General features: G+C 41.8%; 51 protein-coding genes (1 of these 51 running past the window's edge). 34 read left to right on the top strand and 17 right to left on the bottom strand.

Annotation, left to right across the window (positions count from 1 at the left end):
• Nucleotides 1-2: 2 nt before the first annotated feature.
• Entirely contained in the window at nucleotides 3-488 is a 486-nt protein-coding gene (greB, locus tag JI723_RS01530) for a transcription elongation factor GreB (RefSeq protein ID WP_140186292.1), read from the bottom strand.
• A 161-nt stretch (nucleotides 489-649) separates the two neighbouring features.
• Between greB and JI723_RS01525 the strand changes: the two genes are divergently transcribed.
• The 4 genes from JI723_RS01525 to JI723_RS01510 all read left to right on the top strand — a co-directional run bounded on the left by JI723_RS01525 (nucleotide 650) and on the right by JI723_RS01510 (nucleotide 6,215).
• A complete protein-coding gene (locus tag JI723_RS01525) occupies nucleotides 650-2,983 on the top strand; it encodes a Tex family protein (RefSeq protein ID WP_272580505.1) in 2,334 nt (777 codons plus the stop codon).
• 348 nt (nucleotides 2,984-3,331) lie between these two features.
• Complete coding sequence (gene feoA / locus JI723_RS01520) at nucleotides 3,332-3,562, top strand: ferrous iron transporter A (protein WP_070929478.1); 231 nt, start codon at nucleotides 3,332-3,334, stop codon at nucleotides 3,560-3,562.
• Between the two features lie 40 nt (nucleotides 3,563-3,602).
• Nucleotides 3,603-5,921: a Fe(2+) transporter permease subunit FeoB gene (gene feoB / locus JI723_RS01515; protein ID WP_337979740.1), complete on the top strand. Its 2,319-nt coding sequence runs from the start codon at nucleotides 3,603-3,605 to the stop codon at nucleotides 5,919-5,921.
• A 9-nt stretch (nucleotides 5,922-5,930) separates the two neighbouring features.
• Nucleotides 5,931-6,215: a FeoC-like transcriptional regulator gene (locus JI723_RS01510; RefSeq protein WP_272580506.1), complete on the top strand. Its 285-nt coding sequence runs from the start codon at nucleotides 5,931-5,933 to the stop codon at nucleotides 6,213-6,215.
• On the opposite strand, the gene bioH is transcribed toward JI723_RS01510, so the two are convergent.
• Nucleotides 6,151-6,930: a pimeloyl-ACP methyl ester esterase BioH gene (gene bioH, locus JI723_RS01505; protein WP_336193743.1), complete on the bottom strand. Its 780-nt coding sequence runs from the start codon at nucleotides 6,928-6,930 to the stop codon at nucleotides 6,151-6,153. The two genes, JI723_RS01510 and bioH, sit on opposite strands and share 65 nt — an antisense overlap.
• A gap of 33 nt (nucleotides 6,931-6,963) precedes the next feature.
• Between bioH and JI723_RS01500 the strand changes: the two genes are divergently transcribed.
• The 7 genes from JI723_RS01500 to JI723_RS01470 all read left to right on the top strand — a co-directional run bounded on the left by JI723_RS01500 (nucleotide 6,964) and on the right by JI723_RS01470 (nucleotide 14,306).
• Entirely contained in the window at nucleotides 6,964-7,647 is a 684-nt protein-coding gene (locus JI723_RS01500) for a phosphoribosyltransferase family protein (RefSeq protein WP_336193744.1), read from the top strand.
• Nucleotides 7,648-7,837: 190 nt separating this feature from the next.
• Nucleotides 7,838-8,416: a Fe-S biogenesis protein NfuA gene (nfuA, locus tag JI723_RS01495; RefSeq protein ID WP_272580509.1), complete on the top strand. Its 579-nt coding sequence runs from the start codon at nucleotides 7,838-7,840 to the stop codon at nucleotides 8,414-8,416.
• A 179-nt stretch (nucleotides 8,417-8,595) separates the two neighbouring features.
• On the top strand, nucleotides 8,596-8,919 hold the full coding sequence (gene glpE, locus JI723_RS01490) for a thiosulfate sulfurtransferase GlpE (protein WP_070929482.1): 324 nt from the start codon (nucleotides 8,596-8,598) through the stop codon (nucleotides 8,917-8,919).
• A 16-nt stretch (nucleotides 8,920-8,935) separates the two neighbouring features.
• Nucleotides 8,936-9,781 (top strand): rhomboid family intramembrane serine protease GlpG, encoded by an 846-nt coding sequence (gene glpG / locus JI723_RS01485; protein WP_070929483.1) that lies wholly within the window; start codon nucleotides 8,936-8,938, stop codon nucleotides 9,779-9,781.
• A 24-nt stretch (nucleotides 9,782-9,805) separates the two neighbouring features.
• Nucleotides 9,806-10,564 (top strand): DeoR/GlpR family transcriptional regulator, encoded by a 759-nt coding sequence (locus JI723_RS01480; RefSeq protein ID WP_070929484.1) that lies wholly within the window; start codon nucleotides 9,806-9,808, stop codon nucleotides 10,562-10,564.
• A gap of 273 nt (nucleotides 10,565-10,837) precedes the next feature.
• A complete protein-coding gene (gene glpD, locus JI723_RS01475) occupies nucleotides 10,838-12,346 on the top strand; it encodes a glycerol-3-phosphate dehydrogenase (RefSeq protein WP_070929485.1) in 1,509 nt (502 codons plus the stop codon).
• 391 nt (nucleotides 12,347-12,737) lie between these two features.
• A complete protein-coding gene (locus tag JI723_RS01470) occupies nucleotides 12,738-14,306 on the top strand; it encodes an ATP-binding cassette domain-containing protein (RefSeq protein ID WP_337979739.1) in 1,569 nt (522 codons plus the stop codon).
• Nucleotides 14,307-14,440: 134 nt separating this feature from the next.
• On the opposite strand, the gene JI723_RS01465 is transcribed toward JI723_RS01470, so the two are convergent.
• The 3 genes from JI723_RS01465 to JI723_RS01455 form a co-directional block, all read right to left on the bottom strand.
• Nucleotides 14,441-14,935, bottom strand: coding sequence for a DUF2569 family protein (locus JI723_RS01465; RefSeq protein ID WP_337979738.1), 495 nt, complete (start codon nucleotides 14,933-14,935; stop codon nucleotides 14,441-14,443).
• A gap of 130 nt (nucleotides 14,936-15,065) precedes the next feature.
• Entirely contained in the window at nucleotides 15,066-15,425 is a 360-nt protein-coding gene (locus JI723_RS01460; RefSeq protein WP_272580511.1) for a DUF488 domain-containing protein, read from the bottom strand.
• Between the two features lie 35 nt (nucleotides 15,426-15,460).
• The gene (locus JI723_RS01455; RefSeq protein WP_140186315.1) at nucleotides 15,461-16,015 is read right to left on the bottom strand and encodes a DUF2569 domain-containing protein; all 555 of its coding nucleotides are present in this window, start codon (nucleotides 16,013-16,015) and stop codon (nucleotides 15,461-15,463) included.
• A gap of 283 nt (nucleotides 16,016-16,298) precedes the next feature.
• Here JI723_RS01455 and JI723_RS01450 point away from each other — a divergent pair, with 283 nt between their 5' ends.
• Complete coding sequence (locus JI723_RS01450; RefSeq protein ID WP_319067907.1) at nucleotides 16,299-17,198, top strand: DNA-3-methyladenine glycosylase family protein; 900 nt, start codon at nucleotides 16,299-16,301, stop codon at nucleotides 17,196-17,198.
• A 290-nt stretch (nucleotides 17,199-17,488) separates the two neighbouring features.
• Here the strand turns inward: JI723_RS01450 and poxB are convergent, their stop codons facing one another.
• On the bottom strand, nucleotides 17,489-19,213 hold the full coding sequence (gene poxB, locus JI723_RS01445) for a ubiquinone-dependent pyruvate dehydrogenase (RefSeq protein WP_272580513.1): 1,725 nt from the start codon (nucleotides 19,211-19,213) through the stop codon (nucleotides 17,489-17,491).
• Between the two features lie 765 nt (nucleotides 19,214-19,978).
• On the opposite strand from poxB, the gene proP reads away from it, so the two are divergent.
• From proP to JI723_RS01430, 3 genes are all read left to right on the top strand, one after another.
• On the top strand, nucleotides 19,979-21,481 hold the full coding sequence (gene proP, locus JI723_RS01440) for a glycine betaine/L-proline transporter ProP (protein WP_070929488.1): 1,503 nt from the start codon (nucleotides 19,979-19,981) through the stop codon (nucleotides 21,479-21,481).
• A 26-nt stretch (nucleotides 21,482-21,507) separates the two neighbouring features.
• The gene (gene phrB / locus JI723_RS01435) at nucleotides 21,508-22,953 is read left to right on the top strand and encodes a deoxyribodipyrimidine photo-lyase (RefSeq protein ID WP_337979737.1); all 1,446 of its coding nucleotides are present in this window, start codon (nucleotides 21,508-21,510) and stop codon (nucleotides 22,951-22,953) included.
• Between the two features lie 70 nt (nucleotides 22,954-23,023).
• Nucleotides 23,024-23,335 (top strand): monooxygenase, encoded by a 312-nt coding sequence (locus JI723_RS01430; protein WP_070929490.1) that lies wholly within the window; start codon nucleotides 23,024-23,026, stop codon nucleotides 23,333-23,335.
• A 69-nt stretch (nucleotides 23,336-23,404) separates the two neighbouring features.
• Here the strand turns inward: JI723_RS01430 and paaZ are convergent, their stop codons facing one another.
• The gene (gene paaZ / locus JI723_RS01425) at nucleotides 23,405-25,468 is read right to left on the bottom strand and encodes a phenylacetic acid degradation bifunctional protein PaaZ (protein ID WP_337979736.1); all 2,064 of its coding nucleotides are present in this window, start codon (nucleotides 25,466-25,468) and stop codon (nucleotides 23,405-23,407) included.
• 317 nt (nucleotides 25,469-25,785) lie between these two features.
• Between paaZ and paaA the strand changes: the two genes are divergently transcribed.
• From paaA to JI723_RS01340, 17 genes are all read left to right on the top strand, one after another.
• Nucleotides 25,786-26,724, top strand: coding sequence for a 1,2-phenylacetyl-CoA epoxidase subunit PaaA (paaA, locus tag JI723_RS01420; protein ID WP_272580516.1), 939 nt, complete (start codon nucleotides 25,786-25,788; stop codon nucleotides 26,722-26,724).
• 125 nt (nucleotides 26,725-26,849) lie between these two features.
• Nucleotides 26,850-27,137 (top strand): 1,2-phenylacetyl-CoA epoxidase subunit PaaB, encoded by a 288-nt coding sequence (paaB, locus tag JI723_RS01415; protein WP_070929492.1) that lies wholly within the window; start codon nucleotides 26,850-26,852, stop codon nucleotides 27,135-27,137.
• Nucleotides 27,138-27,146: 9 nt separating this feature from the next.
• On the top strand, nucleotides 27,147-27,905 hold the full coding sequence (gene paaC, locus JI723_RS01410) for a 1,2-phenylacetyl-CoA epoxidase subunit PaaC (protein WP_272580517.1): 759 nt from the start codon (nucleotides 27,147-27,149) through the stop codon (nucleotides 27,903-27,905).
• 4 nt (nucleotides 27,906-27,909) lie between these two features.
• Nucleotides 27,910-28,419 (top strand): 1,2-phenylacetyl-CoA epoxidase subunit PaaD, encoded by a 510-nt coding sequence (gene paaD, locus JI723_RS01405; RefSeq protein ID WP_272580518.1) that lies wholly within the window; start codon nucleotides 27,910-27,912, stop codon nucleotides 28,417-28,419.
• A gap of 9 nt (nucleotides 28,420-28,428) precedes the next feature.
• Nucleotides 28,429-29,487 carry a 1,2-phenylacetyl-CoA epoxidase subunit PaaE gene (gene paaE, locus JI723_RS01400; RefSeq protein ID WP_272580519.1) on the top strand — a complete coding sequence of 353 codons (1,059 nt, stop codon included), beginning with the start codon at nucleotides 28,429-28,431 and terminating at the stop codon, nucleotides 29,485-29,487.
• A gap of 8 nt (nucleotides 29,488-29,495) precedes the next feature.
• A complete protein-coding gene (paaF, locus tag JI723_RS01395; protein WP_140179741.1) occupies nucleotides 29,496-30,269 on the top strand; it encodes a 2,3-dehydroadipyl-CoA hydratase PaaF in 774 nt (257 codons plus the stop codon).
• 1 nt (nucleotide 30,270) lies between these two features.
• A complete protein-coding gene (gene paaG / locus JI723_RS01390) occupies nucleotides 30,271-31,065 on the top strand; it encodes a 2-(1,2-epoxy-1,2-dihydrophenyl)acetyl-CoA isomerase PaaG (protein WP_140179797.1) in 795 nt (264 codons plus the stop codon).
• 1 nt (nucleotide 31,066) lies between these two features.
• Nucleotides 31,067-32,605, top strand: a complete 1,539-nt coding sequence (locus JI723_RS01385; RefSeq protein ID WP_337979735.1) for a 3-hydroxyacyl-CoA dehydrogenase — start codon at nucleotides 31,067-31,069, stop codon at nucleotides 32,603-32,605.
• The gene (gene paaI / locus JI723_RS01380) at nucleotides 32,602-33,042 is read left to right on the top strand and encodes a hydroxyphenylacetyl-CoA thioesterase PaaI (RefSeq protein WP_140186309.1); all 441 of its coding nucleotides are present in this window, start codon (nucleotides 32,602-32,604) and stop codon (nucleotides 33,040-33,042) included. The genes JI723_RS01385 and paaI overlap by 4 nt, the downstream gene beginning before the upstream one ends.
• Nucleotides 33,039-34,241, top strand: coding sequence for a 3-oxoadipyl-CoA thiolase (gene pcaF / locus JI723_RS01375; protein WP_272580522.1), 1,203 nt, complete (start codon nucleotides 33,039-33,041; stop codon nucleotides 34,239-34,241). The genes paaI and pcaF overlap by 4 nt, the downstream gene beginning before the upstream one ends.
• A gap of 177 nt (nucleotides 34,242-34,418) precedes the next feature.
• On the top strand, nucleotides 34,419-35,732 hold the full coding sequence (paaK, locus tag JI723_RS01370; protein ID WP_140186311.1) for a phenylacetate--CoA ligase PaaK: 1,314 nt from the start codon (nucleotides 34,419-34,421) through the stop codon (nucleotides 35,730-35,732).
• 268 nt (nucleotides 35,733-36,000) lie between these two features.
• Nucleotides 36,001-36,939: a phenylacetic acid degradation operon negative regulatory protein PaaX gene (gene paaX / locus JI723_RS01365; RefSeq protein WP_070929500.1), complete on the top strand. Its 939-nt coding sequence runs from the start codon at nucleotides 36,001-36,003 to the stop codon at nucleotides 36,937-36,939.
• Nucleotides 36,940-36,977: 38 nt separating this feature from the next.
• Nucleotides 36,978-37,571 (top strand): phenylacetic acid degradation protein PaaY, encoded by a 594-nt coding sequence (gene paaY / locus JI723_RS01360; RefSeq protein ID WP_070929501.1) that lies wholly within the window; start codon nucleotides 36,978-36,980, stop codon nucleotides 37,569-37,571.
• A 1,253-nt stretch (nucleotides 37,572-38,824) separates the two neighbouring features.
• Complete coding sequence (locus tag JI723_RS01355; protein ID WP_070929502.1) at nucleotides 38,825-39,403, top strand: fimbrial protein; 579 nt, start codon at nucleotides 38,825-38,827, stop codon at nucleotides 39,401-39,403.
• Nucleotides 39,404-39,821: 418 nt separating this feature from the next.
• Nucleotides 39,822-40,514, top strand: a complete 693-nt coding sequence (locus tag JI723_RS01350) for a fimbrial biogenesis chaperone (protein WP_070929503.1) — start codon at nucleotides 39,822-39,824, stop codon at nucleotides 40,512-40,514.
• An 18-nt stretch (nucleotides 40,515-40,532) separates the two neighbouring features.
• Complete coding sequence (locus tag JI723_RS01345) at nucleotides 40,533-43,025, top strand: fimbria/pilus outer membrane usher protein (RefSeq protein ID WP_140186929.1); 2,493 nt, start codon at nucleotides 40,533-40,535, stop codon at nucleotides 43,023-43,025.
• A gap of 13 nt (nucleotides 43,026-43,038) precedes the next feature.
• Entirely contained in the window at nucleotides 43,039-44,106 is a 1,068-nt protein-coding gene (locus tag JI723_RS01340) for a fimbrial protein (RefSeq protein WP_337979950.1), read from the top strand.
• Between the two features lie 205 nt (nucleotides 44,107-44,311).
• On the opposite strand, the gene JI723_RS01335 is transcribed toward JI723_RS01340, so the two are convergent.
• On the bottom strand, nucleotides 44,312-45,838 hold the full coding sequence (locus tag JI723_RS01335; protein WP_140179757.1) for a DHA2 family efflux MFS transporter permease subunit: 1,527 nt from the start codon (nucleotides 45,836-45,838) through the stop codon (nucleotides 44,312-44,314).
• 17 nt (nucleotides 45,839-45,855) lie between these two features.
• Nucleotides 45,856-47,031, bottom strand: coding sequence for a multidrug efflux MFS transporter periplasmic adaptor subunit EmrA (gene emrA / locus JI723_RS01330; protein ID WP_140179759.1), 1,176 nt, complete (start codon nucleotides 47,029-47,031; stop codon nucleotides 45,856-45,858).
• 716 nt (nucleotides 47,032-47,747) lie between these two features.
• Between emrA and glgB the strand changes: the two genes are divergently transcribed.
• Together glgB and glgA are read left to right on the top strand one after the other, a co-directional pair.
• Complete coding sequence (gene glgB, locus JI723_RS01325; RefSeq protein ID WP_272580525.1) at nucleotides 47,748-49,961, top strand: 1,4-alpha-glucan branching protein GlgB; 2,214 nt, start codon at nucleotides 47,748-47,750, stop codon at nucleotides 49,959-49,961.
• 9 nt (nucleotides 49,962-49,970) lie between these two features.
• Nucleotides 49,971-51,410, top strand: a complete 1,440-nt coding sequence (gene glgA, locus JI723_RS01320; protein WP_272580526.1) for a glycogen synthase GlgA — start codon at nucleotides 49,971-49,973, stop codon at nucleotides 51,408-51,410.
• A 32-nt stretch (nucleotides 51,411-51,442) separates the two neighbouring features.
• Here glgA and JI723_RS01315 read toward each other — a convergent pair whose 3' ends face one another.
• From JI723_RS01315 to JI723_RS01280, 8 genes are all read right to left on the bottom strand, one after another.
• A complete protein-coding gene (locus JI723_RS01315) occupies nucleotides 51,443-51,742 on the bottom strand; it encodes a hypothetical protein (RefSeq protein WP_337979734.1) in 300 nt (99 codons plus the stop codon).
• 296 nt (nucleotides 51,743-52,038) lie between these two features.
• Nucleotides 52,039-52,308 (bottom strand): PAAR domain-containing protein, encoded by a 270-nt coding sequence (locus tag JI723_RS01310; protein ID WP_319067927.1) that lies wholly within the window; start codon nucleotides 52,306-52,308, stop codon nucleotides 52,039-52,041.
• Between the two features lie 126 nt (nucleotides 52,309-52,434).
• Nucleotides 52,435-53,133 carry a hypothetical protein gene (locus JI723_RS01305; RefSeq protein ID WP_272580531.1) on the bottom strand — a complete coding sequence of 233 codons (699 nt, stop codon included), beginning with the start codon at nucleotides 53,131-53,133 and terminating at the stop codon, nucleotides 52,435-52,437.
• A gap of 49 nt (nucleotides 53,134-53,182) precedes the next feature.
• On the bottom strand, nucleotides 53,183-54,124 hold the full coding sequence (locus tag JI723_RS01300; protein ID WP_319067931.1) for a hypothetical protein: 942 nt from the start codon (nucleotides 54,122-54,124) through the stop codon (nucleotides 53,183-53,185).
• Complete coding sequence (locus JI723_RS01295) at nucleotides 54,125-55,036, bottom strand: hypothetical protein (protein ID WP_319067933.1); 912 nt, start codon at nucleotides 55,034-55,036, stop codon at nucleotides 54,125-54,127. It lies immediately after the preceding gene.
• Nucleotides 55,037-55,050: 14 nt separating this feature from the next.
• A complete protein-coding gene (locus tag JI723_RS01290) occupies nucleotides 55,051-56,244 on the bottom strand; it encodes a hypothetical protein (protein ID WP_337979733.1) in 1,194 nt (397 codons plus the stop codon).
• Nucleotides 56,245-56,290: 46 nt separating this feature from the next.
• On the bottom strand, nucleotides 56,291-57,034 hold the full coding sequence (locus tag JI723_RS01285; RefSeq protein ID WP_420704849.1) for a hypothetical protein: 744 nt from the start codon (nucleotides 57,032-57,034) through the stop codon (nucleotides 56,291-56,293).
• Between the two features lie 188 nt (nucleotides 57,035-57,222).
• On the bottom strand, nucleotides 57,223-57,671 hold the 3' portion of the coding sequence (locus JI723_RS01280; RefSeq protein WP_070929516.1) for a hypothetical protein. The gene runs 433 nt beyond the window's last position; only the last 449 of its 882 coding nucleotides appear in the window; its start codon lies beyond the right edge, outside the window; the stop codon is at nucleotides 57,223-57,225.

Genomic DNA, 57,671 nt, shown 5'->3' with positions numbered 1-57,671 from the left:
CGTTATCCGGTTAGTGGTTTATAACTAATATCTAAGACACAATAGTTCACAATTCCACCAGGAGTACGTACTGTGATTTCATCGTCAACCTGCTTACCAACTAGTGCGCGAGCCACTGGAGAGTCAATAGATATCCAATTTTTTGCTGGATCAAATTCATCAGCACCCACTAACCGGAATATTCTGATATTTTCATTATCATCTTCAAGTTTAACCCATGCCCCAAAAAAAACACGTCCTTCTTGCCTTGGGTCAGGTTCAACTATTCTCAGTTGATCCAGTCTTTTAGACAAAAAACGCACACGACGGTCAATCTCTCGTAAACGTTTTTTGCCATAAATATACTCCGCATTTTCTGAACGATCCCCTTGTGCGGCCGCCTCAGAAACAGATTGAGTCACTCTAGGGCGCTCTTCTCTCCAAAGATATTTAAGCTCTTTGTCCAGCGCATCCCAACCTTCACGTGTAATTAAAAGACTCTTATTCATATTTTTAATCAATTAAAAAAGAAGTTAGATAATTATAAATTATACGCAAGACCTTTCTTTGATTTGAATAAACTTCACCCTAGAAATTCTGCGCCTATGCAAGTATAACAGTGCAATGAATTTTTTAACTGTTCTTTGATGATTAGGTATTAAAAAGCGACATGAATGAAACTCTAAGCCAGATAATCGCAGCAGAGCTGCAAGCACAACCTAAACAGGTATTTTCTGCTATCACCTTATTGGATGAAGGTAATACCGTTCCTTTCATTGCTCGATATCGTAAAGAAGTAACGGGTGGGCTAGATGATACGCAGCTTCGTCAACTTGAAAGCCGTTTAGGGTATTTAAGAGAGCTAAATGATCGTAAGCAAACCATTCTTAAATCAATTGAAGAACAACAAAAACTAACCCCCGAACTTGCTGCCGCTATTAACGAAACACTCAATAAAACTGAACTTGAAGACCTCTATCTCCCCTATAAGCCTAAACGTCGTACCCGTGGGCAAATTGCTATTGAAGCAGGCTTAGAGCCTTTAGCTGATGCTTTATGGAGCGATCCAAGCCAATCGCCTGACGAATTAGCACAAAACTACGTTAATGAACAACAAGGAGTGGCAGATACCAAAGCGGCTCTTGATGGTGCACGTTATATTTTAATGGAACGTTTCGCCGAAGATGCTAGCCTGTTAGCTAAAGTTCGTGACTATTTAATGAAAAATGCCCATATTGTTGCCAAAGTAATTGATGGTAAACAAACTGAAGGCGCGAAATTTAGTGACTATTTTGAACATCAAGAACCTGTCGCATCAGTACCTTCTCATCGCGCGTTGGCTATGTTTCGTGGGCGCAATGAAGGCATTTTACAACTTTCACTTAATTGTGACCCTCAGTTCGAAGAACCACCAAAAGAAAGTTACTGTGAAGAAATTATTACCCGCCACCTTGATGTTCGATTAAATAATCAACCAGCAGACCAATGGCGCAAAGCTGTCATTAGTTGGACATGGCGTGTGAAAGTTTTGTTGCATCTCGAAACAGAAATTATGAGCGCATTGCGTGAAAAAGCCGAAGAAGAAGCAATCAATGTATTTGCTCGTAACCTCAATGACCTACTGATGGCCGCGCCAGCAGGTATGCGCTCAACGATGGGACTCGATCCCGGCCTACGTACCGGTGTTAAAGTTGCGGTTGTTGATGCAACAGGAAAACTGATTGCGACTGATACTATCTACCCACATACCGGCCAAGCGGCAAAAGCAGCAGCCATTGTTGCAGCATTATGTCAAAAACATCAGGTCGAACTGGTGGCAATTGGTAATGGTACCGCATCAAGAGAAACAGAACGTTTCTTTGCTGAAGTACAAAAACAATATCCAGAAGTGACCGCACAAAAAGTGATCGTCAGTGAGGCGGGGGCATCCGTGTACTCTGCATCGGAGCTGGCAGCACAAGAATTCCCTGATTTAGATGTTTCCCTGCGCGGCGCCGTTTCTATCGCACGTCGCCTGCAAGATCCTCTCGCAGAGTTGGTGAAAATTGACCCGAAATCTATCGGTGTAGGCCAATATCAGCACGATGTTAGCCAAACTCAGCTAGCACGTAAGCTTGATGCTGTCGTTGAGGACTGCGTAAACTCAGTGGGTGTTGATTTAAATACCGCTTCAGTTGCGCTACTCACTCGAGTCGCAGGTTTGAGCAAGATGATTGCTCAAAACGTCGTCAGTTGGCGTGATGAAAACGGTCGCTTCAATGATAGAAAGCAATTATTAAAAGTAGCTCGCCTTGGCCCTAAAGCCTTTGAACAATGTGCGGGTTTCCTGCGCATCACTAATGGAGATAATCCACTTGATGCATCGACGGTTCACCCAGAAGCCTATCCAGTGGTTGAAAAAATCCTTGAGGTTGTTCGCCAGCCACTCAAAGAAATCATGGGTAACTCACAGGCCTTGAATAACTTAAGTCCGCGTGATTTCACCACAGAGCAATTTGGTGTGCCGACAGTTACCGATATCATTAAAGAACTAGAAAAACCGGGTCGTGACCCTCGCCCTGAATTCAAAACTGCCACCTTTGCTGAAGGTGTTGAAACCATGAATGATTTAACACCTGGCATGATCTTAGAAGGCTCAGTCACTAACGTCACCAATTTTGGTGCCTTCGTGGATATCGGTGTTCACCAAGACGGCTTAGTACATATTTCATCGCTTTCTAACAGCTATGTTGAAGACCCACATAAGGTGGTTAAGGCTGGTGATATTGTTAAGGTGAAGGTGATTGATGTTGATATCCCTCGTAAACGTATTGCACTCACGATGCGTCTTGATGAACAGCCGGGAGAGTCGAATAGCTCACCTCGTCGAGCCAATAACCAAGCCGATAAGGGCGCACGTAAAGCACCTACACCACAACGTGACATATCACGAAAAAATAACGCCTCAGCCGGCAACAGTGCAATGAGCGATGCTCTTGCTGCTGCATTTGGCAAAAAGCGTTAATCAACCTCAACCTCTACAATCATTTTAATAGATTGATTGTAGAGGTTTTTTATTATCACCAAACCAATTTCATTCAGTTAATAATTAAAAAAGTGAATACATTGAAACTTCTTTATTCACCTCAATCATTTCCTTGAAACGCCGTTTCTTCCTCGTAAACACAATATATCGTTGATCCACATCAATTCAATTTGACGAAAAAAGAGGCTAAATATAGCTAATCATTGATGATTATAATTCTTATTATTAATTAGATTTATTTCTGTTTAACCACGTTTTTTGCTTGTGTATATCTATATTTCTAATAATAATTATCAATATTATTACCCATAATGAATGGAAGGCTTTATGTCATTACTTCCTCAACACAGTTATAAAATATTGGGATTCTCACCAGAGATAAGCCCCGCTTACCGACAAAAACTATTATCATTAGGCCTCTTGCCCGGCTCTATTTTTAAAGTTGTCCGCTTCGCACCTTTAGGCGATCCAATACAAATCGAAACTCATCGAGTCAGCTTAGTACTGCGCAAAAAAGACTTAGCACTACTCAATATTGATGAAGCCACTTCGGCGTAACATAACGCAGCAATCTGAACGTTACTATTGGTAAAATTTTATGAAACCACTAACTATCGGCCTAATTGGCAATCCAAATGCCGGTAAGACCACCCTATTCAATCAATTAACTGGTTCTCGCCAACGAGTGGGGAACTGGGCGGGTGTGACCGTTGAAAGAAAGGTTGGCCGTTTTAATACACCAGAGCATAATATTGAATTAGTTGATCTTCCCGGTACCTACTCGCTAACCACGATTTCAGAGCAAACATCGCTAGATGAGCAAATTGCCTGCTACTTCATCTTAAGTGGTGAAGCCGATATGTTAATCAACGTAGTGGATGCGTCTAATTTAGAGCGCAACCTTTATTTGACGCTGCAATTGATTGAGCTAGGCGTGCCATGCATCGTTGCACTGAATATGTTAGACATTGCGCAAAGCCAACACATAGATATTGATATTGAACAGCTCCAACAGCAGCTTGGTTGCCCTGTGATCCCATTGGTTTCAACGCGTGCAACAGGGATTGATAAACTCAAACAGGCCATTGATAGCCATCCACAAAACAATATGCAAGCGCTGGTTGAATACCCAACCGCATTGCTACAGGAAGTGGATTCCTTATCAGAACAAATATCAGCGCAGCAGTTTAGCCAACAACAACGCCGCTGGTTAGCATTACAAATTCTTGAAGGTGATATTTATAGCCGCCAGCGCGCGAATATCTCGAATGAACAACTACATGCAACTCAGCAAAATCTCAAAAATAGCTTAAACGAAGAGCCTGAATTACTGATTGCCGATGCGCGCTACCAATCCATTGCCGCAATCTGTGAAAAAGCGATCAATAACAGCGCCGCAGAACCAAATAGACTTACACAAACTCTTGATGGCGTGATCCTCAATCGCTGGCTGGGTGTACCGATTTTCTTATTTGTAATGTATTTGATGTTTGTATTGGCCATCAATATTGGTGGTGCATTACAACCTTTCTTCGAAGGCGCCTCTGAAGCGATCTTTATTCATGGTATACAGTGGGTTGGAGCTTACTTCAGCTTCCCTGATTGGTTAACCATTTTCCTCGCTCAAGGCGTTGGTGGTGGTATTAACACCGTTCTGCCATTAGTACCACAAATCGGCATGATGTACCTGTTCTTATCTATCTTAGAAGATTCAGGTTATATGGCTCGCGCTGCATTTGTGATGGACAGATTGATGCAAGCTTTAGGCCTACCGGGTAAATCATTCGTCCCACTTATCGTCGGATTTGGTTGCAACGTTCCGTCCATTATGGGGGCTCGTACATTAGATGCGCCACGTGAGCGCTTAATTACAGTATTAATGGCCCCTTTCATGTCTTGTGGCGCACGTTTAGCTATTTTCGCGGTGTTCGCTGCGGCTTTTTTTGGTAAAAACGGTGCCAGTATCGTGTTCTCCCTTTATCTACTCGGTATTGTCGTCGCCATTCTGACGGGTTTGTTACTCAAACATACTTTAATGCGCGGCGAAGCATCTCCTTTCGTGATGGAACTACCGGTTTATCACGTGCCACACGCGAAGACTTTGCTGATACAAACTTGGCAGCGTTTGAAAGGCTTCGTGATCCGAGCCGGTAAAGTCATTGTTGTGGCGAGTATGTTTATTGGTGCGCTCAATAGCTTCTCGTTGTCAGGAGAGCCTGTTGATAATATTAATGACTCTGCTTTAGCTTCTGTAAGTAAAGTGATCACCCCGGTGTTACAGCCGATTGGAGTACATACTGATAACTGGCAAGCGACCGTTGGCTTAATTACCGGTGCAATGGCTAAAGAGGTGGTAGTGGGTACATTGAACACGCTTTATACCGCTGAGAGTATCACCACTGAGCCTTTTGATGCGGCTTCCTTTGACTTACTTGCAGAGCTTGAAGATGCCGTCTCTGAAACATGGGATAGCTTAAAGGAAACCTTTACGTTGAGTGCGCTTTCTAACCCGATCGAAGCAAGCAAAGGGGATGGGGAGATGGCAACAGGCTCTATGGGAACCATGGCGGCTAAATTTGGCTCCGATATCGCAGCCTACAGCTACCTGATCTTTGTGTTGCTGTATGTGCCTTGTGTTTCAGTGATGGGGGCGATTGCACGTGAAACAAATAAGAGTTGGATGACCTTCTCTATTTTATGGGGGCTTAACGTTGCTTATAGCTTGTCAGCCCTATTTTATCAAACAGCAACATTCAGCCAACACCCACAAAGTAGTGTGATCACTATTATTGCGGTCGTGGTATTTAACCTTGCGTTGTTTACGGTATTACGTCGTATGCGTAGCCGAGTCACACTAAACTTAGCCAACAAAACGGCAAAATCCTGTTGTGACTGTTCAGATAAAGTCTGTCATTAAGAGGTAAACATGGTCAGCTTGTTACAAATCAGAGACTTAGTGGCGCTGTATGGGCAGGCTGACCTTGAGCTGCTCAGCGAACAACTTAAAGCCCCCAAACCCTTGATACAAGCAATGGTAGACAAGCTCATCGCCATGGGAAAATTGAAAAAAGTAGATTTAAGTGCCTGTTTAACAGGCACTAGCTGTAAAGGTTGCCCCGAAAGCAATGACTGCTCACACTATGTGCTTACCCTTCCAGACGCGCTAAAAAATCCAACACATACTCACAAAACTCATCAGGGTGAGAAATAAAGGGAGCATGAGCACTATGGCGCATCACTACTGAAGGAGAGTTCGGATACATATCATCCAGTATAGTCGCAACTTTACGTGGCACTAAACCATCTAGATAGCCATAAATACGCAAAAATGGCACGGTAAGATCCTTTAACTCTTCACGTAAATCCACAACGCGCAAAATTTCCAAACCTGCATTGAGGATATCCACTTTGGGTATTGGCTGTTCGAGTACTACCGTTCTAAGCAGTTTGGCATCATTACGTGCACTTTCAGTCCCTAACGTTTGTAGCGCTAAAAAACGCTCTACTGTGCGTTGGAAATCCATTGCAAGTTGCTGCTCAAAGCCCAATAACACCTCGGACTTGATCCCCGGCCAAGCATGGTCATGAGCTTGAAAACTTGGTGATGATGCCACCGTGATCAACCCTTTCACCTCAGCAAAATGGTCGAGAGCAATACGGCTTGCCACTAAGCCACCGAGTGACCAGCCTAACCAAATGGCATGCTTAGGTGCTTGTTGCCATACCGTGTTAGCCATAGATTGCACATCCATAGCGTCAAAACCTTGGCTACGCCCATAACCGGGTAAGTCAATTAAATGCAAACGAAAATGCGAACCCAATCGAGGAACGACTGAACGCCACACTTCCGCATTCAATCCCCACCCGTGGAGGAGCACAAGATCTTGAGCCCCCTCTCCAATTGTCTCCCAATAAAGCTGTGTCATGGTTACACTCTCTTTTTTCACAGGAATATGCTTATGCTAACAATGCAAGGTGCCTGTTGGCTATGCCTACAAGCCTTAAAATTAACTCACCATGGCATTTGTTCTTTTTGTCTTAGAAAGCTACCTTCGATGCCAATCTGTTGTCTTTGTTGTGGATTACCTACAGAGCATAACCATCTGGCTTGTGGCCGTTGCTTACAGCACCCGCCTTCATGGCAAAGGCTAATTAGCGTTAGTCCTTATCAACCACCTTTACGCAAACTGATCCATCACTATAAATTTAACCCACAACCTCAATTAGCATTTGTGTTAGCAAGGGTATTCGTTTTGCATTGGCTTAAGGGGTATCGACAACATTTTTGGTGCAAACCACAACGGTTAATCACTATCCCATCACACCCCAAACGATTATGGATGAGAGGATTTGACCACATCGCCTCAATTGGTGAATATTTATCCAATTGGTTAAATATCCCATATTCACGAAATTCATTATTGCGTACTCGTGATACACTGGCACAAATAACATTAAAACGTAATTACCGTCATAGTAATCTTAATGGCGCATTTACCTTAACTGGTTCTGTTGTAGGACAACATATCGCGATTATTGATGACGTGTTGACGACAGGAGCCACCATGCAAACAGCGGCACAATTGCTGATTTGTGCGGGAGCACAGACTGTACAAGCTTGGACGATATGCCGAACCTTGTAGTATAGGGTCAAATGGGCGTATTATAACCAACTAATGCGGTCAACTATACCCCAAATAATTCGAGTTGCAGTTAGGCGACAAGTGAAGATAGACGGGGAGCATAGATAAACTATGTGACTCGGCTAGCTGAACGTAGTCAACAACACTGCAACTTGAAGGATTTCTGGTAGATTATTAAATTGAGCAAATTATGATTAATATTACTGAAGCAGCACAGGCTCATTTTGCCAAATTGTTGGAAAACCAAGAGCCAGGCACCCAAATTCGCGTGTTCGTTATTAACCCGGGCACACCTTCAGCTGAGTGCGGCGTATCTTATTGCCCACCAGATGCCGTTGAAGCGACTGACCAAGAGCTAAAATTTGAGCTTTTATCCGCTTACGTAGATGAAATCAGTGCACCATTCCTCGATGACGCTGAAATTGATTTCGTCACCGACCAACTTGGTTCACAACTGACACTCAAAGCACCTAACGCTAAAATGCGTAAAGTGTCTGATGATGCTCCGCTAATCGAGCGTGTTGAATACGTCCTACAGTCACAAATTAACCCGCAACTGGCAAGCCATGGTGGTCGTGTATCACTGATGGAAATTACCGATGACGGCTTTGCAATTTTACAATTCGGTGGTGGTTGTAACGGCTGTTCAATGGTTGATGTAACATTAAAAGAAGGGATCGAAAAAGAACTTCTGAAAATGTTTGAAGGCGAGCTGAAAGGTGTGAAAGATCTGACTGAGCACCAACGTGGTGAACACTCGTTCTACTAATTGCTGAAAACCATTTCGCAATTAAATGTTACAGGACAAAGAAGAGGAACTTCTTTTCTTTGTCCTACTCAATGAAAGCCAACGAAATTGGTTTTCATCATTAACTTTAGGACTGCAACTAAACAGCCCTTGTTTGTTACGGTCTGAGTGCCCTTTATTATCTGACTATTCGGTATATTATGGAACAATTTGAGACACTCACCCCTGCACAGGCATACCAACATTGGGTAGATGGCTCCGCAGTTTTAGTTGATGTTCGCGACCCACAAAGCTTCCGAGCTGGGCACGCGAGTGGTGCTTATCATTTAACCAATGAAACTCTCAGTGAATTTCTAGCACAGACAGACTATGAACAAACCATTATGGTCATGTGTTATCACGGCCATAGTAGCCAAGGGGCTGCACAATATCTTATTAATATCGGCTTCGAGTCAGTTTATAGTATAAACGGCGGCTTCGAGGCTTGGTTAAGGGAATATCCACAAGCCGTTACGGCTCTCTAAGTGAGAAGCACCTTTCATGATCCATGTTGTTTCCTTCGAAAATCCCAGAGTCGCTCAGGCATTTGTCGATTATATGGCAAGCCAACATATCCAATTAAAAATTCATACGATACCAGAGCAACAGCAAGTTGAAATTTGGCTTGATGATGAAACGCAAACTGAGCGAGTACATCATGAGCTTAAACTGTTTTTACAGAACCCAACTGATCCACGTTATACCGAAGCGAGTTGGCAAACAGGAACAACACAGACTGGCTTTAAATATCGTAACCACCTCACATTAGACTATTTAAAAGCACAATCAGGGCCATTAACCCTTGCTGTAATGCTAATTTGCGCAGGTATCTACCTGTGGTTATCAATGACTCAACATCTTGATGTATTGCGTTACCTTGCATGGCCTAGAGAAGGACAACAATTTGAACTGTGGCGTTGGTTTAGTCCTGCTTTCGTACAATTCTCTCTTTCTCAACTAGGATTTAACCTCGTATTATGGTGGTATTTAGCTAGCCAAGTTGAACGTAGGCTTGGTACGGGCAAGCTGCTAACACTCTTTCTCGTGTCAGCTTTGTTCTGTAATTGGGGCCAATCTATTTATAGTGAATCTAACTTTGGTGGGCTATCTGGTGTCGTTTACGCCTTGATCAGCTATGTTTGGTTAATAGGCGAACGCCAGCCTGAAAAAGAAGTTAGTGCACCACGTGGTTTAATGATTTTTGTGGTTGTCTGGCTCTTTTTAGGCAACTTAGGTATTTTAGGTACTGATATCGCTAATGCCGCACATATATCAGGGTTAATTATCGGCTTATTAATGGGATTATGGGATAATCGCCATACTTTCAAACATCAGAGCTCCAGATGAAGATAATAGACAGAGGCTAACACCGTGAAACAGACCCAGAGACATGATGCAATCATCGAACTCGTTCGCCTTCAAGGCTATGTAAGCACTGAAGAGCTTGTCGAACATTTCGAGGTTAGCCCTCAGACAATCCGTCGTGACCTCAATGATCTCGCTGAACAAAATAAAATTCAGCGCCACCATGGTGGCGCTGCACTCCCTTCCAGCTCTGTAAACGCCGCTTATAACGACCGTAAGATCATGTGGTCAGATGAAAAAGCGCGTATTGCCCAGCGGGTTGCTAGCCAAATTCCAGATGGCGCGACACTGTTTATCGATATAGGTACGACACCGGAAGCCGTCGCCCATGCATTAGTCAATCATAAAAACCTACGTGTAGTGACTAATAACCTAAACGTTGCAACCCTATTAATGGCCAAAGAAGATTTTCGCCTGATCTTAGCGGGTGGTGAAGTGCGCTCACGCGATGGCGGTATTGTTGGTGAAGCAACCTTAGACTTCATCTCACAATTTAGGCTCGATTACGGTATCTTAGGGATCAGCGGCATTGATATGGATGGGTCATTGCTTGAGTTCGATTATCATGAAGTCCGCACTAAACGTGCCATTATTGAAAACTCACGTTGCGTGATGCTCGTCACTGACCATTCAAAATTTGGTCGTAATGCGATGGTTAACCTTGGCAACATGAATCTTATCGACTACTTATTTACCGATCAACAACCGCCAGACAGCATTCAAAAAGTGATTGAACAGCATAATGTCCAATTAGAACTTTGCTAATTTTTTGAGATGGTAGATCCTCTACCATCTCATCATTTCTCCTTCATCTCTATCTGTTGCTCCCCTAAAGACGATCGCTCGTTAATGTTCGAACATGTTCATTTCCTCTAAATAAACTTATAACTATTGTGGTTATTGAAAAAAAATTGTTACCTTTATCACGCAGTTGTTGTTTTTTGTCGCTAAATAGTTGGCATATTAATCGGTTTTGATTACAATGAATGAGCGAAAACGAACATTATAGAAAGTGTTTCGAACATCTCAGGGGGATGCATGGAAACTAAAGACTTGATTGTAATCGGCGGCGGTATAAACGGCGCTGGTATTGCGGCAGATGCCGCTGGCCGTGGACTATCTGTATTGCTGCTTGAGGCTCAAGACTTAGCCAGTGCAACTTCATCTGCGAGTTCAAAGCTGATCCATGGTGGATTACGTTATTTGGAACATTATGAGTTCCGCCTCGTTAGCGAAGCACTAGCTGAACGCGAAGTCCTGTTAAAACTGGCACCGCACATTGCATTTCCAATGCGCTTCCGTTTGCCACATCAACCTCACCTGCGCCCAGCGTGGATGATCCGTATTGGTCTGTTCCTATATGATCATTTGGGTAAACGTACCAGTTTACCTGGAAGTAAGGGATTAAAATTCGGTCAAAATTCTGTATTAAAACCAGAACTTAATAAAGGTTTTGAATATTCCGACTGTTGGGTTGATGATGCTCGTTTGGTGGTATTAAACGCTCAAGAAGTCGTTCGTAAGCATGGTGAAGTTCGCACGCGCACTAAAGTGACGCGTGCATACCGAGAAGATGGCCTATGGGTTGTTGAAGCTGAAGATTTACGTACTGGCGAAAAAGCAACGTGGAAAGCGAAAGGCCTAGTCAACGCGACAGGCCCATGGGTGAAAGAGTTCTTTGACGATGGTTTAAAACTCAAATCACCTTATGGTATTCGTCTGATCAAAGGTAGTCATATTGTCGTACCTCGTGCTCATGATGAACCACAAGCTTACATTTTACAAAACGAAGACAACCGCATTGTTTTCGTTATTCCTTGGATGGATGAGTTTTCTATCATTGGTACCACCGATGTTGAATATAAAGGTGATCCAAAAGATGTTCGTATCGATGATAATGAAGTGAACTATCTGTTGAAAGTCTATAACGACCACTTCAAGAAACAATTAACTAAAGATGATATTGTTTGGGATTACTCAGGGGTTCGCCCACTGTGTGATGATGAATCAGATTCACCTCAAGCAATCACTCGTGATTACACATTAGATATTCACGATGAAAATGGCAAAGCACCATTATTATCTGTATTCGGCGGTAAATTAACCACTTATCGTAAACTTGCCGAAGCCGCTGTCGGAAAACTTGCCCATTATTATCCAAATGCGGGAGCAGCATGGACCAAAAATGGTGTACTACCGGGTGGTGATATCGAAGGTTGTGATCGTGACGGCTACGCGCGCTTACTACGCCAACGCTACAACTGGTTGCCTGAAGGGCTAGCACTGCGCTTTGCAAGAACTTACGGTAGTCAAAGCAAGCTGATCCTTGATGGTGCAAATTCCCTCAGCGATCTTGGCGAAGCATTTGGCCATAACGTCTACGAAGCTGAACTACGCTACCTTGTTGAACATGAGTGGGTAACTGAATTAGATGACGCTATTTGGCGTCGTACCAAATTGGGCATGTGGCTGAATGAAAGTGAACAACAGCGCATCGCACAATGGTTGGCTGAGCGTTTGAAAGCAACTCAGCCGGCAGCAATTTAGCAATAAAAATCTCGTTGGCAATGCACTAAAAACCAGTTAGCGTTTAGCTAGCTGGTTTTTACTTTTTAATGAATATGTTACCTAAATAATTCAATGCTCAGCTAGGCGCAAGCAAGTGACTAGGTGTATAAAAAATTATGTGACTGGTGCGAGTGAGCCAAGTCCATCACTTGCAATTTGTAGTGTGACGGGTATAGTTTGCCTAATTAAATAGCTAAGTTAATTTCTCACTGTAAGGTATCCCACGACGATGATTTGAGATCTGCCAGAAAATGCTAACAAATACCTCATTCGGTATTTCTTTTTCTATTTTGGCAGACAATGGTCATCCATCGCTTTTATCCCTAAGAGATAACCCAACGTTGTCTGCCCCTGTTCTCAGGAGGTACACATGACTGTTGCATGTCATTTCTCACAACTTAGTATTGAATTTAATCAAACCACTCTATTTGCTCATTTGAGTGGAACCTTGCTATGCCAAAAAAATGCGCTCATTGGCAATAATGGCAAAGGCAAATCGGTTTTAATGCGTCTACTCGCAGAACAAATAACGCCAACATCAGGTAATCTAAAATGGGTGATGCCCTTTATTCATATAGATCAGTTAACCCGTTTACAAGGTGATTCGATTGCCGATGCATTAGGTATCAGTGAACTCACCAATGCGTTTGCAAGGGTTAATTCAGGCAATCCAACACTGAATGATATAAACCTCCTAGAGGATAAATGGCATTTACCTGCCAAATGGCAAAGCCTATTAGATTCAGCCAAATTACCCGTATCATTAGATACTCCCATTAGTCACCTTAGTGGGGGAGAACGCACACGACTTGCCTTATGTCGCGCCTTTTTAAATAAAGATCATTTTTTATTATTAGATGAGCCAGATAACCATCTTGATCATGATGGCCGTCAATGGTTAAGCGATAAACTCGCAGAACATAATGCAGGTTCATTGGTGATCACCCATAACCGTGCTTTGTTAGCGCATATGCATACTATTTTTGAGTTAACCGATAAGGGATTACATGAATATGGTGGTGATTATGCGCTATATAAAGAGCAAAAAAACTTTGCGACTGCGGCAATTGAAGCCAAAACTGAGCGATTAAGTCACCAAATTCGCCAAGAAAAACGCCAACAACAAGCCACACTGCAAAAAGCAGAACAACGTCGTAAACAAGGTGAAAAAGTTCGCTATAGCGGCTCGCAATCGTTATTACTGCTTGATATGAAAACCAATCGAGCACAAAAAAGGCAATCAAACGTTGCAGAACGCCATCAAAGAGTCATGAGCGACTTGCAGCAACAACAACAACAAGCCCAAGATCAGCTAATCCATACTCAACAACAGAAAATGGTGCTGAACTACCAAGCTGATGGGAAGAAAGTCACGGTTTTTGCGTCACAATTACAACTATCTTATGGCTACCTTGAGCCTTTATCATTTACTGCTTATACCGGGGAACATTGGCATATCAAAGGTCTTAACGGCAGTGGAAAATCAACATTGTTGAAAACGCTTGCGGGAAAAATCTCTGAGCGAGCAGGTGAATATCGCATCAGCCCAATGTTCTGCTATCTCGATCAGCACTTAAATTTATTAGATAAAAATTTACCCGTCGCTGAAGCATTGCAACGTTACCAACCTGCATTGACCGTTGAACAGTGGCGTACTCAGCTGGGTATGCTAAGAATTCGAGGAGATAAATCCCTACAGCCGCTCCATCAACTTAGTGGTGGGGAGCAGCTAAAAGCAACATTATTGGCGCTGATAAATAGTCCAACTCCGCCCGCCGTATTGTTATTGGATGAACCAGACAACCACCTTGATATTGATTCAAAAACATTACTAGAAGCACTATTACATGACTACCAAGGCACATTATTCCTCGTTTCGCACGACGAGGTATTTGTTGAACGGTGTGGGATAACTCATACCCTTTGTTTAGGTAATTAAACAGCACCGAGCTTTAACCCACTCAATAACCAACTATGAGTCATGGAAACAAGACAAGAAAGGGAATTGCGAGTCCGAAAAAACCACTTAGCCCTCATTTTGAGGGCTTTGTAGCTTTCGGCTTTGATTCAAGGCTAGCGAATAAACGTCTGTTTCACTCTGTCTGAAACCAAGAGATATGGGATCCAAATAAAACAATAAAACACACTGTTTACTACTGTCATCATATAGCCATATTTGACTTCAATACCAAAAAAGTTTGGAAATACAAAACGAGAAGCGATGATCATTAAACTGTATAACAGCATAGATATAATAAATAAGACTTTAGCTTTTTTTTGCCATTTTAGTGCGGCAACAAACGTCCATATTAATAACAAAACCAATATGCCATGGCCTGCTTGTAATGAATAAAACGCTGTAGAAAAGCCACTAACATAAAAATCAGAATTAACATTTGTGACTAAATGCCACACTGTTTTGATTTGATTGATATCGAATAGCACCATCATTAAGGTTTGATACAACATATAAAACAAACCAATCACAGGGAAAATAAGCCATCCACCAATCCCCTGTAGTGGTGCTTTTTGTGGAACCGTTGTAGCAGTCGGCTGGTTTACATCCATTTTTTAATAACCTTATTGCTTAATATACTCTAAACCATTCAAGATACAGCTAGGCGACAAATAAACGAGTCGCTAGGGGTATAGAAAACACTGTGACTGATACGAATATCTCAACGAGAAATACCGTAACTTAAGGCATAATGGGTATGCCATGTTCTAGATAAGACTTGAGCACATTGGCTTGATTATGCACCCTATCCTTTGCGCTATACAATAATGTCAGATTACCTTGCTGTGATTGTTGCACCAAAGTTTCCCACGCTTGCGTATTATTATTTAGCTCTTGATAGTAACTCGCTACAAATTTATCAAATTGATCTGGATGTTGATGGAACCATTTACGCAATTCATTTGATGGTGCAACTGCTTTATTCCACTCGTCATACTGTAAATCGATTTTTTTTATTCCACGCGGCCATAATCGGTCAATCAGTACACGGTATCCATCTTCAGGCGAAACTGGGTCATAGACTCTTTTACAGTAAATCATGCGCCCTCCTTTCAACCGCCGTAATGTTTATATCGTTAATTTACAAATGTATTTTTCACTCTAACAGAGGTTAAAAAATAAGGGATCCAAATCGCACAAACCACTGCACCACGAATAATCTCTTTCACATCTTTGTCATCGACAGGAACTGCAAGCAACTCTTTGACTAGAATAACATCAGCAATGATTAATATCAGTGAAAATACGTAGAAAAATATAATTACTTTCACCGCCAATTTCTTTTTCGTGAAAAACAGATAGCAAAGATATAGCAGTGTTCCATAAAGAATGACATTACCCATGACCTCAAAATACGTTAGTTCTTTAAATAACGGCATAAAATAAGAGGATGTTGGGTCTGTTAACAAATTCCAATATTCAAAGACATCTGCGTAGGCTACCCAGAATGAGAATGGCAAATAAAACAAAGACACAATGAGCCCGAGCATTGGCAATATTAGCCATCCCCCTAACCCTGCTGGTTTTAAAGGTGGTTTAGCATCACGGGCAGTAGGTGATTTATTCGGAATATCTTGAAGAAATGCCTTGTTACTACCCTCACGGACAGAGCAATCTTCTGAATCATTCATCATCACATCCTTGCTTTGTTTTATTCAACAGCATCAAAATATTATGATTATTATACTCTAAATAATTCACGGCACAGCTTAAGCTACGAATGAACTCGTTGCTAGTAAAATAGAAAACGGCGTGACTAGCACAAGTGAGCGCAATCATTATACCTTCACGAAAAGCGCTGCAACTTGAAGTATGACAAATATAAACTCTAACTCTTTTCAAGTAAGATGACACGCTTGAAATCCAAATTAATCATGCCAAAATGCGTTGTATCACAATATAAAGGCTCACATCATGCCAACTGCAATCTCACCGCTTATTCTACCTGTAAATTTTCGCGCTGATGATTTTTTTGCATTTCATTTAAGAGATAGACAAAACATTGCAGAAATCGTCGAAAACAATGTACTACGTAAAGGCATACTTTGGGATAACTCGCCGGCGCAGCTGATTATTACAATCGACCAACAAATGGCCACTATCAAACTAGAAGTGGATGACTCAAGTAATATCGCCAATGATCAAAAAATGATAGAGATTGGCAAGCACATGCTTGGCTTACAACAAGCGATTGAACAGTTCGAAACGCAGTATTTATCTCATCCAATCATTGGTCAGTTAATCCAACATCAACAAGGCCTACGTATCTATCAATCTGCTAGTGCATTTGAAGCCTTAGTATGGGCAATTATTGGCCAACAAATCAGTGTCACTGCCGCGATTGCAATACGCCGACGCTTTATTCAAGCAACGGGGAGCATGCACTCATCGGGTATTTGGTGCTTTCCTAACGAGCAACAGGTCGCTGCGACTGACGACGATACCTTGCGGCAAACGGGTTTTTCTGCGGGGAAAATTGTCGCGATCCGCGCCCTCTGTGCTGCGATTATCGACAAACAGATCGATTTATCGGTCCAAATAAATCAAAACAATCACCAAGAGCTGGCTAACCAACTCCTCAACCTAAAAGGTATTGGCCCATGGACAGTCAGCTATGCACTTTTGCGCGGTTTCAATTACCTTGATGGCTCGTTACATGGTGATGTCGCGGTGAGGCGTAACTTACAACCCTTATTAAAAATGGCAACACAGCCAACAGCCAAAGAAACTGAAAAATGGTTAACGGAGTTTTCTCCTTGGCGTGCTTTGGTTGCGGCACATTTATGGCGAAGTCAGTCTGCGGCAGGATACTAGAACCCACCACGATGAGTCATGGCGGATCTCGATACTCTGGATCATTCCAGATACAAATGGGTGATGAATAAAGATAGGTGAGGTGGCTTATTCAACGTAGTCACCCACACTATCTTCAAGCATGACCGGTATACTCTAAATAATTCAAGATGCAGGTAGGCGACAAGTGAAGATAGGCGGGGAGCATAGATAGACTCTATGACTCGACTCGCTGAGTGTAGTCAACAACCCTGCAACTTAAAGTATAACGAGTATATACCCCAACCGAAAAACGGATTGGGGTATGAACATTAACGTAGCCAGTTAGTTTTTGCTAACTCAACGACTTCATCACCGCGGCCACTGAGGATGGCTTTTAACATATATAAACTAAAGCCTTTCGCCTCTTGTGCATTGATGGTTGGTGGCATAGAGAGTTCCTGTTTAGCCGTAACGACATCCACGACTACAGGGCCATCATGTGCGAAAGCTTCTTTTAACGCTGCATCAATGTCTTCACTTTTCTCAACACGGATCCCTTTGATACCTGCTGCATTTGCTACCGCAGCGAAGTTAGGGTTATGTAAGTCTGTTCCTTCTGTGAGGAAACCACCCACTTTCATTTCCATGGCAACAAAGCCGAGCACACCATTATTCAGAATAACCACTTTTACCGGTAGATTCATTTGTGCCAGTGATAGCATGTCGCCCATCAGCATACTGAAACCACCATCACCACTCATTGTGATCACTTGGCGTTTTTTATCAACAGACTGAATACCCATCGCTTGTGGCATCGCATTGGCCATCGAACCATGGTTGAATGAACCGATTAAACGGCGCTTACCGTTCATTTTCAGATAACGAGCAGCCCAAACCGTTGGCGTTCCTACATCACAAGTGAAAACCGCATCATCATCAGCTAATTCGCTGATCCGGCTCGCCAAATATTGCGGATGAATAACCCCTTCTTTACCCGGTTTTGCTAAATCATCTAAGCCTTTACGCGCTTCAACATAGTGCTTCAATGCACTATCTAGATGGTGACTATCTTGTTTAACGTCTAAATGAGGCTGTAATGCAGTTAACGTCGTTTTAATATCACCAATCATACCCATATCGATATGACAATGTGAGCCTAAGCTACCTGCATTGATATCAATTTGAATGATCTTAGCGCCTTGCGGATAGAACGGACGATATGGGAATTGGGTGCCTAATAAAACCACAGTATCCGCATTCATCATGGCATGATAACCAGATGAGAAACCAATTAACCCTGTCATACCTACACTATATGGGTTATCCCATTCAATATGCTCTTTACCACGTAATGCGTGTACAACTGGGGCTTTCAATGTTTCCGCTAGTTTGATCACTTCATCGTGTGCGCCTGCACAGCCAGCACCACAGAACAGCGTGATATTTGTTGATTGATTTAGTGCATCTGCCAATTTTGCAATTTCAGAGTGCTGAGGCATGATCAATGGAGCCTGTGGCTGATACCATGTATCAACCGCATTCTCAGGCGCGTCGCGTAATGCGATATCACCCGGTAATACGATCACAGAAACGCCTCTTTCTAGGATGGCTTTGCGCATTGCAATACCGAGAACTTGTGGCAATTGCTCTGGGTTAGAAATCATTTCACAATAATGACTGCACTCACGGAATAGCTCTGTTGGGTGAGTTTCTTGGAAGTAATTGCTACCAATCTCACTTGATGGGATATGTGCAGCAATGGCCAATACTGGCACGCGGTTACGATGGCAATCATATAACCCATTAATAAGGTGCATGTTACCTGGACCACAAGAACCCGCACAAACCGCGAGTTCACCTGTCATTTGAGCTTCAGCGCCTGCTGCAAACGCGGCAACTTCTTCATGGCGAGTGCCTAACCACTCAATGGTTCCAAGGCGGCGTAAGCTATCACTTAAACCGTTTAGTGAATCACCAGTAACGCCCCAAATACGCTTAACACCTGCGTTATCTAGAACTTTTGCGACATAGGATGCGACAGTCTGTTTTTTCATAGTGGCACTCTTTCAAAGTCAAGATTAGGTTAAAATCATTCACGGAAGCTGATAATACACTCTCCGCAATACTTCATTTTTATTAAACTAATTTATATGCTGCACCTAGTGTAACTAATTAAATTGACTGTTCCTACCAGCTAAAATCAATCGGCAATAAGAACAGAATAATCATCCACTAATATCAAAAGAAGAGTCTAGGTTCAGCATAAATTAAGTTTTAAATTAAACTTAAACATGGCAAAAAAAATAATATTTACAATTATTTAATAAATTACAAACTAAGAATGGCAAATAAATATTCTAAATTATCGAATGCAGGCCAAAGCGTAAAATAAACAGAAAAAATATCTGTAGAAAAAATCTAATGAGTCGAAAAGGGTAAGAGATGTAAATATCACTTTTCAGACTAAACATCAAAAATAACAGCACTAATCAGCATAAATAGCCGGCATTTTACATTTAATCGATATTATTATACAATTGCTCGAATGTTAGGTCATATAAAGGTTCCAATTTTGCTTTTTTTACCCAATTTATTACAACAAAATTGCACTCATTATTCCTCTGTTCTTCACATTTCCCCTCGCAATTATTAGCGATAGTTCTACCCTTATTATTAGTAATAAAGTTCAGCGTGACATATGCCATATTGAGGACTTTTTAAAATAGTGATTGATTTATTGATGTGTTCCGCGAGTTATGACTAGTCTAATAACGTAGCCCCGCACGTTTTTGAAATTCAGATAACAGGATGGTTTCATTATGAAGTTCAGAAAGAAAAAAGAAAAACCACTAAATATTAACGACATCACCATTATTGATGATGGTAAATTAAAAAAAGCAATCACCGCTGCTTCGCTGGGTAATGCGATGGAATGGTTTGATTTTGGTGTATATGGCTTCTTAGCTTACGTACTTGGCCAAGTCTTCTTCCCTGGCGCATCACCGAGCGTCCAGATGATAGCCGCATTAGCCACATTCTCCGTGCCATTTCTCGTCCGCCCATTAGGTGGCGTGGTTTTTGGGATTTTAGGTGATAAATATGGCCGACAAAAAGTCTTGTCCGTCACCATTATTATTATGGCGGTCAGTACCTTCTGTATTGGTTTAATACCATCGTATGCCAGTATTGGTATTTGGGCTCCGATCTTATTGTTGCTAGCTAAATTAGCACAAGGCTTCTCTGTTGGTGGTGAGTACTCAGGCGCTGCTATCTTTGTTGCCGAATACTCTCCTGACCGTAAACGTGGCTTTATGGGCAGCTGGTTAGACTTTGGTTCTATCGCGGGCTTCGTCCTAGGTGCCGGTGTTGTTGTGCTGATCTCAAGTATCGTTGGAGAAGAAAACTTCCATGAGTGGGGTTGGAGAATTCCATTCTTCTTAGCACTGCCACTTGGTATTATCGGCCTATATCTACGTCATGCACTTGAAGAAACCCCTGCATTCCAACAGCATATCGAGACATTAGAAAAACAAGATAAAGCCAACATTCAAAATCCACCGAAGGTTTCATTCCGTGAAGTGGTCTCCAAATATTGGAAGAGCCTGATGATCTGTGTTGGCTTAGTTATCGCAACGAACGTAACTTACTATATGTTATTGACATATATGCCAAGTTACCTATCGCATAACTTGAATTATTCAGCCGACCACGGTGTGTTAATCATCATTGCTATCATGATAGGTATGCTATTTGTCCAACCAATCATTGGCTTAACCAGTGATAAAATTGGTCGTCGTCCATTCGTCATTGCAGGTAGTGTAGGTTTGCTTATTTTAGCTTACCCAGCCTTTATGCTGATTGACAGCGGCTCTGTTGGTCTGATTTTTGTTGGCTTACTGATTTTAGCTGTTTTACTTAACTGTTTTACTGGGGTAATGGCGTCAATTTTACCCGCGATTTTCCCAACGCATATTCGTTATAGCGCCCTTGCAATTGCCTTTAATATTTCGGTCTTGATTGCTGGTGCCACGCCAACGGTTGCAGCTTGGTTAGTTGAATCAACCAATAATCTGTACATGCCAGCCTTCTATTTGATGGTTATCGCACTGATTGGTTTGTATACTGGGATCAGAATGCCAGAAACTGCCAATAAACCACTTCGAGGGGCCACACCGGCAGCATCTGACCGCGCAGAAGCGAAAGAAATTTTAAACGAGCACTATGACAATATCGAACAAAAAGTTGAAGATATTGAACAACAAATTGCTGAACTTGAGAAAAAACGTCAATCGTTAATCAACCAGCACCCAAAATTGGATTAAGCACCAAGCTAAGAAAGGAGTAGATGATGACGAAAAAACGGGCTTGTCATATAGTCTGGTTTCGTAACGACTTAAGAGTTACCGATAATAAAGCGTTATCATCTGCTTGTGCTGATCCTGAAGCAAACGTGCTCGCCGTGTTTACCGCCACGCCGGAACAATGGCGAGCACATGATCTCTCACCACGACAAATTACTTTTATTCATCAGAACTTACTTGAGTTACGCCATTCACTGGCGCAGTTAGCGATCCCTTTAATTTGCCATACCGTTTCTGATTTCACACAAGCAGCGCAGTGGGTGCTTGATTTTGCCCAGCAACAACAAGCCGACCACGTGTTTTTTAATCGCCAATACGAACTGAATGAACAGCAACGAGACCAATGGCTAATTAATCAATCTACATCTTTTCATGTTCATGCCTTTGATGATGCACTGTTGTTACCCCCTACTTCAGTGACAAACCAAAAAGGTGAGATGTACCAAGTCTATACACCATTTCGTCGCGCTTTTATCACACAGCTCGTCACAACCGATTACCACTCAGCTCCTGCTCCTCAGGCGAGAGGAGAAAAACTGACCGTACCAGCGGTATCGACCCTGTTCGATTATGATTTTGTTGATATTGCGCCACATTTTCCCGCAGGTGAGCATGCTGCACGGCAGCAGCTAAGGCAATTTTGTCGCCTGAAAGTAAAAAATTACTCACAACATCGCGATATCCCATCCATTGATGGAACCAGCCAATTATCACCCTATTTAGCTATTGGTGTCCTATCACCTAGGCAATGCTTAAATCGTTTACTGGCTGAAAACCCTCATGTTTTTGATTCGCCCGATAGTGGCGCATTTACATGGCTAAACGAACTGATTTGGCGTGAATTTTATCACCACCTGCTAGTGGCGTTTCCCCGTTTATGCCGTCATCAACCGTTTATTGAATGGACACGGTACATTCAGTGGAATAACTCGAAAGAACAACTTAAAGCATGGCAAGAGGGTCAAACAGGTTACCCGATTGTGGATGCCGCAATGCGCCAACTCAATACCACTGGTTGGATGCATAATCGACTCAGAATGATCACCGCGAGTTTTCTTGTCAAAGACTTATTAATTGATTGGCGGCTTGGCGAACAATACTTTATGCAGCGGTTGATCGACGGCTCATTAGCCGCCAACAATGGTGGCTGGCAATGGTCGGCTTCAACAGGTACCGATGCACAACCTTGGTTTCGCATTTTCAACCCAACGACCCAAGGCAAAAAATTTGATCCACAAGGTGAGTTTATTCGCCAATGGTTACCTGAACTACAGGCAGTACCCGATAAATATATTCACTCCCCCCATGAATGGGCTGAATCAAATCAACTTAAACTGAACTATCCAAAACCGATTGTTGACCATAAACAAGCTCGTTTGAACACGTTAGAAGCATTTGAAGCCAGTAAACGTGACAGCTTGAAAAACCATTAATCATCAAAGTAATAATTTCACTTAATCAGTATACTGTGCACAGCAAACAGAAAATCAAACAGGAGTGATTATGCAGGTTATTTTACAAGTTGATTTCCCCTATCAGGGACCTTGGGGTGATGAAATGGCAAGCGCAATGGAAGAACTCGCAGGATCGATTAATCAAGAGCCTGGCTTTATTTGGAAGATATGGACAGAAAATCCCTCTACACAAAAAGCAGGGGGTATCTATCTATTTGCTTCACCACAACAAGCTCAAGCCTATCTTGAAAAACACAGCGCCCGTTTAAAATCCTTTGGCGTCCCTGAAGTCAGAGGCGAAATTTTTGCTGTGAATAACGCGCTGAGCCAGCTCAACCAAGCGCAATTTATCACTAAGTAATACAATCTAAGGAAAAAACCTTGTGTTTATCGTACACAAAAGTTTTTTCCTTATCGATAGCCGTCACTACTACACAAAATCCCCTTCACGACGCTCAACTAACGTCAGAATACTATATAGCGCAACTACCACACCATGTTGGTTGAAGACCTGAACATCCCACTCAACCACACCGTTTGGCTTATCTTCTTGCGTTTTTTGCGCCTTTTTAATTTTCTTCTTACAGGTTAAACGTACTTGAATTGTGTCGCCAATTTTCACTGGTTCAATAAAACGTAGATTTTCCATTCCATAGTTAGCGATCACAGGACCAACGGCTGCATCAACAAATAAACCAGCTGCCGCGGATACCACAAAGTAACCATGAGCGACACGTTCACCAAACAGTGACTGCGCAGCGCCTATTTTATCCATATGAGCATAAAAATGATCACCACTTAGGCAAGCAAAATTGACTAAATCGGCTTCCGATACAGTACGTCTGGCAGTTAATAATGTGTCGCCAATGACTAAATCTTCAAAATATTTTCTAAATGGATGTACTGGGTCTGCATACACTTCAGCGCCACGACTCCATTGCTTAGTCACTGCGGTCAACATTGATGGACTCCCTTGAATAGCGGTCCGTTGCATATAGTGTTTAACGGCTCTTAACCCACCTAGCTCTTCACCGCCACCCGCTCTACCGGGACCACCATGCACTAACAAAGGAAGCGGGGAACCATGGCCTGTCGATTCCGTCGCCGCTGCCTCATTAAGGATCAACATTCGCCCATGTGCTCTAGCACTATGACGAATAACCTCTTGAGCAACGGATGCTTCTGCCGTAACCACAGTTCCAGCAAGGCTTCCTTCTCCCATAATCGCGAGCTCAACAGCTTGCTCCGTAGTCTGATAACTCATCAATGTCGCAACAGGGCCAAAAGCCTCCGTTTCATGTACTGCTCGATGCGTATAAGGATCGGCACAATATAGCAAGGTCGGAGGGTAAAATGCCCCTGTATGAATATCGCCACCTATGATGTTGACGCCTTGAGTTGTTCCACCACACAGTATTTCACAGCCATTTTGTTGCAAGAAAAGAACTTTTTCTTGCACATCATCGCGTTGCTCTTGGTTAATCAACGCCCCCATACGAACGCCTTCTACCGCAGGATCACCAACAGTGATACCTGACAAACGATGCAATAGCGCCTGCTTGACAGCTTCCAATTGAGATCCGGGCACAATGATACGACGGATAGCAGTACATTTTTGTCCAGACTTTGATGTCATTTCACGTACTATTTCTTTAATAAATAAAGAAAACTCAGGTTGCTCTGGCTGCACATCCACCCCAAGAATGGCACAATTAAGGGAATCTGCTTCCATCGTGAAAGGAATGGATTTTTCGCGTAACCGTGGATGGGATTTTAATTTTTGCCCAGTTGCCGCCGAACCTGTAAATGTCACAACATCTTCAAAATCAAGATGTTCAAATATCTCACCCACACCGCCGCAAATTAGCTGTATTGCACCTTCGGGCACCAACCCACTTTCAACAATTAAACTTACCATCGCTTGTGTTAATTGAGCTGAGGCAGTTGCAGGTTTGATAATCGCAGGGACGCCGGCTAACCAAGTGGGCGCGAGCTTTTCTAACATCCCCCAACAAGGAAAGTTAAACGCATTAATGTGTAAGGCGACACCACGACGAGAAGTTAAGATATGACGTGCAATAAACTGCCCTTGTTTGGATAAAGGGATCATCTCATCTTCAGGCCAAATGGTATCGTCTGGTAGCTCACGATTTGCTAGCCCTGAAAAAGCAAACAGTGTTGCAATCCCCCCTTCAATATCTACCCAGCTATCCACCTTTGTTGCGCCTGTTTGTGCCGATATCTCATAAAGATAATCCTTACGCTCTAATAAATATTTAGCGACGGCCTTAAGCATTTGCCCGCGTTGCTGAAATGTCATGGCAGCCAATGCGTCACCACCATGTTTGCGCCCATAAGCGAGACTATCAACTAATGGTAAACCCTCTGTCGACACTTCATATAGAGCTTCACCGGTCAATGCATGATAAATCTTACGGCTTTCACCCTGACCAAATAACCATTGACCCATTATATAACTTGTTAATTGCTGCATTACGCCCCCAAAAGAAAACAATAATCAACATTGATACTAAAATATGTATCATAAAATTAAGCTTAGATACCAATACAAATTTAACAAGTCAGAAACAAAATTAATTAAAACAACTCAAAACCCCCTCATAATATCGCCTCAAGGATAATCCAAGCAATTGAATTTAAAAGAATTCAAAATTATCATTGTGAGCTTCATCGCAAAACACAAACAATCAACATTGATTTATTTGTTAACGATTCCTAGCATTAATGTTAATTAATTATGATTCATTTTTATTTTAATGAGTTAAAATTCGAATCATCTTAGGTGAAAAAATGGATAATCAATATCAAGAAAACTTCGAAAATAAACTCGAAGCCGACATCAATATCGAACCAAAAGATTGGATGCCCGATGCCTACAGGAAAAACCTGATCCGTCAGATAGGCCAACATGCTCACTCGGAAGTTATTGGTATGTTACCTGAAGCAAATTGGTTAACTCGTGCTCCAACGCTACGGCGTAAAGCGATTCTATTAGCCAAAATTCAAGATGAAGCAGGGCACGGTCTCTATCTCTACAGTGCTGCTGAAACCCTTGGCTGCTCACGCCAAGACATCTACCAAAAGATGCTTGATGGCAAAATGAAATACTCTTCGATTTTTAACTACCCCACTCTCAATTGGGCAGATGTTGGCGTAATTGGTTGGCTAGTTGATGGTGCTGCCATCGTAAACCAAGTTGCATTATGCCGAGCTTCATACGGCCCTTACGCTCGCGCTATGGTGAAAATTTGCAAAGAAGAGAGTTTTCATCAGCGCCAAGGTTATGAAGCTGTCACCGTGCTTGCCAATGGCACTCCACAACAACAAGCCATGTTACAAGATGCTATTAATCGTTTTTGGTGGCCAGTACTGATGATGTTCGGCCCCAATGACAGTGATTCGCCACACAGTGCGCAAAGCATGGCATGGAAAATTAAACGATTTAGTAACGATGAGCTACGCCAAAAGTTTGTTGATAACACAGTTCCTCAAGTTGAAGCACTCGGAATGACGATCCCTGATCCTGATCTGCAATGGGATGAGTCAATTGGCCACTATCGCTTTGGCGAAATTGACTGGGAAGAGTTTTATCAAGTGATTAAAGGTGAAGGTATCTGTAATTACGAACGTGTTGAAGCCAAACGAAAAGCTTGGGAAGACGGCGCATGGGTTCGTGAAGGCGCGATGGCATACAGTCAAAAGCAACAAGCCATTCAAGCTGCCGCTTAACTTTAAATTGCAGTGTTGTTGGCTACAGTCACAGTGCTTACTAGGCCGCTAGCGACTTATTCAATTATTGCCTAACGACATCTGAAATTACTTAGACTATGGAATTGAAAAAAAAGGAAAAAATAATGAGCAATCAAGACTGGCCATTATATGAAGTTTTTGTTCGTAGCAAGCAGGGACTCGCACACCGCCATGTTGGCAGCCTACATGCTGCCGATGATCAAATGGCATTAGAGAATGCTAGAGATGCCTATACACGTCGTAGCGAAGGCTGCTCAGTATGGGTAGTCAAAGCCACATACTTAATTGCCTCACAACCAGAAGATAAAAGCACATTCTTTGATCCGGCTGATACTAAGGTTTATCGCCATCCCACTTTCTACACCATCCCTGATGGCATCAAAAATATGTGAAGGTGAAAAATGAACCAGCACGAAGCACTCAAACAATATGTCTTACGACAAGGCGATACTCCTTTAGTCTTAGCGCAACGCCTCTGTGAATGGTGTGGCCACGCCCCTGAGCTAGAAATCGACCTCGCTATATCAAACATTGGCTTAGATTTACTGGGACAAGCCAGAAATTTTCTCAGCTATGCGGCGACGCTTGCAGGGGATGAGTCTGATGAAGACAAGATAGCCTTTCTGCGTGATGAACGTGAATTCTGTAACCTATTACTGGTCGAGCAGCCCAATGGGGGTTTTAATGACACACTGGTACGCCAATTTTTTATTGATGCCTATCACGTACCGCTGTATCAAGCACTGACTCACAGCGCAGATCCACAACTTGCCGCTATTGCCGAAAAATCATTGAAAGAAGCCCTCTATCACTTGCGCTTTAGTCGCCATTGGATGATCCGTTTGGGTGATGGCAGCGAAGAAAGTCACCAAAAAATCCAACAATCAGTCAATCAGTTATGGCGCTTTACTGGCGAGCTGTTCCATGCCGATGATATTGAAATTGGACTCGCTGAAATTGGGATTGCCGTCGACCCTCGCAGCATACAGCCACAATGGCTAACCACTATTAATGAAACGTTTGAACAAGCAACCTTAACGTTACCTCAGCAACATGCCTATCGAACAGGCGGCAAACAAGGCAATCACACTGAGCATCTAGGTATCCTTTTAACCGAGTTGCAATTTGTTCAGCGCGCTTATCCTAATTGTGACTGGTGATGCTATGGAACAGAGACAATCCCTGAATGGCCTACAATCGCCACAACTTCATCAAATTTGGCAACAATTACAGCAAATACCCGATCCAGAATTGCCAGCACTCTCAATTACCGATCTTGGCATGATCCGCAACGTGCTCGCAACATCCAATGGCTGGAAAGTACTTTTTACACCCACTTATTCAGGTTGTCCTGCAACAGAATTTTTACTCAATGAAATAAAACAGGTTTTACACCATGCTGGTTTTTCAAATATAGAAATCGAAGTCGTACTCACCCCTGCATGGACAACCGATTGGATGAATCAAAACGCCAAACAGCGCCTACGCGATTTTGGTATTGCCCCACCGGTGGGGAAATCTTGTGAACATCCAGAGCACTCGGGGCCAATCCGTTGCCCACGCTGTGATAGCCAACAAACTGAAAAAATTAGCGAGTTTGGCTCTACAGCCTGTAAAGCCTTATATCGCTGCCGCGAATGCTTTGAACCTTTTGATTACTTTAAATGTATTTAAGGGCACATTATGACTGTATTTCACCGCTTAAGTATTGCCGCTATTGAACGTGACACCCCCGATGCGGTGGCTGTGACATTTAATGTCCCCGATAGCTTGCGCAAACACTATCACTATCGCCCAGGACAGCACCTTACTCTTAAAGCGTTAATTAATGGCGAAGATTTGCGCCGTTGCTACTCCATTTGTAGCTCACCAGATGAAAACACATTAAAAATTGGTGTTAAAGCCATTTATGAAGGACGCTTTTCAAATTTTATTAACCAACAACTGAATGTCGGGGATAGCCTTGATGTGATGATCCCACAAGGAAAGTTTGGCTACCAACCTGAAGCCAATACCCGAGCTCGTTATCTTGCTATTGCTGCGGGGTCTGGGATCACACCGCTGCTTTCCATCATTAAATCCACTCTGCAAACCGAGCCATATAGCCATGTGACTTTAATTTATGGCAATAAAAATAGTCGCTCAGTGATGTTTAAAGAAGTCATTGCCGATCTTAAAAATCGCTTTGCTCAACGTTTGCAAGTGCTCTATTTATTCAGCCAAGAGCAACAAGAAAGCCCGCTCCTCAGTGGGCGCATTAATAAATCTCAGCTAATAGCACTTGATCAGCAACTACTCAATTTCAAGCAGTACCACCGCGCCTTTGTATGTGGTCCTGAAGCCATGATGGATGAAGTACAGCTGACATTGGCGGAATGTGGGATGAACTCAGATCATATCCACAGTGAGCGTTTTAATACTTCATCCCTAAAATTTAAGCCACCAGCGGCTGTCGCTTCTGATAACCGGCAAGTTAGCCTTCAACTGGATGGACGAACATTGACAATCACCATGGATAGTCAAGATGACAGCATTCTTGATGCTGCATTGCGTCAAGGAGCTGATCTGCCCTATGCATGCAAAGGTGGTGTTTGCGCAACCTGCAAATGCAAATTACGTTCAGGCGAAGTTGAAATGGGGGTGAATTATAGCCTAGAGCCCGATCAGATCGCTGAAGGCTACATATTAAGCTGCCAATCATGGCCGAAAGGCGATGGTGTCGTGCTCGATTTTGATGTGTAGGAGGCAATATGCACACAGATTGGATCCTCACACACACAAACAACCGCGTACTGACATTAACGTTAAACCGCCCAGAAGTGCGTAACGCATTAAGTACGGATTGCCTAAAACAACTCGTCGAGCACCTTGAGCGGGCTGATAACAATCCAGAGATTGGTGCAATATTGATCACGGGTAACTCACGCTTTTTCGCAGCAGGAGCTGACCTAAAAGAGCTACAGCAACAAACCGTTGCTTCCGCTATCACAGATAAACGCCCTGCTATTTGGCGCCGCTTTAATCAGATCACAAAACCGATCATTAGCGCTGTGAATGGCTATGCATTAGGCGCTGGCTGTGAGCTAGTACTCGCCAGCGATATCACTATTGCAGGCGAATCTGCACGTTTTGGGTTACCTGAAATCACATTAGGTTTGATACCGGGAGCGGGTGGCACACAACGTCTAGTGCGTGGAGTTGGGAAATCTCTTGCCATGCAAATGATCCTCACTGGCAACGCAATTGATGCGCAACAAGCCTTACAAGCAGGGCTTGTAAGCCAAGTTTGTGTTGATGGTCTGGTGGTTGAATATGCACAAAAAATTGCGCAACGCATCGCAACACACGCTCCCTTAGCAGTGAAAGCCGCTAAAGCGGCGATTAATGCAGCTCAAGAAATGTCACTTACTGATGGCTTGCAGCTCGAACGCCAATATTTTGTCGGGTTAGCTGGTACCGATGACCGCCAAGAAGGGATCAATGCCTTCTTTGAAAAACGACAGCCCAAATTTACAGGACAATAACATGCAAGACAGCGCCATGATATTAACCACGCAACAAGAAGGCGTATTAACGATCACCTTAAATCGCCCCGACAGGCTCAATAGCTTCAATGATGAGATGCATCATCAATTAAGCGAAGCATTAAAAATAGCTGAACGCGATGAAACCGTTCGCTGTTTAGTGATTACTGGTGCAGGACGTGGTTTCTGTGCAGGGCAAGATCTCAACGACCGTAATGTGACGGCCAGTGACCAAGCCCCTGATTTAGGGTACTCGGTTGAAACCTTTTATAACCCGCTCATTCGTCGAATGACTAATTTACCCAAACCGATTATCTGCGCAGTAAATGGTGTCGCTGCGGGTGCGGGTGCTGCCATTGCATTAGCTGGCGATATCGTAATTGCCGCCAAAAGCGCTAATTTTATTCAATCTTTTTGCCGCTTAGGCCTAGTTCCCGATTCAGGTGGCAGCTGGTTTTTACCTCAGTTAGTTGGGCATGCACGAGCCATGGGAATGGCATTACTTGGCGATAAAATCAGCGCAGAACAAGCTCTTCAATGGGGAATGATTTGGCAAGTCACCGAAAATGATCAGCTCACTGCGACCGTTAATGCATTAGCCCAACATCTTGCAATACAACCGACCTATGGGTTGGGTTTAATTAAAAAAGCTATCTATTGCGCCGCAACCAATACGTTAGATGCGCAATTAGATCTTGAACGCGATTTACAACGTTTAGGCGGCCGCAGCGATGATTATCGTGAAGGCGTAAACGCATTTTTAAATAAGCGCGAACCTGTATTTAAAGGGCACTAACATGACTTCAATGATCAATACTGTTGCTGTCATTGGCGCTGGAACAATGGGTATCGGCATAGCACAAGTTGCAGCTAATGCAGGACACAATGTCTTACTTTTTGATATCAATGCACAGGCACTTGAGACAGCGAAACAGTCTTTAACTGAACGCTTGAATAAACGCGTTCAGCAAGGGAAAATGCCAGCTCAAGCAGCAACATCCTTGCTTTCGCGACTCACCTTAGTTCATAACATGGCTGAACTGGCGCCAGCACAGCTAGTGATTGAAGCCGTTGCTGAAAAATTAACCATTAAACAAGCCATTTTTAATCAACTTGAAGGTATTTGCCATCAAAATACCCTCTTCGCCAGCAATACTTCCTCACTATCGATTACAGCAATTGCGAGCCAACTCAAGCACCCAGAACGATTCGCAGGCCTACATTTTTTCAATCCAGCGCCTATTATGAAGCTCGTCGAAGTGGTCCGTGGCAGGGAAACTGCTGAATCGGTGGTGAACCAGCTCAAAGCACTCTCTCTTGCATGGGGTAAAGTCCCTGTTGTTTGCCGCTCAACACCTGGGTTTATTGTCAATCGAGTCGCTCGCCCTTTTTATGCAGAAACCCTACGCGCACTCGAAGAACGAATTGCCGCTCCGGCAACACTAGACAGTGTATTGCGTGATGCGGGCGGTTTTGCAATGGGTCCACTACAACTGACTGACCTTATCGGTCATGACGTGAACTATGCTGTCACCGAGTCTATTTTTCAAGCCTTTGGCTATGATCCTCGCTTTCAAACCTCTTTTGAACAACTTGAGTTAGTACAAGCGGGACATTTAGGCCGAAAAACAGGCCGAGGGTTTTATCATTATCATAAAGCCGCGCCGCTTCCTGATGCCAAAATTGCAGAAAAAATACCTCACAACAACTCACTTTTAATCACCGCTCGAGGCGCTTGGCAAAGTTTACCTACATTTGCGCAATTATTGCGGCAAAACGGGATCTGCCTCGAAGGATCCAAATGTGATGCTCATAAGCATCCAACACTTTTTATTGGCGATGTTATGGTTATGTTAACCAACGGTGAATTAGCATCTTCTCAAGCACAGAAAAACAATCAAAGCGTGGTTCTATTTGATTTATCGGCTGACTATGGCAAAGCACCCGCTATTGCTATCAGTTGCGCAGCACAAAACAGCCAGCAAGAAAATCAAACTGTTATCGCTTTTTTTCAATCATTGAACAAGGATGTGATCGTGCTACCTGACTACCCCAGTTTACTCAACATGCGCACAGTTGCCATGCTATGTAATGAAGCGTTAGACGTAGTAAATAAAGGAATTGCCAGCCCAGAAGACACCGACAACGCCATGTGTTACGGCGTTAACTACCCAAAAGGCCCTCTAACTTGGGGAGCGGAGATTGGCTGGCAAAATATTCTTAATACATTGGAACAGCTCGCAGAATTTTATGGTGATGGTCGCTATCGAGCCAATCCATTACTTAGGCAATTGGCGGCAGGTCATCAAACGCGATTCGCTAAGGAACTTCAATGAATACATCGACAGATATGACATTAGCACAACAATCGGCACAGATTATGTATCGAGATGATGCATGTGCAAAAGCGATGGGAATGTCCATTGAGCAGGTTTCGGAAGGTTTTGCGCAACTGTCCATGTGTATTACATCACAGATGTTAAATGGCCATAAAACCTGCCATGGGGGGCAACTATTTAGCTTAGCAGATACCGCTTTCGCTTATGCATGTAACAGTCATGGTCTTGCTGCTGTTGCATCCAGTTGTTCGATTGATTTTATTCGCCCAAGTTTTGAAGGCGATACACTAACCGCGATTGCGCAAGTGAAATACCAAGGCAAACGAACTGGGCTATATGAGGTTGAAGTCATCAATCAACACGGAAAAACCTTAGCTTGGTTCTCCGGACGTGCTCACCGCCTCGGCCACCACTTAGTAGAGGAAAAGTTATGAGAGATGCTTTTATTTGTGATGGGGTAAGAACTCCAATCGGCCGTTATGGTGGTGCTCTGTCCTCTTTACGCCCTGATGATCTTGCTGTTTTACCGTTAAAAGCATTAATGGAAAGGCAACCACAACTTAATTGGTCACTTACTGATGACATCATATTAGGCTGTGCCAATCAGGCGGGAGAAGACAACCGTAATGTCGCAAGAATGGCAGGTTTATTAGCAGGCCTTCCATTATCCGTCTCTGGTACAACAATTAACCGATTGTGTGGCTCAGGGCTTGATGCGATAGCCTTGGCTGCTAGAAGTATCAAATCAGGCGAAGCAAACTTAATGATTGCAGGGGGAGTTGAATCGATGAGTCGAGCCCCTTTCGTGATGAGCAAGGCAGAATCCGCTTTCTCTCGGCAACCACAGTTGTTTGATACCACGATTGGTTGGCGGTTTATCAATCCATTGATGGAGCAGCAATTTGCGACAGATTCAATGCCTGAAACCGCAGAAAACGTTGCGCAAGAGTACGCTATCAGCCGAGCTGATCAAGATCACTTTGCCTTACGCAGTCAACAACGTACTGAACAAGCACGGCAAAAAGGTATTTTTGCACAAGAGATTGTGCCTATCACCATCACACACCGTAAAGGTGACATTGTCGTCACTGAAGATGAACACCCGCGCCCAGAAACGACTTGGGAACAACTACAAAAACTCAAAACCCCTTTTCGCCACAATGGTTCAGTCACCGCAGGTAATGCATCTGGGGTAAATGATGGCGCGGCAGCACTGATCATCGCTTCGCAAGAAACCGCCAATACGCAAGGGTTAGTACCTAAAGCACGCATCATCGCCACAGCAACCTGTGGTGTAGAACCACGGCTGATGGGCATTGGGCCACTGCCAGCAGCACAGAAAGTACTAAAGATGGCTGGGCTCACAATTGAACAAATGGATGTGATTGAACTTAATGAAGCTTTCGCCGCGCAAGCACTCGCGGTCTTAAGGGGCTTAGGGCTCCCTGATGATGCTGCACAGGTTAATCCAAACGGTGGGGCTATTTCATTGGGCCATCCGCTTGGGATGAGTGGCGCTAGATTAGCCATTACGGCGACTAATGAGCTGCATCGCCGACAAGGTCGTTTTGCCCTGTGCACTATGTGCATTGGGGTCGGTCAAGGGATAGCGATGATTATTGAACGCGTTTAGACAAATAATCACCATCTGTACCTGATAGTCGATTCATTTATATAAGGCCTGAACCCTACATCGCAAACTTCAGGCTCAGCTGCATTGTGCCATTAAGCGGTGCCCCTATCTGCTTAACGCGGTTTATAGGTAACGCTTAAACAAGCAGTATCCAAATAATTATAAGGATAAGCAATTATGAGCATTCAACAACAACATACCGTCGACTCAATTGAATTTGCTTCTAGAGATGAAATTGAAGCTTTACAGCTATCACGGCTGAAGTGGACACTCACTCACGCTTACGAAAATGTACCGATGTACCGCAAGAAATTTAATGATGCAGGTGTTCACCCTGATGATTTTAAACAACTGAGCGACATCGAAAAATTTCCTTATACCACGAAACAAGATCTCCGTGAAAACTATCCCTTCAATACCTTCGCGGTTCCTATGAATCAAATCATTCGTATCCATGCATCATCGGGTACAACAGGGCGCCCAACGGTGGTGGGTTATACACAACAGGATATTGATAATTGGGCCGACTTGATTGCTCGTAGTCTACGCTCAGCAGGTGCGGGCAAAGGTGACAAAATTCATGTTGCTTATGGTTATGGCTTATTTACCGGCGGTTTAGGGGCTCATTATGGTGCTGAACGCCTTGGTGCTGCCGTGATCCCAATGTCGGGTGGGCAAACAGAGAAACAAGCGCAATTAATCGCTGATTTCAAGCCTGATGTTATCATGGTCACACCATCATACTGTCTCAGCATTATTGATGAACTTGAAAAAATCATGGGTGGAGATGCAAGTAAGTGCTCACTAAGATTAGGTGTGTTTGGTGCAGAACCTTGGACTGAAGCTTTGAGAACAGAAATTGAAACGCGTCTTGGTATTAAAGCACTTGATATTTATGGGCTGTCAGAAGTGATGGGGCCAGGCGTTGCCATGGAGTGTGCCGATTCAGGTGAAAGCGGGCCAACTATCTGGGAAGATCATTTTTACCCAGAGATCATTTCACCAGACACACTACAACCTTTGGCTGCTGGAGACAATGGTGAGTTAGTGTTCACTACGCTTACAAAAGAGGCTATGCCCGTTATACGTTATCGAACTCGTGATTTAACTCATCTAATGCCAGGCGTTAATCGTCATATGCGTCGCATTGGTAAAATTACAGGACGTTCTGATGACATGATGATTATACGAGGCGTGAATGTTTTTCCATCGCAGATTGAAGAACAAATCATGCAGTTCAAGGAGCTTTCTCCACATTATCAATTGGAAATCAGCCGTAAAGGGAATATGGATAGCTTATCAATTCGTGTTGAATTAAAGCAGCCCGATGCTCTAACTTATGATGAGCGTTGTAACATCTGTCATAACCTTAAGCATCGCATAAAATCAATGGTTGGGGTTAGTACACGTATCAGCATTGTAAACTGTGGCGATATTCCTCGCTCACAAGGTAAAGCTGAGCGTGTTATTGATACAAGAATTGCAATATAAGCTCTATACTCTAAACAATTCAAGATGCATCTAAGCGACCAGTGAATGAGTCACTCGTCGCGAAAAATACTCGGTGACTGACGCAGGTCAGTGTCGTCACCTACCTCAACCTAAAACGCTGCAACTTGCAGTACCTATGAGTCATTAACGTCATTATTGATATACGCATTCTACTTCGGATAAGCCGCCGTAACTTGCAGTCTGTAAATAGTTATTGTCTACTGTTCGCATAGGTTTTTGATACAAAAATTTGCCGGATAATCAAAAAATGGACACTAAACTTAGTCAATTTATACAGCATGCACTGACTAGCCAGCCTATTAGCGGCACATCGCTTATTATCTCTCTTTATGGTGATGCACTGCATCACCGTGGCGGTGAGGTCTGGCTAGGGAGTTTAACTAACTTATTAGAACCCATGGGGTTTACTGATCGTTTTGTACGTACCTCCGTATTTCGTTTACAAAAAGAAGGTTGGTTAGATGCTGAGAAAATTGGTAGGCGCAGTTACTATCGGATCTCCGAACGTGGTCAAAACCAATTTCGCCATGCAGAAAGTAAAATTTATCAAAGTGAACAACCTGATTGGGATGGTAAATGGGATTTACTTTTACTCGAAACTGCGGATAAAGAAGAGAAAGCTAGGTTAAAAAAAGAGTTAAGTTGGTTAGGCTTCGGCCAATTAAATACCTCATTAATGGCAGCTCCTAGCAGTGCTCAAGGTGATATTCCAACTTTGCTCAATGAGCTTAATGCCTCTGAGCAGGTGATTTATTTTCGAGCCGATTATCCTTATAGTCGGTCAGAAAAAAACCTCAAGCAGCTGGTTGCTGATAGTTGGTCATTGCAGCAAGTTGCAGAGCACTACCACCACTTTATTACCCTATTTCGTCCGTTGGCTTTATTACTCAAAGAATTAACTGACGAACAAATATCACCTGAACACAGTTTTCAGCTACGCTTATTACTGATCCATTTTTATCGCAGGATCGTGTTAAAGGATCCACAACTGCCCGACGAACTACTTCCAGCACAATGGGAGGGGCAAATAGCAAAACACTTATGCACTAATATTTATCAACGGGTTGAGCTTGCAGCAACACGCTATATCAGTGAAAGATGTGAAACAACAGTTGGAGAGCTCCCTCAGCCAACTACTTTATATTTCAAGCGGTTTGGGGGCGCGTTAAAAGAAATTGCTGCATAAAGTATAGCCAATGCAAAATTCAACAGGAGAAATTTACGATGTCTTTTTACCAAATAGATGGGCTTACCCCCGTCGTTGGCCCTGACAGTTTTGTTCATCCAACCGCTGTGGTCATAGGCGATGTTATAATTGGCAAAAATGTTTACATTGGTCCGAATGCAAGCCTAAGAGGGGATTTTGGTCGTTTAATCATCAAGGATGGCGCTAACGTTCAAGACAACTGTGTTATGCATGGTTTTCCACAATTCGATACGATCATTGAAGAAGATGGTCATATTGGCCACGGTGCTATCTTACATGGATGCCACATTAAACGTAATGCATTAGTCGGTATGAACAGTGTCATTATGGATGGTGCTGTTATTGGTGAAAACTCGATTGTTGGCGCATGTGCATTTGTCAAAGCAGAAGCTGTATTTGCCGACAATATGCTGATTGTTGGTACCCCAGCAAAAGCACTAAGAGAGCTATCAGAACAAGAAATTGCATGGAAAAGCAGTGGTACTGTTGACTACCAAGACTTAGTGAGTCGGTGTAAACAGACTCTCCGTGAGGTCGAACCTTTGGCTCAGGAAGAACCCAATAGGCCTAAATTAGTCTTCGAAGGTATCATTCCCAAATCAGCACTTTAGCTTTGTATAACTATTCATGTGGTATTCTTCTATTAAGTACTACATGAATAATTTATTAGCTCATAATAACTTCTTAAATTATAACTCCTACCTATATTCCAAACCCTTCGAAGTAGAATTGAGCAACAAGTGCTCCCAAAAAACATACACATATACTGTAAACAATTCGAGTTTCAGGTAGACAACAAATGAAGATAGACAGGGAGCATAGATAAACTCTATAGTCTGGCTGGCTGAGTAGTAGTCACCTTCTTAGGCTGAAGTATACTAAGCCCCAACAAGGCAATTAATAACATGCTTACTATACGCATTGTCTACTGCCTTATTTAAAGATTAGCCGATGATAATAAAATAATTATAAAGTTTGCTGGCTCCATGCCGATACTGTTAACTCGAAACATAACACAAGTCATATTTGGGTTAGTTGTATTACCCCTTGGAAATAAACCTTATAATTAATAATGTTATTGTTGAGGTTTTAGCTATTACTGCAATAGGCATAGACTTGAATAGGTTAATAATTACTCATAAATACCTTGTCCTATCTACCAAAACAACGGTTGTTTTAAGTAAATATTATTATTAACAATCATATTTCTTGTTGATAATCACCAAACTATATAATAGTTTATTTTTTATAAACCATATTTATTAGTTAAAAATTTTAATTTAACAGATATATAAAGTTATAAAATCAAAAGAAAAATTCATCAATCATCATCATTATTTAACTACTCACAAAGAGGTATATTATTTAACATATTGATTTAAAATAAATAAAAAAACATAATTTCACAAAAAGAAATAATTAGTAACAAGTTTTTAACCCTACTTTTAATATTAAAGAATACACATAACTCTGTAATAAGTAAAATTACAAAATAAAACTCTAATCTCATTTCTTATTACGTCTTTTTTCGCGTAATAGCTAACCATTTCAGAGCATAACCCGACATTTAATTTTTAAATCTAATATGAGTAAATTTAACCCTCTTTTTAAACAGATGATTATACGTATAATAGCGCCCTATCAAAATTGATATAAATCAAATTTATCTGGTAGTTAAACAAGAGTGAAATACAAATACACTTTTACCAAAAGTGTGATTTTGTATTTTTATATTAAATTTAAAATTCAGATAATTAATAAATATTTTTAAACTGGCTGAGTTTAATTTCCGGTGAATAACCAGACGTTAACGGCTTGCTATTACTTATTATTGACATACACACAGCTCTTCTCGGAGAAGAAAATGAATAACAAATTTGCATTATCTGCTGCGACAGCATTAATTCTTGCGGCAACACCTGCCATGGCGGAAGACAGTTCAGCAGGTGGTGTGATCAACTTTAGCGGTGCGATTACAGATACAACTTGTACTATCAATGGTGGCAAAAGCGCTGACTTTACAGTGGCTTTAAACCCTATCAGCGTAGATGAAGCGGGTACCAAACCAGGCATCATCACAAAAAACAAAAAAACCGTTTCTCTTACTTTTTCTAACTGTACTTCAGCAAACAAAGCCGAAGATGCACCGTTAAAAATCTATTTCTCTTCTGCAAATAATATTTCTACAGATGGTAAATATTTGCTGAACACCACTGTAAATGAAAATGATGCAAACGTATCACGTAACGTTGGTTTTGCTATTACAAAAACAACAGATCAAACTCCTCTTGTATTAAACCAACCTTTGGTTACTAATATTAAAGGTAATGAAGCAACGCCTGAAACGTTAGCATTAGATATTTATTACTACAAAACGAATGCACTGCCAGCAAGAGTAGGTAGCTTAAGCTCTAATGTAACTTACACCATTTCTTACCTGTAATATACTCTCAATTATTCGAGGTATAGCATTAATAACAGCATAAAAAAATATGCAATTAATATGAATAAATTAATTCAATAATGCTTCCTTGTAATAATACAGAGCGTATTAATATACCCGAAATAATTAAAGTTACAGCAAGGTGTCAATTAAATAAAACACTAGGTAACGACATAAGTAACTAGTGCTAATGAATATATACTCTAACTAATTCAGGATATAGATAGGCGACAAGCAAAAATAGCCGAGAAGCGCATAGATACTCGGTGAATAGCGCATAGTTCCCCATATGTCTTGAAGTATGATAAGTATAGACACCATGCCTTAATACAAGCACTACCGCTTAAAGTATAAAGGGCATACTTATGGTCAAGTTAATCTATTAACTTGACCATCCCATCCCTCTGAGTTTATAAAAATGCGCTTAATTATTTTATTTTCCTTACTTATCAGTATTAATACAGCATTCGCTAATATTGTTGTTAATGGTACTCGTGTTATTTATCCAGAAAAGAATAACGAAACTATCGTTCAATTAATCAATAACGGTGATGATCCTGCATTAGTTCAATCATGGATTGATGATGGCGATATCAATTCAACTCCTGAGACAGCAAATGTGCCTTTTCTACTTTCCCCGCCCGTTGTTAAAGTCTCAGGGAACGCAGGTCAACAATTACGTATTAAAAAATTACCTGCGTCACTGCCAACAGATCGTGAATCGGTTTTTTACTTGAATGTGCTAGACATTCCACCAACGCCTGATCATCTGCAAGGTAAAAATACCATGCAGTTAGCCATTAAAACACGTATTAAGCTTTTTTATCGCCCAACATCATTACAAGCCGGTGTTGAGCAAGCTATTGAGCAACTCACCGTTAAAGCCGAAAATCAAAGTTTTCGCATTACCAACAACAGTCCTTATTACGTCACTATCGCGAATATTAGTAATAAAAGCGGTAATAAAATGCTTGCTGACTCGCTGATGATTGCACCCTTTTCTAATAGCTTAGCGCCTGCCAAAACCGCCATTACAGCCGGTCAAAGCTACAGCTTATTATATGTTGATGATCTGGGTGCTTATAAAAATAAGTCCGTGATTACTAAATAAAAAAGAGAATCTGTAATAATGAAGTTGTACGGCCATCATTGGAGCCTACTCGCAGTTTGTTTGCTTCTCGGAACATCAAAAAGCTGGGGCGTCAATTTTGATACCTCTTTGCTTGCGGGGGATTCTGCAAAATCGAATCTATCTCGATTTTATGAAGAACAGAGCATGCCTGCTGGTATTCAAGAAATGGATACTTATATCAATGGTGACTGGAAAGGCCGTTATCCTTTTGTTTTTACAGATGAACAGAACACTATCTTAATCAGCAAAACAGAAGCTGCATTATTTGGTATTCAATTACCTGAAACAACTGAAGAGACACAAGATTACACATTAGAACAATTGGTTCAGGGTGGTCGTTATGATGTCGATGTCAGCACACTCAGCATCAAAATGACCATTCCACAAAGCTTTTTACTGCGTACTGAAGTCGGCTATGTCCCACCTGAGTCATGGGAAAGTGGGATCCCAGCCGCTATGCTGTCATATAACACCACCTATTATAAAACTAACAATAAAAATGGCGATAAATCAACCAGCGATGATATCTATGCAGGTCTTGAATCAGGTATCAACCTTAACTCTTGGCAGTTTCGAGATAGCAGTTCAGTGCGTAAACATGCGGGTAGTAGCCTAAAATGGGAAAATAACACGCGTTATTTACGCAAAGCTTTACCACTCTATAAATCTAATTTTGTGGCCGGCGATTTTTACTCTCAAGGCACTCTCTTCGACTCAGTACGTGTACGTGGCGTATCTCTGGCCTCGGATATCAATATGCGCCCCACATCGCAACAAGGATTTGCCCCGATTGTACGCGGAGTTGCGCAAACGAACGCCCTTGTGAAAGTCATACAAAACGGCAGCGTTGTTTACCAAGAGAACGTTCCTCCGGGACAATTTACGATTGATAATATCCAGCCAACCGGCTCTGCGGGTGATCTGTTAGTTATCGTAAAAGAAGCTGATGGGCAGGAGCAATCCTTTACCGTGCCGTTTTCTGCCGTACCGGGTATGTTAAAAGAAGGCGTAAGCAATTATGCATTACTTGCCGGTAAGGTAAATCAAGAAAATGGCCATTATCAACCAGAGTTTTTTCAAGGGACTGTTGAATATGGTTTTAATAACCTGATAACGGGTTATGCAGGAACTATCGCGAGTGAAGATTATCAAGCCTACTTGCTTGGAACAGGCTGGAACCTGCCGATTGGTGCAGTTTCTGTTGATGTTACCCATGCAAATACTAAGCTACCAAATGAAACTTCCCGTGGGCAAAGTATGCGGATCTCATACAGCAAATTCTTGGATACTACCGCGACTAACTTTACCTTAGCAGCCTATCGCTATTCAACAAAAGGCTATTACAGTTTTAGCGATTCAATCCATGCTCATGAAGGCTATCGCCTCTATCAAGAGACCCTCGATAAACAGACACAAGGCTCTCGTCCTAATCAAGAAACAACCTCTTTTGATATGAACACATGGGACTCAATGCGTGGTGTGCGCCCTAAGAATACATTTACGATTAACTTAAACCAACGCCTTCCTGAAAATTGGGGAACGACCTATATTTCAGGCTCTCAGCGTGATTATTGGTCAACGACACCAACAACTCGCGAATACCAATTAGGCTACTCCAACGCATATGCAAATATCAGTTATTCTATCTCTGCCAGTAGAGTCCGCGACGGTAAAGGCAAAGAAGAGAACCGCTATTATCTCACCTTCAGCCTGCCTATGAACTTATTCGATAATAATGTATGGATAAGCACAGGTTTGACAGCGACTGATTCACATTATCAACAGAGCACCGTTTCCTTAAGTGGTACTGCATTGGAAGCCAACCGCCTAAGTTATTCCCTATCTGGAAGCAATCAACAAGGCGGACAAAATATGGCGAGTGCAAATCTTGCCTATCGTTCAAATATTTCCACGGTAGGCAGCTCTATCAGTGAATCAAATGATTATCGTCAAATAGGTTTGAGCGCTCGCGGTAGTCTAGTCGCTATTCCTTGGGATGTGCTGGCTTCCAATGAAATTGGCAACACCATGACCATAGTACAAGCACCAAAAGCACAAGGGCTCATGGTAAATGGAGACCAAAGTATCATAACTAATAAAGACGGATTAGCACTGGTACCTTACGCGACACCTTATCGTAAAAACTCAATCACCCTTTCGAATACAGAAAATGTTCAAGGTGCTGAAGTGATTGGTAATATTGCGAATAGTGCCCCGATTGAAGGATCCGTGAGTTTAGTTAAATTCAAAACGGATACCCGTAGCTCATGGGTTAGCCGTGCCTTCCAAAAAAATGGCAAAGCACTACCTTTTGGCGCTGAAATTACCGATCTTGATGGCAATGCACTCGGCTACGTAGGCCAAGCCAGTGTCTTATATTTGAAAGCTGAAACTTTCCCAGAAAGTGTCGTTATTCAACTGAATGATGGTGATTGCGTGATCAATCACTTGCCTGAAAATTTAGATGGCGTCGCTGGCATCTGCCAGTAATGGAACTCGTATCATGATCAAATACCTATATTTATTATTATTGATGGCCTTTAGTGGCTATAGCTACGCAATTTGTTATGAACAAGGTGTACGCTACGCACCACCAATCAGTATCGACCTTTCGGATAAGCTGACGCCCGCGACGCCCGAATGGGTCACCACCATTGCAACCCAGTATTCAGGTAACTTTAATTGTTCCACGACGCAAAGCGAATTTGGTTATACTAAAATTCTCAATACCGATGAAAAATACGCCACCATATTAAGCTTTAATAATGGGAAGTATAATGTCAGAGCACAAATCATTAACGATATCCCAAACAGAACGCTGAAAAAAACAGGCCGACATTCAGCATCTGAGCTAAATACCCCCGTCACGATCAAATTCTCTCTCGTGCCAAAAACAGGCACAATGGTTAGCGGTGATACCGTCAATTTACATGATATTTTATTTGTTACCGATTTAAGCGGCATGTCATTGTTTGATATTTTATTGTGGCCAGTTAAACAAATTATTAAGATCTTACAATGGCTATTTAATGGGTTTCATTGGCCATACGACGATCGCGATATGTTTGGTCAACCGATGATTTTAAAGTACGCCCCTAAACTAACCACCTGCGTCTTCAAAAATTCAGGCCTTGTGGTCACTTTACCTACATTGAGCAGTCATCAAGTGCTCAACGACTCCCACGCAGGCTATACACCATTTGCACTCAATATGCGTTGTGAAAACCTTGGTGGAGGCAACAATATTGCAGAGCGGTCGATTGATATCTTTTTATCCAGTAATAATCTACTTAGCTCTGATAACTCGGTGCTGATAGATAAAACAGCTAATGCAGCACAAGGTGTCGGTATACGCTTAGTCAAAACCAACACACCAAATATCCCTATCGTTATCTCACAAAACCCCAATAACCGCGGGAAAGCGACGTCACTGTTTTATGTGAATGCAGGTGGGCAGTTAGAACCTAACTTTAGCATTCCAATGGCAGCGTATTATTATGCATGGGATCCAAGACGAGTCACCCAAGGCACCATAAAGACATCTGCGACCTTAAATATTGTTTATCCATAAATAATTAGGGCGCTATTTAGCGCCCTAATTCAGACTGTTGACAAACATATCATGTTTGGCTGCAGTCGTTAGGGGTTCTGAAATAAACGAGGAAAATCAATTCATTGATTTTCGGCTGATAACACGGAGCGGGAAAAACCACGCTTTTATCCCGCTTCGTCAGCAACCTCAGTTAGGGCGCTATTTAGCGCCCTAATTAATATCATTATTTATTCGCTTTACTACCAAATGGCGGCTTAGCGAACCAAACCGTGATGATCAAGGCAATAAATACCCATCCACATAACCAGAAGATTTCATTAGCAGCAATAATCAGTCCTTGGCTAGTGATTTCTTGCGCAATAAAACCGGATGTTTGCTCATTACTTAAACCATGCGCTCCCATTTCTTTATACATCTCAAGGGATTCAGGATTGTAATCGGTAATATAATCCGTTAACTGACTATGATGAACCGCTTCCCTATCACTCCACATGGTCGTTGTAATCGAAGTACCAATTGAGCCTGCAAGGGTACGGAAAAAGTTAGCTAAACTCGATGCCGATGCCAGTTTTTCAGGCGGTAGCCCTGACAATGTTAATGTCGTCAATGGCATAAAGAAACAAGCAACTGCCATCCCTTGCACCAATTGAGGCCATACGACCGCGGTAAAATCCATACTTGGTTCAAAAGTATAAGCTCGCCAGAAGAAACAGATCGCATAGAACACAAAGCTAAAAGTGACTATCCAACGTATATCAAGGAAGTCTGATAGCTTGGCAACCGGCGCTGAAAATAGAACAGGCAGTAACCCTATCGGTGCCAACGCCAAACCGGCCCATGTCGCGGTATAGCCATATACCTCTTGTAATAGTTGGGGTAACAAGACAATTGCCCCAAAGTAGGCCATATACGCTAAGCTGACTGAGATAGTCCCGATAGTAAAATTACGTGATTTAAACAGTGCTAACTCGACGATAGGGTTTTTATCGGTCAACTCCCAAATCACTAAGAATACTAGCGCAATCGCTGAAATCACCGCTAAGATGACGATTTCATTAGATGCTAACCAACCTAACTCTTTCCCTTTATCCAGTAATACCTGTAAACAACCAACACCAACGGATAGCAATGCTAGCCCAATGACGTTGAACGGAACTTTCACCACCTTCGATTCCATTCCTTTTAAGATTATGGAGCCAACAATGACCACAAAAATCCCCAAAGGAACGTTCATAAAGAAGATCCAGCCCCAATGGAAGTTATCACTGATATAACCGCCAAAAATAGGACCAAATACAGGAGCCAAAATGATAGTCATCGACCAAAATGCCAACGCCATATTTTGCATTTTAGGTGGATAACAGCGCATGATCAGACTTTGTGATAGCGGGATAACGGGTCCGGCTACTGCACCTTGTAATACACGGTACAAAATCAGCATACCAAGACTATCTGAAAAGCCACACAGCAATGAAAAAATGGTAAATAATGCAGTCGCCCACAAAAATACACGCACTTCACCAAAACGTTTGGCAAGGAACCCTGAAATCGCAATTGATATGGCGTTAGAAACACCAAATGAGGTGATCACCCATGTACCCTGAGACATCGAAACACCGAGATCACCTGCAATCGTTGGAATTGCAACGTTAGCAATAGTCGAGTCCAGTACCTGCATAAAGGTCGCCAGCGACAATGCTATCGTTGCCCATACCAGTTTTGAGCCCTTTAGTGGTTGAATATCGGCCACATCCACTCCTTTTCGGGCTAATCCGCGTTTTCGTTAATGATCGTGTCGATAACAGCATCGACCTCATTGAGTTTCAGTACCAATACATCACTCTCAAATGCCGGCGTTTCGCGCTGAACCTCAGCTAAGACCGGACCATTTTCATCTTTAATATCAATAGTTGCGTTCATCGATAAACCAATACGCAATGGATATTTAGCCACTTGTTCAGGATCTAACTCTACACGTACAGGCAAACGCTGAACCACTTTGATCCAGTTACCCGTCGCATTTTGTGCCGGTAATAGAGAGAAAGCACTACCTGTTCCCATATCGAGCCCTACCACTTTCCCAGTAAACACAATATCGTCACCATAAAAATCACTGGTTAACGTCACGGGCTGCCCGATACGTACTTTTTCTAACTGGGTTTCTTTGAAGTTAGCATCCACCCAGACAGGTTGTGCGGGCACGATAGCCATTAATGACCCTTGTGGGCCAACTTGTGAACCGACTTGTACGTTACGACGCGAAACATAACCCGTCATTGGGCTTTTCACTTCAGTACGTTGCAAGTTAATCCACGCATTGCGCACACTATCAGCCGCTTGTTGGATAGCGGGCTGCTTTTTCAGCTCTGTATTGCGCAATAATGCGCGATTCGCATTATATTGCTGAATAGAAATATCCAGAGCTGCTTGTGCGAGTTGCACCGCTTCTTGTGAATGCTGCAAATCTTCTTTCGATATTGTTCCGCTACGACCTAAAGCCACGCGACGTTGGTAATCTTTCTGTGCTTGCGCAAGTGATACTCTATTTTTTTGGATCTGAGCTTGATACTCATCACCATTAATATACAGCTCTTTAGTTTTACGCACGGTGGTGGCTAAATCGTGTTTTGCTTGTTCATACGCTAACGTTGCATTGGTTTTATCCAATACCACCAGCACATCACCTGCTTTTACTAAATCGGTATTTTCAAAATTTACTTGCGTCACATTACCGGTTGTTTGCGCAATAATAGGTATTTGTAGCCCCGAAACATACGCATCATCAGTATATTCCTGAAAGCGTAATACCAAAAACCAGTAAGCGCCATAAGCAACAAACAGCAAAACAATAATAATGGAAGCTATTGCCATCCATAGTTTTCTGCGTGTTTCATTTTTTTTCGTTTTTTGATTAGTTTCGATTGAATTTGTCGGTTGATCCATAATAACTCTCTGGGTCTTACTCATTTATTAATCACTGCTCTTATCTTTACGGAGTAATACTAATAAAGCAATAGCGATTTCCATTTAACAAATTAATTTTTTGACATTCTGACTAATTAGAATGTTATATTTTTCATCGATAAATGATAATAATGTTTAATAGCGAACATCTTAAATAGAAAGTCATTAACATAATGAATTACAAAGATTATTTTTGTTGACTTTTTACTCTACAGATTTATTATCTCCACAAACAAGATTATTTTTAATTTATTCGTTTTTTACTCTAAATAATTCGAAGTTCAGCTAGACAACAAGTGGCTCCATCACTAGCCATATACATAAGTATGTAACTGGCAAGTAAATGCGGTCAACAACGCTGTAACTTGAACTATAACGAGTATAGATTGTTTTCATCAACACCGCCCATTTACTTATTCTTATAATTATATTTGCTGCCTAATGGGATCATTTTTGATTAATCTCAACATTTCCCATTATAAAATTAGTTAGTCATATCGTTATACAGAATAAGAAAAATCAAGTTATTACTATAGAGACCACTATACTTTAAATAATTCGAGTTGTAGGTCGACAGTAAACGGAAATAGGCAAGGAGTATAGATACACTCGGTGACTCGGCTAGCTGAGCGTAGTCAACAACCCTGCATCTTGAAGTATGACAAGTATATAACTTCGATCTTTCAGGAGAAATGATGAAAGCAATTGAGCAGCAATCAGGGCAACAACAGATCATTGAGCAGTTATTTGCAGGGAAATATCGTGACCCCTTTTCATTTCTCGGCATGCACCGCGTGGGAGAAATAACCTATTTTCGCGTATTACTACCGAATGCTCAGCAAGTCACGATTTTAGATAGATTCACTGCCACGCCCGTTATTCAGCTGTCTCAAATTGATCCTCGAGGTTTCTTTTCTGGCCATATTGCCTCTTTAGATAAAAACTTTACCTATATCTTGCAGATTAACTGGGGGGATACTCAGCAAGTTATTGAAGATCCTTACCGCTTTGGAACACTACTTAGTGATGCAGACACTCAGCAAAATTTTTCATTTGAAAAGTTGGGTGCGCACTTACGGCAACTTGATGATATCAGTGGTACCCATTTCTGTGTTTGGGCTCCTAATGCGCAACGAGTTTCAATCGTTGGCGACTTCAATTTTTGGGATGGTCGCCGCTATCCAATGCGTTATCGTCCTGAAAGTGGGATCTGGGAAATTTTTCTACCCGCAATCAGCGCAGGAACACGCTATAAATATGAAATACTTGATGCGAATGGTGAGCTACAATTTAAATCAGACCCTTATGCCTTTCGTAGCCAATTACGTCCTGATACCACATCAATTGTTTCCCCTCTTCCACAAAAACGTTATCCGACCAAAAAACAAGCACAAGCTAATCAACGTAATGCCCCTGTTGCTATTTACGAAGTCCACCTAGGTTCATGGCGACGGACACAAGATGGCACAACGTGGCTAAGTTATCGAGAACTCGCAACAACATTACTCCCTTATGTTAAAGACATGGGGTTTACCCATCTCGAAATATTGCCAATCAGTGAACACCCTTTTGATGGCTCTTGGGGCTATCAACCATTAGGAATTTATTCACCAACCAGCCGCTATGGTTCACCACAAGACCTGATAGATTTTATCGATGAAGCGCATCGACAAGGTATTAATGTGATCCTCGATTGGGTTCCAGGGCATTTTCCTTCTGATGCCAATGGGTTAGCCAACTTTGATGGTACGGCACTCTATGAATACGCTGATCCAAAAGAAGGCCGACATCGTGATTGGGACACCTTGATTTATGACTATCGCAGCCCCGAAGTTCGCCGATTCTTAGCCGATAATGCAGTATATTGGGTGGAACGTTTTGGATTTGATGGATTGAGAGTCGATGCTGTTGCATCCATGATCTACCGTGATTACAGCCGCCCAGATGGAGAATGGATAGCTAATGAGTACGGCGGCAACGTCAACCTTGAAGCTGTTAGCCTACTACAACACACGAACGAATTACTGCATCAAATTCAGCCGGATACCTTAATGGCGGCAGAAGAATCAACCAGTTTCTCTGGCGTCACACTTCCACCTTCCCTTGGTGGATTAGGCTTTAACTACAAATGGAACATGGGTTGGATGCATGACACCCTCGATTATTTACAGTTAGACCCAATTGCTCGTAAATTTCATCATAATAAAATGACCTTCGGTGTGATGTATGCATGGAGTGAAAACTTTATTTTGCCATTATCCCACGATGAAGTCGTCCATGGTAAAGGCTCACTGTTGCGCAAAATGTCTGGCTCCCCTGAACAAAAATTTGCCACACTGCGTGCCTATTACGGATTTATGTGGGCGCATCCAGGTAAAAAACTCCTTTTTATGGGGGGAGAGATGGCGCAGTGGCGTGAATGGGATCATGACGGTCAGCTAGACTGGGAACTGCTCGATATTCCAACTAGCCCCCATGCAGGCGTACAACGTTTTGTCAAAGATCTCAATTTCACCTATCGCCACACACCCGCGCTATACGATCATGATCATCATCCAGAAAGCTTTGAATGGCTGATCGTCGACGATCACGATAACTCTGTATTTGCATTTATCCGTTACGCCGCCAATGGCGATGCATTGTTTATCGTGAGCCATTTCACCCCAGTGACTCGTGAACACTACCGTATTGGCGTCAAAACTGCGGGAGAATACCAAATCGTGCTCAACAGCAACGCACATATCTATGGTGGAAACGATGCGCAAGACACTGCATCCGTGACCAGTCAACCAATCAAAACCCACGGGTGTGACCACTCGATCGAGTTAACGCTGCCACCACTCTCAACGCTGTATTTCAAACTTAAGTCACCACTTAAACATACACGGCTAGCCTCGAAACAGAAGTAAGGAGTCAAAATGAAAATATTACATGTTTCTGCCGAATTCTTTCCTTTAGTCAAAACAGGTGGCTTAGCCGATGTCGTCGCTGCACTACCGGCTGCACAACGACAGCATGGCTCCGATGCAAGAGTTTTACTCCCCGGTTTTCCGGCGATTATCAATCAAGCCACCGATAAACAAAAAGTCACCACGCTAAACACTTATGCAGGTGAAATCACCCTCTATTACAGCCAATATCAAGATACACCAATGTATATCATTGATGCGCCACATTTATACCAACGCGAAGGCAGCCCTTACCACGATGGTTATAATAATGCTTATCACGATAATTATCGTCGATTTGGAGTATTAGGCTTTGTGGCGGCAGAGCTTGCTAGAGGTTGTGACTCACTATGGCAGGCAGAAATCGTCCATGCACATGACTGGCATGCTGCTCTAGCCTGTGCTTATCTTGCTGCTTACGGTTATCCCGCACGCTGCATGTTCACGATCCACAATATCGCCTACCAAGGACTATTTTCGCCACATCATATTCATGAATTATGGTTACCCACTGAGTTTTATAATGTGAATGGTTTAGAATTTTATGGTCAACTTTCCTTTATGAAAGCCGGTTTATTTTATGCCAACCACACCAATGCTGTCAGCCCAACCTACGCAAAAGAAATCTTAGATCCTCATTATGCGAATGGTTTAGATGGCTTATTAAACCAACTCAATCAAGAACAGCGGCTGAGTGGAATTTTGAATGGTATCGATACCGCCGTATGGTCACCTTCTCACGATAAATTGCTTGCACACAAGTACAGTGATCGCAGCCTAAAAAATAAGCCAAAAAACAAACTTGCTATCCAGAAGTTACTTGGCCTAGCCCAACAAACTGAGCAGCCCTTGTTCGCGGTTGTCAGCCGCATGACCCGCCAAAAAGGTTTAGATCTGATCCTAGAGGCTTTGCCTGATCTACTCAGCTCAGGTAGCCAATTTATTTTACTGGGTAGTGGGGATCACGATCTGGAAGATGCTTATCGTCATATTCAATCACAATACCCCGATCAAATTCGCGTGATTATCGGCTACGACGAACCTATGTCTCATCAAATTATTGCGGGCGCCGATGTATTGATGGTACCAAGCCGTTTTGAACCCTGCGGTTTAACTCAGCTATATGCACTACGCTATGGCACATTACCACTGGTGCGACACACGGGTGGCCTAGCGGATACGGTAACAGATTGCTCGCTGGAAGCGCTTAAACATAAAACTGCGACTGGCTTTGTATTTCACGAAAGTGACTCTACCGATTTGAAAGCCGCAATTGATCGGGCATTTGCATTATGGGGATCCCCAACACAATGGCAACAAGTACAAAAAAATGCCATGGCAAAAGATGTCAGCTGGCATAAATCTGCCGAGGCATATTTAGCCATTTATCGTCGCTTGCTGGATCAGTGATATTTGGAAGAGATAAAGCGGTATCCTCCGCTTTATCTTGCAAATAATAGTGCATTACTCTTACGCCTTTCAGTAAGAGTTTGTTCAATCTCTTTTTGTATTGTTTTTGATACTGATATTTCTTGAGCCAGTTTTGGAAAATAAGATAACGTGTCAACAATTTGTTGAATACAAATACGTGCTTGCTCCCAATTAGCAAAGCCGGCATCTTCTGCTAACTTTTGTATTGTCTCCCGTGGAGGTTTCTTGCCAAAACCCATAAATATAATGACATACCCATTCAAATCCGGCCTATTCCGCGATTCCTCCATTTCTTTCTTTTTCTCTTCCATATACTGACAAAACTCACGCCAATGTTTTCCTGTTCCCACTCTTGTCAGAAGAACATTAATGATATCGATACGTAATCCCAAACCAATAAGTGACGTAAAAGATAAGTCCAGATCATATCTTTTTTGACATAGAGCTGGGGTGACTGGCAACTGCTCAAAAATTTGATACTAACCCCTGCTTACTTCAAAGTAAGTAGAATATTCCAAGTTGCCAAACCGACGCCCTTGAATATATTCACCCCATTCTCAGATTGCATCTGTATGATTTTGTTACCTTAGTATCAGCTAGTCGTCGTTCATCCGACCGCAACTAATACACAGCCATTCGAGCAGCCACACGCCACTTTATGGCCTTCGAGTGCGACAGGGATCCCGTTGATTTTCATTAAGCTGTCCCCCTCGGCGATAGTGCCGGTTTTTTTGCACGAAGGGCAATAAACCGAGTCACCCACACAGGCGACGCCTTCGGTTTGTTTAGCTAGGGAAGAGCCTGTCAATACTGTACCGCCGGTATTGGTGGTGTCGTTTTTTAAAATGATTTTACGGCCGTTAACGGTGCTGCGCATATTGATATCCTTACATATTTAGTGCTTCACTATTGTCAATTCCAAATGAACTTTTTCATTAATCAGTTCAACAAGCTTTCCTTTTTTCTTCGAACGCTATTACACTGACTTTATAGTTCTGAACTTCTATGATATTAAGTCAAAACTCCACGGGATAAGCCCTGAAAATTGTAACTGACCAAACCACTTTGGTCTGAGTTCGTCTTGAAAACAGTTCAGCCCATCTAGATACTGTGCGATGACACAAAGAAAAATAATATTCTCTTTACGTATTGGCATTGAATTAATATTCTTTAACGCTTGTTTTAAAAATAAATCTTTTTCTTTATAGTTATCACTAAATTGTTTATTCATATCCTTTAATAGAAACAAGTCAATTTCTGATTTTAGTATCGAGGGGTCATCACCGATAACTGCATAGCGTTTCTTGGCATATTCAATTATTTCACGCACATTGTTAGATAAATCTAACGCTTGATAATTTTCAATCGTTTCGTCTAGCCATGCTTTACTTTTGGAGGCTTTTAGCAAAACCACTTGCTCAAGATGTTCTTGTTCTGCTTGGTATAATGGCGACTCAGTATAAAATTGTCCACAGTAGAGCATTAACGTCGTTTGTGTCACGCAAAGATATTGGCTTGCTCGACCAATGGATTCAAAATACAGGTAATTCTTTTTTAATAGATTAAATAATGTCTCTCGTTTAATTTCATAATATATTAATGCAGATTGATGTTCCTCCTCAAAATAGTTAACCGCATCAAGATAAAAGGCTTGCAGCTTATTATCGCGAATGATTTGTTTGCTTTGTGCCGTCAACCTCATGACATTCCCCCATCTCTTAAGGCGGTTAACTACCGCCTATGTTCTGTAATTAAAATAGCTTGTTAATAACTTGCAGCTCGGGATTAATCGTAATGAGGTCATCAATTATTTGGTTATAGATAGCGGGCCTATTTTGCTTCCAACCCACCATATCCGGACGATGCTCTATCGCCATTGGGGTTTTTAATAACGGATGATCAATGACAGGGGTAGTTAAGCCATGTTTAGCGCGAAAATTTTTGACTGCTTGATATTCAAAAGGCCACGCTAATAAAATTTCCATATCGATTTCATAGCCTGTTGAGCTTTGCTCATTCTCATTCTCTGCAAATAATGCAGACCATTCAATATGCCTGTCACATAAAGTAATCAACCATTGTTCTATAACGTCATGACTTTCAGTATAAAGTGCTTCTTGGCAGAATCGTTGATAAAACGGGTCGATAGGAATACCTGCACTCTCCCAATCTATGGTCTGCTCTTTTTCACTTGCCAGCATTTCAATGGCTAACACACCTAATTTTTGAGGACGGGTATACATTGGAAGGGATTTTGCCATTTTTCCCGATTGAATACTTTCAATGATTTTATCGTAGCAAAGATGTCCAACTCTAAAATCGTCACAAGCAAAATCCATTAATAAAATTTCGCCTTGCTCAGCAAGGTTAAAAAAGCATTTGTGTCTTTTATAGTTATCATAATAACCCAATATATAGTTTAAATTCTTATGATAAAAAAAACGCTCAAATGTGTAGAAAACTTTATTAACTTTTTTATACAACTGAAACATATATATCATTGCAATTGATGATGCATTAAAGTCTAAAATAGACATATAATCAATATATTTATTCTCATTATTATCATGCATTACATCTTCAATGCTTTCAATAAAATCTTCATTTATAAGATCTTCAATGTCATTAACATCCCTAGTTGTTTGATTGACTCTTTTTTCTACATATTTAATTACATCATTTGCTCTGGTCATTTATTTAAACGCCTCAATTATATAGAAAGAACCGTATTTATTATTGCTTGACACATTCAATTTATCATCAATAGCAACTGTTAATTTAAAACCTGCAATATTACTCTTACTGATATCTTTTTTAATTTCAACTAACATTTTCCTTTGTGCTCTACTTAAATTATAATCATTATGTCCTTGAACAAAAGATATATTTGCTAGACCAGTATGCTTACTTATATTTCCAATATAATCTTTTTGAGCTTCACTTGGTTCACCACTTTTTGGTGTTGCATTTGGCCCAAACTTATCCTTCATCGTTGTTTTGATTTCAAACGTCACCCACTCAGGTGGCGGTGGCTCAATTTTACAAATTAAATCAATACCTTGTCCTTTTGCGTTTTGCAATGCTAACATTTTTTCGGGAACAAAGCGTTTACCCAATAAAGGATTTAATTCATTTCCATCTTTATCAAGACGGGAGGATTTGTTGGCTAATGGGGCTTTACCATAACGCGTTTTCATGAACAACTTATCAAATAGCGTGCCTTTTTTAATCTCATTAACAACGTGCTGCTCGCCGAGATACCCCACAAACTGCGCCATTTTCAAGGAAGCAAGCCCATCATAAAATAAATCAGAAGTTAATACCTTTTGTAACTCATGTTCAGACTTTAAGTTGATTTCAATGTGCCCAGTAACTCGACGTTCAGCACCATTCGGCTTACCTTGTATCCGTAACACACAACTGCCATCGGGTTTTGGGCCAAAACACGTAACAATCGTATCATCAAAATGGCGTGTAAACGTTTTTCCAACGACATTAAAGCGAGTAATAATCGTATTTTTTAAGAGTTTTGCGGCTTCTTCACTGACAACTTTTGCCGTAATACCGTTAAGGTAACCCTCTTTAAATTCGAAGAGCTTAGCCATAATAGTCCTTTATTCTATTTACCTTGAGACACGTTATGCAATTTAGGTTCTCCTTGAAAGGACTCTAAATAGAGTGTGCCCCCAACCCCCATACTCCCTACACTGGTAATAGCTTGCGTTTTAACCTTTTTACCAAAAAACATAAACAGGTTCATGGCATGATACGTCGTGACAAAGCTTTTTGTGTTCCCCGTCTGAGAATCAAGGTATTTCATGGAGTTTAAAAGGACGTTATACCCTTTTTCTTTGTTATATCCCCACAAAGCCGTAGAATCCTCAATCAAGTCATTTGTCGAAAAAATCACATTTAATCCATCGGCAATTAAAGGGATCACTCTGGCACCATTTTTCACCGTTGTAATTGCGGCCCCGACCCCAAAAGCTAAAAAAATCAAATCAACGGCAATAGACTTACCTAAATTAATTTTTTCCTCCATACGTTGTTGACGAATGTCTCGAATAATACGCTTAACAACTTCTTCTGCTAGCTCAGGGGAATTTTTTGTCTTCACCTCCTTACTACCCCGTGTTGGAAGGTTATAAACTGTAAAGCTCGGTGTAACTGTTATCGTTCTTAAGTTTTTACGGTAATCCACATCTGATAACGCAACATTGGTATACCCTGTCATAATCTCATAAGTATCCCCGGCATGAGGATCACCTTCTAATTCCTCAAATGGTTGCATGCCATGTGTTTTTTCCCGTGCAAGCTCAAACTCAAGTCGATAATAACTTTTGGCAAATTTATAACGTGTGCCACGATAAAGAAAGGAAGCATCTTCAGGGCGCTCTGCGGCAGGGATAAAGGCCAACATAAAGCTGAAATACGATTCCGTTCCTTCACCGCCATCCGGACTAAAATGGGCTCTTATCGCGTCTTGTAGTTGAGAATAGCCCATAATTTCGGCGGCAATCTGGCTGATCCTTGGCTCTACCGTGTTATCTTGACTTTTCTGGTTGATATGCTCCATAAAGGATTCAAAAGAAATCCCTGTCGGCATGGGCTCAGGCTCGATTTCATTAGGACACGCCTCATTGTACGTTTCCTCCCAAGCTTCATCGAAAGGGCTACGAGCCTCAGCATTGAAGGTATCAATGACTTGTTTATCATCCGATAACATCACACACGACTTAACACTGAGCTCACACGACTGAGTGTCTATCGGATCACTCACTCGTTCATCCGTAAAACGTTTTTCACATTCCATCACAGCTCCTTTACGGCAAGTTGCCACTCTCATCTACTCACGGTGATTAAAATAACTTATTAATAACTTGCAGCTCGGGATTAATGGTAATGAGGTCATCAATCATTTGGTCATAGATAGCGGGTCTATTTTGCTTCCAACCCACCATATCTGGACGATGCTCTATCGCCATCGGGGTTTTTAATAACGGATGATCAATGATAGGAGTGCTTAATCCCTGTTTAGCGCGAAAATTTTTGACCGCTTGATATTCAAAAGGCCACGCTAATAAAATTTCCATATCGATTTCATAGCCTGTAGATCTTTGTTCGTCAGAATTGATACCAAATAGGGCTGACCATTCCACATGTTTATCACATAGCGTAATAAGCCATTGAGCGACAACATCATGATTTTCATTATAAAGTGCTTCTTGGCAGAAACGTTGATAAAAAGGATCAATGGGGATACCTGCACTTTCCCAATCAATGGTTTGATTTTTTTCACTTGCCAACATTTCGATAGCTAATACACCCAATTTTTGAGGGCGAGTATACATCGGCAATGAATCCGCCATTTTACCTGATTGAATGCTTTCAATAATTTTATCGTAGCAAAGGTGACCAATTCTAAAATCATCACAAGCAAAATCCATAAGAAGGATTTCTCCTTGTTCGGATAAACTCCATACAAAACCATTATCTTCATCATCATAATAATTCATTAGAAACAATAAATTAGAGTGATAAAAAAATTTTTCAAAGAAAAAGTTTTTCTCTTTTTTATTATAAAGTTCATTTAAATATCCCATAGCTATAGAACTACGATCTCTATCCAATAGAGAAAAAAAACTAATAAAATCCATAGGACTACTATTATTTTTTGCCTCATTAAAATCATTTTTGAAATCACTAAATATTTCATGATTTAGTTCAGTAAGATCAAGATTTTTCATTGCAAAATTTTTTATAACATATTTTTCTATGGAATTTATCGTTTTCATTTTGTTAACTCCTCAAAAATATACAGTTGTTTATATTTCAAATTACTTGAAACATTAAATTTATCATCTATCCCAATAGTTAATTTATAGCCTTTGACTATTGAATCCTCATCTTTTTTTCTTCTACTATTTCGCTTTATATCCTGAATAAGCTCTGTCATTTCCTTTCTAATGCTTTGATTTATTGAATATTCATTCACCTTAGATCTTAAAGAGCGTTCTGCTAGATCGATATGTTTACTCAAGTTACCAATTGGGTCTTTTTGGTAATCACTGACCTTTCCCGCTCTTGGTGTTGCATGCGGACCAAAGCTTTCTTTCATCATTGTTTTAGATTCGATGGTGATCCACTTTGGTGGTGGTGGATAAGGGGCAACTTTACAGATAAGATCAATTCCATGTCCTTGCCTATTCTGTAGGCTAAATACACTGCCAGGCACAATTT

Source organism: Providencia manganoxydans (assembly GCF_016618195.1).
GTDB lineage: Bacteria > Pseudomonadota > Gammaproteobacteria > Enterobacterales > Enterobacteriaceae > Providencia > Providencia manganoxydans.
This window is presented reverse-complemented; position numbering and strand designations above follow the sequence as displayed.

What these genes read in the sequence shown, in the direction of transcription:
- glgB (WP_272580525.1), top strand. Translation starts at nt 47,748, where the DNA reads ATGAAAGCAATTGAGCAGCAATCAGGGCAACAACAGATCATTGAGCAG.
- paaX (WP_070929500.1), top strand. Translation starts at nt 36,001, where the DNA reads ATGGACACTAAACTTAGTCAATTTATACAGCATGCACTGACTAGCCAG.
- JI723_RS01430 (WP_070929490.1), top strand. Translation starts at nt 23,024, where the DNA reads ATGCAGGTTATTTTACAAGTTGATTTCCCCTATCAGGGACCTTGGGGT.
- JI723_RS01300 (WP_319067931.1), bottom strand. Translation starts at nt 54,124, where the DNA reads ATGACCAGAGCAAATGATGTAATTAAATATGTAGAAAAAAGAGTCAAT.
- JI723_RS01470 (WP_337979739.1), top strand. Translation starts at nt 12,738, where the DNA reads ATGACTGTTGCATGTCATTTCTCACAACTTAGTATTGAATTTAATCAA.
- nfuA (WP_272580509.1), top strand. Translation starts at nt 7,838, where the DNA reads ATGATTAATATTACTGAAGCAGCACAGGCTCATTTTGCCAAATTGTTG.
- glpG (WP_070929483.1), top strand. Translation starts at nt 8,936, where the DNA reads ATGATCCATGTTGTTTCCTTCGAAAATCCCAGAGTCGCTCAGGCATTT.
- JI723_RS01315 (WP_337979734.1), bottom strand. Translation starts at nt 51,742, where the DNA reads ATGGAAGAGAAAAAGAAAGAAATGGAGGAATCGCGGAATAGGCCGGAT.
- JI723_RS01355 (WP_070929502.1), top strand. Translation starts at nt 38,825, where the DNA reads ATGAATAACAAATTTGCATTATCTGCTGCGACAGCATTAATTCTTGCG.
- JI723_RS01305 (WP_272580531.1), bottom strand. Translation starts at nt 53,133, where the DNA reads ATGAGGTTGACGGCACAAAGCAAACAAATCATTCGCGATAATAAGCTG.
- poxB (WP_272580513.1), bottom strand. Translation starts at nt 19,213, where the DNA reads ATGAAAAAACAGACTGTCGCATCCTATGTCGCAAAAGTTCTAGATAAC.
- paaE (WP_272580519.1), top strand. Translation starts at nt 28,429, where the DNA reads ATGACTGTATTTCACCGCTTAAGTATTGCCGCTATTGAACGTGACACC.
- JI723_RS01525 (WP_272580505.1), top strand. Translation starts at nt 650, where the DNA reads ATGAATGAAACTCTAAGCCAGATAATCGCAGCAGAGCTGCAAGCACAA.
- paaZ (WP_337979736.1), bottom strand. Translation starts at nt 25,468, where the DNA reads ATGCAGCAATTAACAAGTTATATAATGGGTCAATGGTTATTTGGTCAG.
- emrA (WP_140179759.1), bottom strand. Translation starts at nt 47,031, where the DNA reads ATGGATCAACCGACAAATTCAATCGAAACTAATCAAAAAACGAAAAAA.
- greB (WP_140186292.1), bottom strand. Translation starts at nt 488, where the DNA reads ATGAATAAGAGTCTTTTAATTACACGTGAAGGTTGGGATGCGCTGGAC.
- paaA (WP_272580516.1), top strand. Translation starts at nt 25,786, where the DNA reads ATGGATAATCAATATCAAGAAAACTTCGAAAATAAACTCGAAGCCGAC.
- JI723_RS01500 (WP_336193744.1), top strand. Translation starts at nt 6,964, where the DNA reads ATGCTAACAATGCAAGGTGCCTGTTGGCTATGCCTACAAGCCTTAAAA.
- paaD (WP_272580518.1), top strand. Translation starts at nt 27,910, where the DNA reads ATGGAACAGAGACAATCCCTGAATGGCCTACAATCGCCACAACTTCAT.
- JI723_RS01385 (WP_337979735.1), top strand. Translation starts at nt 31,067, where the DNA reads ATGACTTCAATGATCAATACTGTTGCTGTCATTGGCGCTGGAACAATG.
- feoB (WP_337979740.1), top strand. Translation starts at nt 3,603, where the DNA reads ATGAAACCACTAACTATCGGCCTAATTGGCAATCCAAATGCCGGTAAG.
- bioH (WP_336193743.1), bottom strand. Translation starts at nt 6,930, where the DNA reads ATGACACAGCTTTATTGGGAGACAATTGGAGAGGGGGCTCAAGATCTT.
- JI723_RS01460 (WP_272580511.1), bottom strand. Translation starts at nt 15,425, where the DNA reads ATGATTTACTGTAAAAGAGTCTATGACCCAGTTTCGCCTGAAGATGGA.
- JI723_RS01510 (WP_272580506.1), top strand. Translation starts at nt 5,931, where the DNA reads ATGGTCAGCTTGTTACAAATCAGAGACTTAGTGGCGCTGTATGGGCAG.
- paaC (WP_272580517.1), top strand. Translation starts at nt 27,147, where the DNA reads ATGAACCAGCACGAAGCACTCAAACAATATGTCTTACGACAAGGCGAT.
- JI723_RS01340 (WP_337979950.1), top strand. Translation starts at nt 43,039, where the DNA reads ATGATCAAATACCTATATTTATTATTATTGATGGCCTTTAGTGGCTAT.
- JI723_RS01455 (WP_140186315.1), bottom strand. Translation starts at nt 16,015, where the DNA reads ATGAATGATTCAGAAGATTGCTCTGTCCGTGAGGGTAGTAACAAGGCA.
- paaK (WP_140186311.1), top strand. Translation starts at nt 34,419, where the DNA reads ATGAGCATTCAACAACAACATACCGTCGACTCAATTGAATTTGCTTCT.
- JI723_RS01310 (WP_319067927.1), bottom strand. Translation starts at nt 52,308, where the DNA reads ATGCGCAGCACCGTTAACGGCCGTAAAATCATTTTAAAAAACGACACC.
- paaB (WP_070929492.1), top strand. Translation starts at nt 26,850, where the DNA reads ATGAGCAATCAAGACTGGCCATTATATGAAGTTTTTGTTCGTAGCAAG.
- paaI (WP_140186309.1), top strand. Translation starts at nt 32,602, where the DNA reads ATGAATACATCGACAGATATGACATTAGCACAACAATCGGCACAGATT.
- JI723_RS01285 (WP_420704849.1), bottom strand. Translation starts at nt 57,034, where the DNA reads ATGGGATATTTAAATGAACTTTATAATAAAAAAGAGAAAAACTTTTTC.
- paaY (WP_070929501.1), top strand. Translation starts at nt 36,978, where the DNA reads ATGTCTTTTTACCAAATAGATGGGCTTACCCCCGTCGTTGGCCCTGAC.
- glgA (WP_272580526.1), top strand. Translation starts at nt 49,971, where the DNA reads ATGAAAATATTACATGTTTCTGCCGAATTCTTTCCTTTAGTCAAAACA.
- proP (WP_070929488.1), top strand. Translation starts at nt 19,979, where the DNA reads ATGAAGTTCAGAAAGAAAAAAGAAAAACCACTAAATATTAACGACATC.
- glpD (WP_070929485.1), top strand. Translation starts at nt 10,838, where the DNA reads ATGGAAACTAAAGACTTGATTGTAATCGGCGGCGGTATAAACGGCGCT.
- phrB (WP_337979737.1), top strand. Translation starts at nt 21,508, where the DNA reads ATGACGAAAAAACGGGCTTGTCATATAGTCTGGTTTCGTAACGACTTA.
- JI723_RS01350 (WP_070929503.1), top strand. Translation starts at nt 39,822, where the DNA reads ATGCGCTTAATTATTTTATTTTCCTTACTTATCAGTATTAATACAGCA.
- JI723_RS01465 (WP_337979738.1), bottom strand. Translation starts at nt 14,935, where the DNA reads ATGGATGTAAACCAGCCGACTGCTACAACGGTTCCACAAAAAGCACCA.
- feoA (WP_070929478.1), top strand. Translation starts at nt 3,332, where the DNA reads ATGTCATTACTTCCTCAACACAGTTATAAAATATTGGGATTCTCACCA.
- JI723_RS01345 (WP_140186929.1), top strand. Translation starts at nt 40,533, where the DNA reads ATGAAGTTGTACGGCCATCATTGGAGCCTACTCGCAGTTTGTTTGCTT.
- glpE (WP_070929482.1), top strand. Translation starts at nt 8,596, where the DNA reads ATGGAACAATTTGAGACACTCACCCCTGCACAGGCATACCAACATTGG.
- JI723_RS01450 (WP_319067907.1), top strand. Translation starts at nt 16,299, where the DNA reads ATGCCAACTGCAATCTCACCGCTTATTCTACCTGTAAATTTTCGCGCT.
- JI723_RS01295 (WP_319067933.1), bottom strand. Translation starts at nt 55,036, where the DNA reads ATGGCTAAGCTCTTCGAATTTAAAGAGGGTTACCTTAACGGTATTACG.
- pcaF (WP_272580522.1), top strand. Translation starts at nt 33,039, where the DNA reads ATGAGAGATGCTTTTATTTGTGATGGGGTAAGAACTCCAATCGGCCGT.
- paaF (WP_140179741.1), top strand. Translation starts at nt 29,496, where the DNA reads ATGCACACAGATTGGATCCTCACACACACAAACAACCGCGTACTGACA.
- paaG (WP_140179797.1), top strand. Translation starts at nt 30,271, where the DNA reads ATGCAAGACAGCGCCATGATATTAACCACGCAACAAGAAGGCGTATTA.
- JI723_RS01290 (WP_337979733.1), bottom strand. Translation starts at nt 56,244, where the DNA reads ATGGAATGTGAAAAACGTTTTACGGATGAACGAGTGAGTGATCCGATA.